Source organism: Pseudomonas sp. TE3644, from assembly GCF_056278815.1.
Genome location: NZ_JBWBQF010000001.1, coordinates 286,922 through 342,376, shown reverse-complemented (window position 1 = coordinate 342,376; position 55,455 = coordinate 286,922). Strand labels below are relative to the sequence as shown.

At 63.1% G+C, this 55,455-nt stretch carries 54 protein-coding genes, 1 tRNA gene and 1 riboswitch (2 of these 56 only partly in view); of the genes, 31 read left to right on the top strand and 24 right to left on the bottom strand.

The window, feature by feature from the left end:
- From ACZ9GA_RS01470 to ACZ9GA_RS01450, 5 genes are all read right to left on the bottom strand, one after another.
- Window positions 1-909 carry the 5' portion of a T6SS phospholipase effector Tle1-like catalytic domain-containing protein gene (locus ACZ9GA_RS01470; protein WP_457357652.1) on the bottom strand. The gene continues 258 nt to the left of window position 1, outside the view, so the window shows 909 of its 1,167 coding nt (coding positions 1-909); the start codon lies at window positions 907-909; its stop codon lies off the left edge, out of view.
- A 187-nt stretch (window positions 910-1,096) separates the two neighbouring features.
- A complete protein-coding gene (locus tag ACZ9GA_RS01465; RefSeq protein WP_457357654.1) occupies window positions 1,097-2,779 on the bottom strand; it encodes a fatty acid--CoA ligase in 1,683 nt (560 codons plus the stop codon).
- A gap of 219 nt (window positions 2,780-2,998) precedes the next feature.
- The gene (locus ACZ9GA_RS01460; protein WP_457357656.1) at window positions 2,999-4,345 is read right to left on the bottom strand and encodes a glutamine synthetase family protein; all 1,347 of its coding nucleotides are present in this window, start codon (window positions 4,343-4,345) and stop codon (window positions 2,999-3,001) included.
- A gap of 21 nt (window positions 4,346-4,366) precedes the next feature.
- Window positions 4,367-4,924: a helix-turn-helix domain-containing protein gene (locus ACZ9GA_RS01455; RefSeq protein WP_457357658.1), complete on the bottom strand. Its 558-nt coding sequence runs from the start codon at window positions 4,922-4,924 to the stop codon at window positions 4,367-4,369.
- Between the two features lie 11 nt (window positions 4,925-4,935).
- A complete protein-coding gene (locus tag ACZ9GA_RS01450) occupies window positions 4,936-6,225 on the bottom strand; it encodes an NAD(P)/FAD-dependent oxidoreductase (RefSeq protein WP_457357660.1) in 1,290 nt (429 codons plus the stop codon).
- 221 nt (window positions 6,226-6,446) lie between these two features.
- Between ACZ9GA_RS01450 and ACZ9GA_RS01445 the strand changes: the two genes are divergently transcribed.
- The 3 genes from ACZ9GA_RS01445 (at window position 6,447) to ACZ9GA_RS01435 (ending at window position 9,302) form a co-directional block, all read left to right on the top strand.
- The gene (locus ACZ9GA_RS01445; RefSeq protein WP_457357661.1) at window positions 6,447-7,412 is read left to right on the top strand and encodes a 2-hydroxyacid dehydrogenase; all 966 of its coding nucleotides are present in this window, start codon (window positions 6,447-6,449) and stop codon (window positions 7,410-7,412) included.
- Window positions 7,413-7,463: 51 nt separating this feature from the next.
- Window positions 7,464-8,459: a methyltransferase gene (locus ACZ9GA_RS01440; protein ID WP_457357663.1), complete on the top strand. Its 996-nt coding sequence runs from the start codon at window positions 7,464-7,466 to the stop codon at window positions 8,457-8,459.
- A 42-nt stretch (window positions 8,460-8,501) separates the two neighbouring features.
- Window positions 8,502-8,626, top strand: a riboswitch (yybP-ykoY riboswitch).
- 88 nt (window positions 8,627-8,714) lie between these two features.
- Window positions 8,715-9,302: a TMEM165/GDT1 family protein gene (locus tag ACZ9GA_RS01435; RefSeq protein ID WP_457357665.1), complete on the top strand. Its 588-nt coding sequence runs from the start codon at window positions 8,715-8,717 to the stop codon at window positions 9,300-9,302.
- 87 nt (window positions 9,303-9,389) lie between these two features.
- Here ACZ9GA_RS01435 and ACZ9GA_RS01430 read toward each other — a convergent pair whose 3' ends face one another.
- From ACZ9GA_RS01430 to ACZ9GA_RS01420, 3 genes are read right to left on the bottom strand one after another with little or no spacing between them, the layout of a single operon-like run.
- Complete coding sequence (locus ACZ9GA_RS01430; protein ID WP_457357667.1) at window positions 9,390-10,010, bottom strand: SOS response-associated peptidase; 621 nt, start codon at window positions 10,008-10,010, stop codon at window positions 9,390-9,392.
- Window positions 10,011-10,045: 35 nt separating this feature from the next.
- Window positions 10,046-10,306 (bottom strand): putative signal transducing protein, encoded by a 261-nt coding sequence (locus tag ACZ9GA_RS01425; RefSeq protein WP_027979129.1) that lies wholly within the window; start codon window positions 10,304-10,306, stop codon window positions 10,046-10,048.
- Entirely contained in the window at window positions 10,306-10,494 is a 189-nt protein-coding gene (locus ACZ9GA_RS01420; protein ID WP_457357669.1) for a CPXCG motif-containing cysteine-rich protein, read from the bottom strand. The genes ACZ9GA_RS01425 and ACZ9GA_RS01420 overlap by 1 nt, the downstream gene beginning before the upstream one ends.
- A gap of 101 nt (window positions 10,495-10,595) precedes the next feature.
- Here ACZ9GA_RS01420 and ACZ9GA_RS01415 point away from each other — a divergent pair, with 101 nt between their 5' ends.
- Window positions 10,596-11,762 carry a 1-acyl-sn-glycerol-3-phosphate acyltransferase gene (locus ACZ9GA_RS01415; protein ID WP_457357671.1) on the top strand — a complete coding sequence of 389 codons (1,167 nt, stop codon included), beginning with the start codon at window positions 10,596-10,598 and terminating at the stop codon, window positions 11,760-11,762.
- Window positions 11,763-11,940: 178 nt separating this feature from the next.
- On the top strand, window positions 11,941-12,147 hold the full coding sequence (locus ACZ9GA_RS01410; RefSeq protein WP_457357673.1) for a hypothetical protein: 207 nt from the start codon (window positions 11,941-11,943) through the stop codon (window positions 12,145-12,147).
- Window positions 12,148-12,213: 66 nt separating this feature from the next.
- Here the strand turns inward: ACZ9GA_RS01410 and ACZ9GA_RS01405 are convergent, their stop codons facing one another.
- Window positions 12,214-12,798, bottom strand: a complete 585-nt coding sequence (locus tag ACZ9GA_RS01405; protein WP_457357675.1) for a YajG family lipoprotein — start codon at window positions 12,796-12,798, stop codon at window positions 12,214-12,216.
- Window positions 12,799-13,577: 779 nt separating this feature from the next.
- Here ACZ9GA_RS01405 and mqo point away from each other — a divergent pair.
- Window positions 13,578-15,089 (top strand): malate dehydrogenase (quinone), encoded by a 1,512-nt coding sequence (gene mqo, locus ACZ9GA_RS01400; RefSeq protein WP_457357677.1) that lies wholly within the window; start codon window positions 13,578-13,580, stop codon window positions 15,087-15,089.
- Window positions 15,090-15,253: 164 nt separating this feature from the next.
- Here mqo and ACZ9GA_RS01395 read toward each other — a convergent pair whose 3' ends face one another.
- The 3 genes from ACZ9GA_RS01395 to ACZ9GA_RS01385 form a co-directional block, all read right to left on the bottom strand.
- The gene (locus ACZ9GA_RS01395) at window positions 15,254-15,541 is read right to left on the bottom strand and encodes a PA4642 family protein (protein WP_027979135.1); all 288 of its coding nucleotides are present in this window, start codon (window positions 15,539-15,541) and stop codon (window positions 15,254-15,256) included.
- Between the two features lie 68 nt (window positions 15,542-15,609).
- A complete protein-coding gene (locus tag ACZ9GA_RS01390) occupies window positions 15,610-16,080 on the bottom strand; it encodes a hypothetical protein (protein WP_455921864.1) in 471 nt (156 codons plus the stop codon).
- Between the two features lie 136 nt (window positions 16,081-16,216).
- Window positions 16,217-16,774, bottom strand: coding sequence for a hypoxanthine-guanine phosphoribosyltransferase (locus tag ACZ9GA_RS01385; protein WP_455921863.1), 558 nt, complete (start codon window positions 16,772-16,774; stop codon window positions 16,217-16,219).
- A gap of 164 nt (window positions 16,775-16,938) precedes the next feature.
- Here ACZ9GA_RS01385 and upp point away from each other — a divergent pair, with 164 nt between their 5' ends.
- Window positions 16,939-17,577, top strand: a complete 639-nt coding sequence (upp, locus tag ACZ9GA_RS01380; RefSeq protein WP_027979138.1) for a uracil phosphoribosyltransferase — start codon at window positions 16,939-16,941, stop codon at window positions 17,575-17,577.
- Window positions 17,578-17,582: 5 nt separating this feature from the next.
- Window positions 17,583-18,845, top strand: a complete 1,263-nt coding sequence (locus tag ACZ9GA_RS01375; protein WP_457357680.1) for a uracil-xanthine permease family protein — start codon at window positions 17,583-17,585, stop codon at window positions 18,843-18,845.
- 295 nt (window positions 18,846-19,140) lie between these two features.
- Here ACZ9GA_RS01375 and ACZ9GA_RS01370 read toward each other — a convergent pair whose 3' ends face one another.
- The 4 genes from ACZ9GA_RS01370 to ACZ9GA_RS01355 all read right to left on the bottom strand — a co-directional run bounded on the left by ACZ9GA_RS01370 (window position 19,141) and on the right by ACZ9GA_RS01355 (window position 24,081).
- The gene (locus tag ACZ9GA_RS01370) at window positions 19,141-19,425 is read right to left on the bottom strand and encodes a hypothetical protein (protein WP_457357682.1); all 285 of its coding nucleotides are present in this window, start codon (window positions 19,423-19,425) and stop codon (window positions 19,141-19,143) included.
- Window positions 19,422-22,037: an S-type pyocin domain-containing protein gene (locus tag ACZ9GA_RS01365; protein WP_457357684.1), complete on the bottom strand. Its 2,616-nt coding sequence runs from the start codon at window positions 22,035-22,037 to the stop codon at window positions 19,422-19,424. The genes ACZ9GA_RS01370 and ACZ9GA_RS01365 overlap by 4 nt, the downstream gene beginning before the upstream one ends.
- Window positions 22,038-22,139: 102 nt before the next feature.
- A complete protein-coding gene (gene hemH / locus ACZ9GA_RS01360) occupies window positions 22,140-23,165 on the bottom strand; it encodes a ferrochelatase (RefSeq protein ID WP_457357685.1) in 1,026 nt (341 codons plus the stop codon).
- A 13-nt stretch (window positions 23,166-23,178) separates the two neighbouring features.
- Entirely contained in the window at window positions 23,179-24,081 is a 903-nt protein-coding gene (locus ACZ9GA_RS01355) for a TIGR01777 family oxidoreductase (RefSeq protein ID WP_457357687.1), read from the bottom strand.
- Window positions 24,082-24,273: 192 nt separating this feature from the next.
- On the opposite strand from ACZ9GA_RS01355, the gene ACZ9GA_RS01350 reads away from it, so the two are divergent.
- From ACZ9GA_RS01350 to ACZ9GA_RS01305, 10 genes are all read left to right on the top strand, one after another.
- Window positions 24,274-25,260 (top strand): NAD(P)/FAD-dependent oxidoreductase, encoded by a 987-nt coding sequence (locus ACZ9GA_RS01350; protein ID WP_457357689.1) that lies wholly within the window; start codon window positions 24,274-24,276, stop codon window positions 25,258-25,260.
- Window positions 25,257-25,484: a TIGR02450 family Trp-rich protein gene (locus ACZ9GA_RS01345; RefSeq protein ID WP_457357691.1), complete on the top strand. Its 228-nt coding sequence runs from the start codon at window positions 25,257-25,259 to the stop codon at window positions 25,482-25,484. Before ACZ9GA_RS01350 ends, ACZ9GA_RS01345 begins: the two co-directional genes overlap by 4 nt.
- A gap of 260 nt (window positions 25,485-25,744) precedes the next feature.
- Window positions 25,745-26,701 carry a YbgA family protein gene (locus tag ACZ9GA_RS01340; RefSeq protein WP_457357693.1) on the top strand — a complete coding sequence of 319 codons (957 nt, stop codon included), beginning with the start codon at window positions 25,745-25,747 and terminating at the stop codon, window positions 26,699-26,701.
- Between the two features lie 4 nt (window positions 26,702-26,705).
- Complete coding sequence (locus ACZ9GA_RS01335) at window positions 26,706-27,635, top strand: MerR family transcriptional regulator (protein WP_457357695.1); 930 nt, start codon at window positions 26,706-26,708, stop codon at window positions 27,633-27,635.
- A gap of 22 nt (window positions 27,636-27,657) precedes the next feature.
- Window positions 27,658-29,103 (top strand): deoxyribodipyrimidine photo-lyase, encoded by a 1,446-nt coding sequence (phrB, locus tag ACZ9GA_RS01330; RefSeq protein ID WP_457357696.1) that lies wholly within the window; start codon window positions 27,658-27,660, stop codon window positions 29,101-29,103.
- On the top strand, window positions 29,096-29,872 hold the full coding sequence (locus ACZ9GA_RS01325; protein ID WP_457357698.1) for an SDR family NAD(P)-dependent oxidoreductase: 777 nt from the start codon (window positions 29,096-29,098) through the stop codon (window positions 29,870-29,872). The genes phrB and ACZ9GA_RS01325 overlap by 8 nt, the downstream gene beginning before the upstream one ends.
- Window positions 29,872-31,116 carry an NAD(P)/FAD-dependent oxidoreductase gene (locus ACZ9GA_RS01320; RefSeq protein ID WP_457357700.1) on the top strand — a complete coding sequence of 415 codons (1,245 nt, stop codon included), beginning with the start codon at window positions 29,872-29,874 and terminating at the stop codon, window positions 31,114-31,116. The genes ACZ9GA_RS01325 and ACZ9GA_RS01320 overlap by 1 nt, the downstream gene beginning before the upstream one ends.
- Window positions 31,113-31,907, top strand: a complete 795-nt coding sequence (locus ACZ9GA_RS01315) for a DUF1365 domain-containing protein (RefSeq protein WP_457357702.1) — start codon at window positions 31,113-31,115, stop codon at window positions 31,905-31,907. Before ACZ9GA_RS01320 ends, ACZ9GA_RS01315 begins: the two co-directional genes overlap by 4 nt.
- Window positions 31,900-33,165, top strand: a complete 1,266-nt coding sequence (locus ACZ9GA_RS01310) for a class I SAM-dependent methyltransferase (protein WP_457357703.1) — start codon at window positions 31,900-31,902, stop codon at window positions 33,163-33,165. The genes ACZ9GA_RS01315 and ACZ9GA_RS01310 overlap by 8 nt, the downstream gene beginning before the upstream one ends.
- On the top strand, window positions 33,158-33,634 hold the full coding sequence (locus tag ACZ9GA_RS01305; protein WP_457357705.1) for a DUF2878 domain-containing protein: 477 nt from the start codon (window positions 33,158-33,160) through the stop codon (window positions 33,632-33,634). The genes ACZ9GA_RS01310 and ACZ9GA_RS01305 overlap by 8 nt, the downstream gene beginning before the upstream one ends.
- Before the next feature lie 103 nt (window positions 33,635-33,737).
- Here ACZ9GA_RS01305 and ACZ9GA_RS01300 read toward each other — a convergent pair whose 3' ends face one another.
- The 6 genes from ACZ9GA_RS01300 to hemA all read right to left on the bottom strand — a co-directional run bounded on the left by ACZ9GA_RS01300 (window position 33,738) and on the right by hemA (window position 39,100).
- Window positions 33,738-34,265, bottom strand: coding sequence for an acyloxyacyl hydrolase (locus tag ACZ9GA_RS01300; RefSeq protein WP_457357707.1), 528 nt, complete (start codon window positions 34,263-34,265; stop codon window positions 33,738-33,740).
- A gap of 114 nt (window positions 34,266-34,379) precedes the next feature.
- Window positions 34,380-35,171 (bottom strand): glutamate racemase, encoded by a 792-nt coding sequence (murI, locus tag ACZ9GA_RS01295; protein ID WP_457357709.1) that lies wholly within the window; start codon window positions 35,169-35,171, stop codon window positions 34,380-34,382.
- Window positions 35,164-35,919 carry a molybdopterin-synthase adenylyltransferase MoeB gene (locus ACZ9GA_RS01290; RefSeq protein ID WP_457357711.1) on the bottom strand — a complete coding sequence of 252 codons (756 nt, stop codon included), beginning with the start codon at window positions 35,917-35,919 and terminating at the stop codon, window positions 35,164-35,166. Before ACZ9GA_RS01290 ends, murI begins: the two co-directional genes overlap by 8 nt.
- The gene (prmC, locus tag ACZ9GA_RS01285; protein WP_457357713.1) at window positions 35,913-36,743 is read right to left on the bottom strand and encodes a peptide chain release factor N(5)-glutamine methyltransferase; all 831 of its coding nucleotides are present in this window, start codon (window positions 36,741-36,743) and stop codon (window positions 35,913-35,915) included. The genes ACZ9GA_RS01290 and prmC overlap by 7 nt, the downstream gene beginning before the upstream one ends.
- The gene (prfA, locus tag ACZ9GA_RS01280; protein WP_455921844.1) at window positions 36,744-37,826 is read right to left on the bottom strand and encodes a peptide chain release factor 1; all 1,083 of its coding nucleotides are present in this window, start codon (window positions 37,824-37,826) and stop codon (window positions 36,744-36,746) included. It lies immediately after the preceding gene.
- Window positions 37,823-39,100 carry a glutamyl-tRNA reductase gene (hemA, locus tag ACZ9GA_RS01275; RefSeq protein ID WP_457357715.1) on the bottom strand — a complete coding sequence of 426 codons (1,278 nt, stop codon included), beginning with the start codon at window positions 39,098-39,100 and terminating at the stop codon, window positions 37,823-37,825. Before hemA ends, prfA begins: the two co-directional genes overlap by 4 nt.
- A gap of 174 nt (window positions 39,101-39,274) precedes the next feature.
- Here hemA and ACZ9GA_RS01270 point away from each other — a divergent pair, with 174 nt between their 5' ends.
- The 9 genes from ACZ9GA_RS01270 to ACZ9GA_RS01230 all read left to right on the top strand — a co-directional run bounded on the left by ACZ9GA_RS01270 (window position 39,275) and on the right by ACZ9GA_RS01230 (window position 48,307).
- Window positions 39,275-41,002: a tetratricopeptide repeat protein gene (locus ACZ9GA_RS01270; protein WP_457357717.1), complete on the top strand. Its 1,728-nt coding sequence runs from the start codon at window positions 39,275-39,277 to the stop codon at window positions 41,000-41,002.
- A gap of 4 nt (window positions 41,003-41,006) precedes the next feature.
- Window positions 41,007-41,624, top strand: a complete 618-nt coding sequence (gene lolB / locus ACZ9GA_RS01265; RefSeq protein WP_457357718.1) for a lipoprotein insertase outer membrane protein LolB — start codon at window positions 41,007-41,009, stop codon at window positions 41,622-41,624.
- Window position 41,625: 1 nt separating this feature from the next.
- Window positions 41,626-42,501 carry a 4-(cytidine 5'-diphospho)-2-C-methyl-D-erythritol kinase gene (ispE, locus tag ACZ9GA_RS01260; RefSeq protein WP_457357720.1) on the top strand — a complete coding sequence of 292 codons (876 nt, stop codon included), beginning with the start codon at window positions 41,626-41,628 and terminating at the stop codon, window positions 42,499-42,501.
- Between the two features lie 10 nt (window positions 42,502-42,511).
- Window positions 42,512-42,586: transfer RNA gene (locus tag ACZ9GA_RS01255), tRNA-Gln, on the top strand.
- Between the two features lie 48 nt (window positions 42,587-42,634).
- The gene (locus ACZ9GA_RS01250; RefSeq protein ID WP_008373254.1) at window positions 42,635-43,576 is read left to right on the top strand and encodes a ribose-phosphate pyrophosphokinase; all 942 of its coding nucleotides are present in this window, start codon (window positions 42,635-42,637) and stop codon (window positions 43,574-43,576) included.
- Window positions 43,577-43,713: 137 nt separating this feature from the next.
- On the top strand, window positions 43,714-44,307 hold the full coding sequence (locus ACZ9GA_RS01245; RefSeq protein ID WP_455921839.1) for a 50S ribosomal protein L25/general stress protein Ctc: 594 nt from the start codon (window positions 43,714-43,716) through the stop codon (window positions 44,305-44,307).
- A gap of 145 nt (window positions 44,308-44,452) precedes the next feature.
- Complete coding sequence (pth, locus tag ACZ9GA_RS01240) at window positions 44,453-45,037, top strand: aminoacyl-tRNA hydrolase (RefSeq protein ID WP_008373249.1); 585 nt, start codon at window positions 44,453-44,455, stop codon at window positions 45,035-45,037.
- A gap of 21 nt (window positions 45,038-45,058) precedes the next feature.
- The gene (gene ychF, locus ACZ9GA_RS01235; protein WP_457357722.1) at window positions 45,059-46,159 is read left to right on the top strand and encodes a redox-regulated ATPase YchF; all 1,101 of its coding nucleotides are present in this window, start codon (window positions 45,059-45,061) and stop codon (window positions 46,157-46,159) included.
- A 1,269-nt stretch (window positions 46,160-47,428) separates the two neighbouring features.
- Window positions 47,429-48,307 (top strand): restriction endonuclease, encoded by an 879-nt coding sequence (locus ACZ9GA_RS01230; protein WP_457357724.1) that lies wholly within the window; start codon window positions 47,429-47,431, stop codon window positions 48,305-48,307.
- 14 nt (window positions 48,308-48,321) lie between these two features.
- Here ACZ9GA_RS01230 and ACZ9GA_RS01225 read toward each other — a convergent pair whose 3' ends face one another.
- Window positions 48,322-49,662 (bottom strand): lysine N(6)-hydroxylase/L-ornithine N(5)-oxygenase family protein, encoded by a 1,341-nt coding sequence (locus tag ACZ9GA_RS01225; RefSeq protein WP_457357726.1) that lies wholly within the window; start codon window positions 49,660-49,662, stop codon window positions 48,322-48,324.
- A 255-nt stretch (window positions 49,663-49,917) separates the two neighbouring features.
- Between ACZ9GA_RS01225 and ACZ9GA_RS01220 the strand changes: the two genes are divergently transcribed.
- Window positions 49,918-50,685, top strand: a complete 768-nt coding sequence (locus ACZ9GA_RS01220) for an ATP-binding cassette domain-containing protein (protein WP_457357728.1) — start codon at window positions 49,918-49,920, stop codon at window positions 50,683-50,685.
- On the opposite strand, the gene ACZ9GA_RS01215 is transcribed toward ACZ9GA_RS01220, so the two are convergent.
- Entirely contained in the window at window positions 50,686-51,927 is a 1,242-nt protein-coding gene (locus ACZ9GA_RS01215) for a lipase family protein (RefSeq protein WP_457357730.1), read from the bottom strand.
- A 210-nt stretch (window positions 51,928-52,137) separates the two neighbouring features.
- On the opposite strand from ACZ9GA_RS01215, the gene ACZ9GA_RS01210 reads away from it, so the two are divergent.
- The 3 genes from ACZ9GA_RS01210 to fhuB form a co-directional block, all read left to right on the top strand.
- On the top strand, window positions 52,138-53,787 hold the full coding sequence (locus ACZ9GA_RS01210) for a cyclic peptide export ABC transporter (RefSeq protein WP_457357732.1): 1,650 nt from the start codon (window positions 52,138-52,140) through the stop codon (window positions 53,785-53,787).
- Between the two features lie 87 nt (window positions 53,788-53,874).
- Window positions 53,875-54,687: an ABC transporter substrate-binding protein gene (locus ACZ9GA_RS01205; protein ID WP_476226123.1), complete on the top strand. Its 813-nt coding sequence runs from the start codon at window positions 53,875-53,877 to the stop codon at window positions 54,685-54,687.
- Window positions 54,680-55,455 carry the 5' end (the start) of a Fe(3+)-hydroxamate ABC transporter permease FhuB gene (gene fhuB / locus ACZ9GA_RS01200; protein WP_457357736.1) on the top strand. It continues 1,210 nt past the right edge of the window, so 776 of the gene's 1,986 nt are visible here — the first part of the coding sequence; its start codon is at window positions 54,680-54,682; its stop codon lies off the right edge, out of view. Before ACZ9GA_RS01205 ends, fhuB begins: the two co-directional genes overlap by 8 nt.

The window sequence follows — 55,455 nt, the reverse complement described above, 5'->3', positions numbered from 1 at the left end:
GCCGCCGGTCAGCGCCAAAGCATGCATCACCCTCAGGTACACGCGCGATAGCTCACCGCGCACTTCTCGCTGTAGTTGGGTAGCCGCATACACCTGCTTTTGCGGCGGCTGATTGCGCTCGGCGACCAGCGTTGCCGGGGGCGTGACCACCTGCAGCCAATCAGCGGGCCAACCCCGTGCCAGCCACAGCTGCCGCTCCTGATCGGCGTGGCGGTAGATGGACGTGGTGTGCACCTGAGTGCCGCCGCCCACGGTGAGTGCCTGCATGGGCCAGATCAACAGCTTCTCTTGCTCCAGGGCCAGGTAGCCGCCACCGATGTCGGCGTGGGCGCCCGGCACTTCGAGCTCGGTGTGCCCGTGGCACAACTGGGCCAGGGCAAAGTGCTGGCGGCGCTCGTCGCGGGCCACCAGCTGCACCACCCGGGGGAAGCGTGCGGGGTCCAGGTGCAGGTCCAGCTTCACCGCGCCAGCCACTGCCGCCACGGTGTCGAACAGGCCGATGAAGCCCATCTGCACGCCGGGCAGGCGAGCTAGCTGGTTGGCGCAGTGCCGCGCCGCCGCCGCGCCACGGCTGAAACCGAACAGGTCAACCGTGAGCGAGGTGTTTGCGGTGAGCCTCTGCCGCACTTGCGCCACGGCGTATTCGGAGCGCGCCAGGACACCGGTGCGCCCCCGTCCAAAGGCGCTGCCAATCAGGCTGTCCGCCTGGCCGGCGTCGGTGCCGATGCCTGGGACGTAGATCGCCTGCGCGCCGCTGTACAGCTGGCAAAGCTTGTGGATATTGGTAAACGCCGAGGCATGGCTGCCGCCGCGATCAGAGGGTGTGGCGTCATCGAACAGCGCGTTGGCAGCGTGGTTGCCGGTACCGTCGAAGAACAGCCCGATGCGCAGGGTTGTTGCGTGCGTCATGTTCATTCCCTTGTTTGGACAAAGGAATGAACAGTATCGAGGGGAGATGCGGTGCCGCTGTCAGCCGAATCAGCTCAGGGTGTAAGACCTGTAGCCGCTGCCGCCAGGCTGCGCTGGGCCTAAACCCCACTGGAGATCTCCAGCGTAAACACGGGCCAGCGCAGCCTGGCGGCAGCGGCTACAAGCGTCAGAGGGTGGACAACAGGCTGCTGTTGCTGGCCTGCCATTCGGCGATGTCCAGGCGGATCTTCTTCTTGTCCAGCTTGCCCACGCTGGTCTTCGGAATCTCCGGCACTACCGCGATCTGGCTGGGGATGGCCCATTTGTTGATGTGGCCCTGGGCAACGAACGGTTGCAGATGGTCCTTCAACCCCTGGGCATCGACGCTCTGCCCCTCGCGCACCACCAGCAACGCGAACGGCCGCTCGCCCCACTGTGCATCGGCGATGCCCACCACGGCCACCTCCTTCACGGCGGGGTGGCGGCTGACCAGGTCTTCGAGCTCCAGCGACGATACCCATTCACCGCCGGTCTTGATCACGTCCTTGATGCGGTCGCGAATGTCGATCACACCGTTGTCATCCAGGGTGGCGACGTCACCGGTGTGCAACCAGCCGCCTTTCCACAGCTCGGCGCCTTTTTCCGGTTCGCGGAAATAGCCCATGGTCAGCCACGGCGCGCGCAGCACCAGTTCACCCTGGGTTTCGCCGTCGTGGGGCAGGAAGTTGCCCTCGGCGTCGATGATCGCCGGTTCCACCAGCGGCACGGGCACGCCGGCCTTGATGCGGTAAGTAGTGCGATCGTCTTCCAGGCCCGCCAGCAGCTCTTCGGTGATGTGCGCCGCAGAGATCAGCGGGCAGGTTTCCGACATGCCGTACGCGGCGGTCAGCTGGATGCCACGCCCCTTGGCCGCTTCGTACAGGGCACGGTTCAGGGAGCTGCCACCGATGATGATCTTCCAGCCGCCGAAGTCCTGGCCCTGGCCGTTTTTGCAGTTGAGCAGCATCTGCAGGATGGTGGGCACGCAGTGGGAGAAGGTGACCTTCTCGCGCTGCCACAGGTTGAACAGCATGTCCGGCTCGTAACGCCCCGGGTAGACCTGCTTGATGCCCAGCATAGTGGCCACGTAAGGCACGCCCCAGGCATGCACGTGGAACATCGGGGTGATGGGCATGTACACGTCATTGGTGCCCATGAAGCGGGTGCTGTCGACGCTGCCGGTGACGGTGGCCAGGCTCAGGGTGTGCAGCACCAGCTGGCGGTGGGTGAAATACACGCCCTTGGGGTTGCCGGTGGTACCGGTGGTGTAGAAGGTGGTGGCGACCGAGTTTTCGTCGAAATCCGGGAAGTCATAGCTGGTGCTGGCGGCTGCCAGCAGTTGCTCGTACTCACCGACCAGATTCGGCAGCTCGGCGGTCTTCTCGGCACCGTCGGTCAGCAGGATGGTCTTCTCGACCGTGGTCAGGTGCGGTGCGATGGCCTGGTACAGGCCGACGAAATCACTGTTGACCAGCACCAGCTTGTCGTCGGCGTGGTTCATGGTGAACAGGATCTGCTCGGGTGAAAGCCTTACGTTCACCGTGTGCACCACGGCGCCAATCATGGGGATGGCGAACATCGCTTCCAGGTAGCGATGGCTGTCCCAGTCCATCACGGCCACGGTATCACCGGCCTTGACCCCTGCCTGGGTCAGCACGTTGGCCAGGCGCGCGATGCGCTCGGACAGCGTGGAATAGGTGTAACGCAGCTGATCCCGGTAGACAATCTCGCGGGTTTTCTCGTAACGGCGGCCCGACAACAGCAGCCGCTTGATCAACAGAGGGTATTGGTAAGCACCATCGGCCGGCGGAATTACGCGAGTCTGCATCATGAGGATCCCTATCTTGAGTGCAAAGGCATGGCAAATACTTTCACACTTTAGACCCTCTGTGGCACAGCATAATCATTGCGAGAAATGATTTCTGATGCTGGCGTTTCGCCCTTATCTTCCGTAGCCGCTGCCGCCAGGCTGCGCTGGCCCTATGCCCCACTGGGGATCTCCAGCGTAAACAAGGGCCAGCGCAGCCTGGCGGCAGCGGCTACAGGACGATCAGAGGAACCAGCGGTACTCGCGGGCGGCGATCTCGTCGAGGAACGCAAGGTGGTCCTGGCGCTTGTTTTCGCAGTACACCATCACGAATTCGCTGCCCAGGCCCTCACGTACCGCCGGGTGCCCCTGCATCTGCCGAACGGCATCCAGCATGTCCTTGGGAAAATCGATGCCGCTGTGGCGGTTCTCGTTCAGCGGTGCGATAGGCTCCAGCCCCACCTCCAGGCCATGCTCCATGCCGGTCAGGATCGCTGCCAGCACCAGATACGGGTTGGCATCCGCCCCGGCCAGGCGGTGTTCTATGCGCAGGTTGCGCGGGTCGGACTCGGGGATGCGGATGCATGCGTCACGGTCTTCGAACCCCCAACTGGCGCGGCTGGCGGCGTTGACCATGGCGCCGTAACGACGGAAGGCGTTGTGGTTGGCGGCGAAGATCGGCATGCAGTGGGGCAGCAAGGCCAGGCAGCCGGCCACCGCGTGGCGCAATGGCGCCTGATCCTGCGCGGCCAGCAGGTTGTCGCCCTTGTCATCGTAGAGGCTGACATGCACATGCATGCCGCTGCCGGGCGCGTGCAGGTAGGGCTTGCTCATGAAGCTGGCCCGGTGCCCGTGCTTGAGCGCCACGCCGCGGGTGCTGCGGCAGAACAGCGCCGCCCAGTCGGCGGCCCGCAGGCCATCGTCGCAGTGGGCGAAGTTGATTTCAAACTGGCCGGGGCCCAGTTCGGCGGTGATCACGTTGGCCTCCACGCCCTGCTCGTTGGCCGCCTCGACCATGTCGTGCAGCACAGGGGCGAAGCGTGACAGGCGCTCGATGTGCATGTTCGGTTGGTCGTCTTCATCGCCCGTGGCGCCGTCGCGGGGGAACTGCGGCAAGCCGTCCTTCAAGGCACGGTCGAACAGATAGAACTCCAGTTCGAACGCCACCACCGGGCGAATGCCCTTGCGGGCCAGGCGCTCCATTACCCGCGCCAGCACCTCGCGGGGCTCGAATTCGATGGGGGCCGTGGTGCCATCCGAGCTGATCAGCATCTGCCCCAACGCCTGCCCTTCCCAGCGCACCGGTTTGAGAGTGCCCGGGATCAGGCGGCGCGGCGCGTCCGGGTCGCCATCGTTGAAGCAGTAATCACCGATGGCATGCAGCCCGCCCTGGGCGCCCAGCAGCACGCAGTTCTGCGGCAGCTTCAGGGGGCTGCCGGCCGCCACCTTTTCCAGCATCTCGACCGGGTAACGCTTGCCGTAGAAATGCCCGGGGATGTCCAGGGCGATCAGGTCGACGTAACGCACCTGCGGGTGGCTGGCGCGGAAGGCGCGCACTTCACTGAGCAGGTCGGGATAGGCGGGGCTCATCGTTGTTGTCCTTGTTATCGATCAGTTGAACACCCAGAGCACTCGGGTGGCTGTGTCGGTGAGGTTGGCGTAGCGAAACTGGGCATGGGGCGGCAGCTGGAAGCTGTCGTTGGGGTACAGGGTCACGGGTGTGTCGTCACCGTCCAGCCACACGGTCAGCTCGCCTTCCAGCACGAAGGCGCCCTGCTCGGAGCTGTCGTTGAGGTGGCCTTCGCCACTGGTGGCGCCGGGTGCCAGGTGGCTTTCCAGCATGGAAAAGCCGCCGGCAATGGTCGGCGACGCCAGCACATCGGTGATGCCACCGGCGTAATACAGGGTGCGGCGCTCGCCAGGCCGGGTCACCCAACGCTGCGCCCGGGGCGTGTCCAGGGTGTAGAAATAGGTGGTGGGCACGCCCAGCGCCTCGCTGATGGCGGTCAGGTCGGCCACCGTGGGACGTGACAGGCCTCGCTCCACCTGGGAGAGGAAGCCCACCGAGCGATCGATGCGCTTGGCCAATTCGCCCAGGGTGAGGTTCTTGTGTTTGCGAAGGTCGCGAATCAGGATCGCCAGACCTTCGATTTCTGCCTGCATGTTCATCGTTGAATCCATTAAATGACGTCGCGTAACCGGTACCAGGCCTTGCCTGCGGCTTCCAGGGGGGCGGCCAGCCAGCGGCCGCCGGGGAAGCGCGGATTGTCGAGGGCCTGGTAGAGGTCGAGCAACCGCGAATCGCCGCCGATGGCATCGCTGACCGCCCGTGCTGCCGCCAGGGTGGGCAGTACGCCGTGGCCGGAAAAGCCCTGCAGCCAATAACACTGGCCATCGCGGCCGACGTCGGGGGTACGTTTCATGCTGATATCGATATGGCCGCCCCAGGCGTAGTCCAGCGCCACGCCCTTGAGCTGCGGGAAGGCGCGCTCCAGGTAGGGCCGGGTAGCCTGGGCGACGTCCTTGGGAATGCCGCCCAGGTAGGTGCAGCCACCGCCAAACAACAGGCGGTGGTCGGGGGTCAGGCGGAAGTAATCGGGCACGAACTGGTTGTCGATCACGCAGCTGTTGCGCGGCAGCAGTGACTGCGCCAGCGTCGGGTTCAACGGCTCGGTGGCCACCTGATAAGAGCCCACCGGCAGCACGCGGCTGGCGATACGCCGATCCAGGCCGTCCAGGTAGGCGTTGCAGGCCAGCACCAGCACCTGGCAACTGACCTCGCCCTGCGCGGTGCGGGCGACGAAACCGTGGCCGTCGCGTCGATAACCCAGCACCTGGCTTTGCTCGAACAGCTGGCCGCCGGCCTGCTCGATGGCGCCTGCCAGGCCATGGGCCAGCTTCAGCGGGTTGAGGTGGGCGCCGCGCGGGTCATACAACGCCGCGCGGTAGCGGGGGCTGTCGATCCACTGGCCCAGTTCATCGCGATCAATGAAGCGCACCTGTTCATCGCCCCATTTGCTGCGCGCTTCCTGCTGGGCCTCGCGCAACTGCGCCACACGGCTCTCGCGCACGGCCGTCCACAGGCTGCCCAGACGATAGTCGACGTCGAAACCATGGCGTGCCGGCAGGTCGCGCAGCTCTTCGCTGGCCCAGACCATGCTGTCCCACAGCTGCCGCGCCCGCGCCAGGCCCAGCCCGCGCTCCAGCGGGCCCATGTCGCACGACCAGCCCAGCAGCGCCTGCCCACCATTGCGCCCCGACGCCGCCCAGGCCAGGCGGCTGGCCTCCAGCAGCACCACGCGCTGGCCCGCCAACGCCAGCCTGAGCGCCGTGTGCAGGCCACTGAAGCCGCCGCCGATGATCAACACATCGGCCTGATGCGAGCCCTGCAAAAAGCGCCGCAGGGGCAGTGGCTGTGGATAAGTCTGGGCGTAATAACTATGCACGTGCTGCGCAGATTGCTTGAACATGGACCGGCCCGTGAATTTTTATTGATTTATTTTCATGAAAAACTAACAGCTAATTTTCATAAAGCCAACCCATTCTCAAATTCAGGTAGAGTCTGTAGCCGCTGCCGCGAGGCTGCGCTGGCCCCTGTTTACGCTGGAGATCTCCAGTGAAGCGTAAGGCCAGCGCAGCCTGGCGGCAGCGGCTACGGTGATGTTCATATTTCAAACAAGGAGTTCGACCGATGACCGATCTGCACCGCGCCGTGTTTCTCGACTACAGCTCGCTGGACCTGGGTGACCTTGACCTGACCCCGCTGCACCAGGCCTTCGGCACGCTGGAGCTGCATGGAGCCACCAGTCCCCAACAGGTCATCGAGCGCTGCCGCGACGCCCAGGTCATCATCACCAACAAGGTAGTGGTCAACGCCGAAACCATCGCTGCCTGCCCCGACCTGCAACTGATCCTGATCACCGCCACCGGCACCAACAACGTCGACCTGGCCGCCGCCCGCGCCCGCGGCATCGCCGTGTGCAACTGCCAGGGCTACGGCACGCCGTCGGTGGCCCAGCACACATTGATGCTGCTGTTGGCTTTGGCAACGCGCCTGCCGGACTACCAGAAAGCCATCGCCGCCGGTCAGTGGCAGCGTTCCAGCCAGTTCTGCCTGCTGGACTTCCCCATCGTCGAACTGGAAGGCAAAACCCTGGGCCTGCTTGGCCATGGCGAGCTGGGCGGCGCCGTGGCGCGCCTGGCCGAAGCGTTCGGTATGCGCGTGCTGCTGGGCCAACTGCCCGGCCGGCCGCCCCGCGAGGACCGCCTGGCCTTGAGCGAGCTGCTGCCCCAGGTGGATGCCCTGACCCTGCACTGCCCGCTCAACGACAGCACCCGCAACATGATCGGCGCCGCCGAACTGGCCCTGCTCAAGCCCGGCGCCTTTGTGGTCAACACCGCCCGCGGCGGCCTGATCGACGAGCAGGCCCTGGCCGATACCCTGCGCGCCGGGCACCTGGGCGGCGCCGCCACCGACGTGCTCAGCGTGGAGCCGCCGGTCAACGGCAACCCGCTGCTGGCCGACGATATCCCGCGCCTGATCATCACCCCGCACAGCGCCTGGGGCAGCCGCGAGGCGCGCCAGCGCATCGTCGCCCAAGTGGCCGAAAGCGCCCACGCGCATTTCAGCGGCACTGCGCTGCGCCAGGTCAACTGACCGGAGGCGGCTCTGGTAGAATCGCCGGTTTTTGACCAGGAGCCCCCCACCATGGACCCGCGCAGTGAAGTGCTGCTTCGCCAGGCCGACTTGTTCCAGGGCCGCCTGCTGCTGGCCGGCCTGCCCGCCGATGACCTGCTTGGCACACTGCCCGACGCCCATGGCTGGTGCTGGCACGCGGGCGATCACAACGCCCTGAGCGGGCGTTTTGGCCAGCGCAGCCACTTCGGCACCCAGGCGCCGGAAGGCGATTTCGACGCCGCCGTGCTGTTCCTGCCCAAGTCCCGGGAGCTTGCCAATTACCTGCTTAACGCCCTGGCTTCGCGCCTGGGTGGCAAGACGCTGTTCGTGGTGGGCGAGAAGCGCGGGGGTATCGAAGGCGCGGCCAAGCAGCTGCAAACCCTGGGCAAACCGCGCAAGCTCGACAGCGCCCGTCACTGCCAGCTGTGGCAAGTCACTATCGACACGGCCCCCGCCGCCGTCGAGCTGCACAGCCTGGCCCAGCGCTACGAACTGGCCCTGCCCGACGGCCCGCTGACGGTCATCAGCCTGCCCGGCGTGTTCAGCCATGGCCGCCTGGACCGCGGCACCGCCCTGCTGCTGGAGCACATCGACGAGCTGCCCAAAGGCCACGTGCTGGACTTCGGTTGCGGCGCCGGCGTGGTGGGCGCCAGCCTCAAGCGTCGTTACCCGCAAAGCCAGTTGACCCTGCTGGACGTGGACGCCTTCGCGGCGGCCAGCAGTCGCCTGACCCTGCAAGCCAATGGCCTGGAAGGCGAGGTGATCACCGGCGATGGCATCGATGCCGCACCGCTGTATCTGGACGCCATTGTCAGCAACCCACCGTTCCACACCGGCGTGCACACCAACTACCAAGCGTCGGAGAACTTGCTGAAAAAATCGGCAGAACATCTGAAAAAAGGTGGCGAACTGCGAATTGTCGCCAACAGCTTCCTGCGTTATCAACCGCTGATCGAAACGCATCTGGGCGCCTGTCGCACCCGCGCCGAAGGCCAGGGTTTCAAGATCTACCAGGCAACACGCTGAGTAAAATCTTCGCTTGCCCAAATGAAATTCCCTAGGCAGAATCCGCTCCGTCCTAGGGGAGTAGTCTCCCGCAAGCACCATCGCTTGCATGGCATGCGTCAACATACTTGGTCCACAGACCATGGCGCATGCGACCTCGCAGTCCGCATCAGACGGGCTCAGGGTTTGACAAGACCTATGACACGCACACCTTACCCGGGGCGGGGAGGCTGTACGTGTCATAGCCGTGTCGACCCGCCCCCATAGGAAATCCTGATGCTGGAATCACTTCTTGTCCCTACCGCGATCGTTGCCCTGGCGGAGATCGGCGACAAGACTCAATTGCTCGCCTTGATCCTGGCTGCGCGTTTCCGCAAGCCATGGCCGATCATTGCCGGTATCGTCGCCGCCACCCTTGCCAACCACGCCGCCGCCGGTGCCGTGGGGGCCTGGTTCGGCAGTTTCTTCTCCGATGCCACGTTGCACTGGATCCTGGCCGCCAGCTTCACCGCCACTGCGCTGTGGACCCTGGTGCCGGACAAAATGGACGACGACGAAGCCAGCACCGCGCGCAAGTTCGGGCCGTTCCTGACCACTCTGATTGCGTTCTTCCTGGCCGAAATCGGCGACAAGACCCAGGTGGCCACGGTGATGCTGGCGGCGCAATACCCGCACCTGCTGCTGGTGATTCTGGGTACTACCCTGGGTATGTTGCTGGCCAACGTGCCGGTGGTGTTGGCGGGTAACTTTGCTGCCGAGAAGCTGCCGTTGACGCTGATTCGTCGCCTGGCGGCAACCGCCTTCGTGGTGCTGGCGGTGGTAGCCGTGTACAAGGCCATGCAGATCAGCGGTTGGGTGGGCTGACGATCCGCGTTGCCTGCTGACGCCGCCTTCGGCAGCTGCTACAGAGGTTGTGTAGCAGCGGCCGACAGGCCGCGTCAGCAGCACCGCCTAAGCTGGGGTCAGGCACTCCGGCGCATTGAGCTTGGGATCGTTCACCAGGTTGGCCAGCGGCCTTTCGCGCAAGGCGATGGGGTTGCTGGCCAGCATCGATTGCAGCACCGGCAACGGCGTCTGTGGATCAAGCCAGGCAGCCTGCCCGGCCGCATCCAGAATCAGCGGCCTGCGCTGATTCATCGCCGCCTGGGTCACCACCGCCGTGCTCAACCACACCTGCTCCTGCACCGGATACGCCTCCCACACTGCCGCGAAAAACAGCGAGCTGCCCTCCCCCGGCGTCAGCCAGTACGGCCGCTTGCGCACATTGCCACGCCACTCATAAAAGCCGTTGGCCGGCAGCAGGCAGCGCCGCAGCCGCAAGGCCTCGCGGAACATCGGCTGTTCGGCGGCGGTTTCGGCGCGGGCATGGGCGGGGGTGCGTGACAGGTCGGTAAGCCACGGCGGGGTCAGGCCCCAGCGGGCGCGATCCAGTTGCAGCTTGCCGTCAAGGTTGCGCTGCATCAGCACCGAATCACCGGGCGAGATGTTCCATTGCGCCTGCTGATCGGCAGGGAAGCCGGGCAAGGCGGCGAAGGCCGGCGACCAGCGAAACAGCGCGTAACGTCCACACATGGGGCAAAAGACTCTTCAGATGACGGGCGCGCGGCTCAACACACCAGCACGCCCTGGAAACTATCCGGTTCTTCGCCCGGCAGCGGCAAGGCGGCATTGTACGCGGCGATGAGCTGACGTGCGTAGTCGGCCTGGTCATTGGCCACGGTCAGGCCCAGCAGGCCGATGGCCGGCAGGTCGCCGATACCGCCCACCAGGTCGCGCCCCACCAGGTGCGCGGCCACGCCTTCGCTGTCGAGCATGCCCAACAGCATTTCGGCTTCCAGCAGGCTTTCCGGATCATAAATACGTTGCATCAATCGTTCTCGCCCTTCACATCCAGCATCCACTCGCCATCGTGTACCTGCAATATGAACCGTATCGGCCTGCAGCACACCGAGCAGTCTTCCACGTATTCCTGATCGCCCCCGGACAAATCCAGCAGCACCGGAATCGTTTCACCGCAGTAAGGGCATTCGATGTCTTCGCTTTCCTGAAGCAGCATGGCCGTCTCCCGGTAGTGACTTGTGCGTATAATCGCCGGTCTATTTGAAGGGCTATAGTTGCGCCCTACTTCATTACCCTAGCCGTTTCCAACAAGAGAGCATGATGGGCGAATTCGATGCCATCCGACCGTACGACGACGCCGAAGTCCCTGCCGTTCTGGCACGACTGCTCAGCGACCCGGCGTTCCTCGATATCCTCACCCACTTCCGCTTCCCGCGCATGGCCGGTGCATTCGGCTGGCTGCTCAAACCTCTTATAGCTCATCGGCTGCGTCGCGAGTTCGCCGGCATCGAAAGTGTCGCCACCTTGCAGGATAAAGTCGAAGTCTACGTGGATCACACCATTGATCGTGCCACTGACGGTGTGACCTACACCGGCGTCGAGCAGTTCAAGTCCGGCAGTGCCTACCTGTTCCTGGCCAACCACCGGGACATCGTGATGGACCCGGCCTTCGTCAACTACGCCGTGTACCACGCCGGCCTGCCCACGCCGCGCATCGCCATTGGCGACAACCTGCTGCAGAAGCCCTTCGTCAGCGACCTGATGCGCCTGAACAAGAGCTTCATCGTGCACCGCTCCATCAGCGGCCGCCGCGAGAAGCTGGCGGCGTATCAGCTGCTGTCGGCGTACATCAACCATTCAATCCGCAATGACTGCCAATCGATCTGGATCGCCCAGGCCGAAGGCCGCGCCAAGGACGGTGACGACCGCACCGATTCGGCGATCCTGAAGATGTTCCACATGAGCCGCAAGGATGAAGCCTTCGGCGAAGTGATTCAGTCGCTGAACCTGACCCCGGTGTCGATCAGCTACGAGTACGACCCGTGCGACCTGGCCAAGGCCCGCGAGCTGTACACCCGCGCCACCACCGGCACCTACAAGAAGGCGCCGGGCGAGGACGACATCAGCATCGCCCAGGGCATCACTGGCTACAAAGGCCGGGTGCACATCAACTTTGCCCCGCCCATCAGCCAGGCGTTCGAGGATACCAAGCTGCTGGCGGCCGAGATCGATCGGCAGATCCTGGCGGGCTATCGCCTGTTCCCGGCGCACTACCTCGCGTATGCCCAGTGGGCCGATGCCGATGCGAGCCTGGCGGTGCCGGCGGCCAGCGAAGTGTTTGGTGCCGAGGAATTGGAAAAGGCACGTGCCGAGTGGGCACGTCGCCTTGAAGCATGCCCGGAAGAGCAACGTCCCTACCTGGTATTGCAATACGCCACCCCGGTGCGTAACCAGTACCGTGTGAAAGCCGGCTTGCCGCTGTAACCCCGTAGCCGCTGCCGCCACGCTGCGCTGGCCCCTGAGAACACTGAAAATCTTCAGTGAGGCACAGGGCCAGCGCAGCCTGCGGCAGCGGCTACAGGTTTAAACATTGACCTGCGTCACACCCCCGTCATCACAACCCGTCACTCTATGCTCCCTCGCCACTGCCACGGAGCTGGTCATGTTGCACGCACAGAATCAGGATCGTCTGTATCTGGTCACCCCAAGTGAAGAGCAGGAAGCTCTGATCAACGGCTTATCCTTCAACGTCCACGACCGCCACTGGCTGGTGTACTGCGCCCTGGCCGGCTGCGCCCACGACGATTGCCCGGAACTGGACGTCGAGACCGGCATCAGTTTCCTGGAGCTGTACGCCGAAGCCGCCTGAACCGCAGCCATGAAAAAGCCCGCGCCCCTGTGAAGGGACGCGGGCTTTTTTGTACCGCTGGGGTCATCAGTTACCCAGGGTGCGGCCGATGCTTGGGTCCTTGAACAGGCGAGTCAGGGCGTCGCTCAACACGTCGCTGACCAGCTTGGTGTTGGTGTCCACGTTCGGCGCCATGCCGAAACGCTGGTTCAGCGAAGCACCGTAGGCGCCAGCGTAGTGACGACCGTTGTTGTTCACGTCAGCACGGAAGTTGGCGCCAATGGTGGCCTCGGTCACGTACATGCCTTCCTTGGGCGACTGGTAGGTCAGGCTGGCCAGGGTCACGGTCAGCACCGGGGCACCGCCGGCGTTAGGCGTCGGGGTGTAGCCCAGCAGGCGCACGGCCGCTTCGGCCTGGGCCTGCAGCTTGGGGATCACGTCATTGGCGTTGACGGTCACCGCGCTGGTTTCCGGGTACAGGCCGCCACGGGTACCCAGGGTTGGCGATGGACGACCATCCACCACGCGAACCACCACTGGCTGGCCCTGGCCGACAGGAGCCAGTTGCGAGTTCAGCACGGGTTGCGGGCTGAGTTGCTGCGGACTGTTGGCGCACCCGGCCAAGGTCAGGGTGGTCACAGCGATCAAACCGAACAACAGGCGTTGCAACATGCTCATCTCTCCAGGAATAGGCATTGATAGGACGTCAGTATAACGGTGCCCGCGTGTCAGGAACCAGCGTTGCACCTAGTGGCGCAAATGTAGGAAAAGTCATCATGCTGGCAGCGGCCGTGCGACATAAGGGTGCGATAATCGGTCACGGCACCGCCGCTTGACCTTCGGCGCAAGAAAACTCCACGAATAAAGATCTTTTCTGCGCGTTTCATCGTTATAATCTCCCCCCGATTATAAGGACGTCTCCTGATCGGGCCCCGCAACACCGCTGATGCCCTGCATCCAGCCTCCCAAAGCCCACAGAGAGCCGCCCACACAGGCCATTGATGCCAGTGTGCCCGCGCTTTTCGGCACCCTCGCCCCTCGCTGGACCTGCCGCTGCCCCGCGTCTTCATGGCAGCCTTTTTGAGGTTCACGACTCCAAAAGAGCGTGAAAAAAACGGTTTTCACTACTTCACAAGAGTGTGGCGAGCAAATGAACAGTTTTGCATCTGTACATGCATTAACAACGTCCGGTTCAGCACCGTACGGTCGGCCGTGCCGCGCCTGCCTGTCAGGAGCCTGAGGTCGATTGATGGCAACGCGGGCGCATTGACCTTGGTCGAATTGCCCACCGGGTCCGAAAATGAGTTCATAGGGACTGGTTTGGACCGGTTGGTAGCGTCCGCACAAGCTTGCGATTTTTGCGAAAAGTCGGACATGGCACTCCTGGCCTGCTGATGTGTACCGGGAAGCCGTGCTGTCAATTTGGTGCTGAAGATTTTGGAGACGCGTTAATGGCGCATAACGAAGCAGTCGACGTGGTATTGGTAGGGGCCGGCATCATGAGCGCCACCCTGGCCGTACTGCTCAAAGAGCTGGACCCCACGATCAAGCTGGAAGTCGTCGAGCTGATGGACTCCGGTGCCGCGGAAAGTTCCAACCCGTGGAACAACGCCGGTACCGGCCATGCCGGCCTTTGCGAGCTGAACTACACGCCGCAGGCCAAGGACGGTTCGGTCGACATCAAGAAAGCCGTGCACATCAATGCGCAGTTTGAAGTGTCGAAGCAGTTCTGGGCCTACCTGGCCAAGCAAGGCACCTTCGGCTCGGCCCGTGCCTTCATCAACCCGGTTCCGCACCTGAGCTACGTCGAGGGCGACAAGGGCATCGACTTCCTGAAGAAGCGTTACGAGATGCTCAAACAGCATCACGCCTTCGCCGACATGGAGTACACCGAAGACAAGGCCACCATGAACCAGTGGATGCCGCTGATGATGCCCGGTCGCCCCGCCGACCAGGCCATCGCCGCCACCCGCGTGATGCATGGCACCGACGTCAACTTCGGCGCCCTGACCAACAAGCTGCTCAAGCACCTGGCCAGCGGCCCCGATGCCCAGGTCAAGTACTGCAAGCGCGTCACCGACCTGACCCGCAACGGCAGCGGCTGGACCGTGACCATCAAGGACGTCAACACCGGCAACAGCCGTAAAGTCGACACCAAGTTCGTCTTCCTGGGCGCCGGCGGCGCCGCCTTGCCGCTGCTGCAGCAGTCGGGCATCGAGGAAGGCAAAGGCTTTGGCGGCTTCCCGGTCAGCGGCCAGTGGCTGCGTTGCGACAACCCGGAAGTGGTCAAGCACCACCAGGCCAAGGTCTACAGCCAGGCCGCGGTGGGTTCGCCGCCCATGTCGGTGCCGCACCTGGACACCCGCGTGGTGGACGGCAAGACCTCGCTGCTGTTCGGCCCGTACGCCGGCTTCACCACCAAGTTCCTCAAGCATGGCTCGTTCATGGACCTGCCCAAGTCGGTGCGTGCCGGCAACATCGGCCCGATGCTGGCCGTGGCGCGGGACAACATGGACCTCACCAAGTACCTGATGAGCGAAGTGATGCAGTCCATGGAGCAGCGCCTGGAATCCCTGCGCCGCTTCTACCCCGAGGCCAAGGCCGAAGACTGGCGCCTGGAAGTGGCTGGCCAGCGCGTGCAGATCATCAAGAAAGACGCGAAGAAAGGCGGCGTGCTGCAGTTCGGTACCGAGCTGGTGTCGGCAGCCGACGGCTCGCTGGCGGCCCTGCTGGGCGCCTCGCCTGGTGCTTCGGTGACCGTGTCGATCATGCTGGAACTGATCGAGCGCTGCTTCCCCGAGAAGTACCGTTCCGAGGCCTGGACCACCAAGCTCAAGGAAATCTTCCCGGCCCGCGAAAAAGCCCTGGAAACCGACGCGGCGCTGTACCGCCGTGTCAGCGCCCAGAGCGATGCGGCGCTGGAGTTGGCCCCGCAGGCCAACGCGGAAGAGCACTACGCCTGACCCTGCCGCCTGAAACTTTGTGGGAGCGGGCTCTGCCCGCGAAAAGAGCACCGCGCTGCGTCAGATACACGGCGGCGCAGTCTTCGCGGGCAGAGCCCGCTCCCACACAGATCAAGCGCATAAAAAAACGCCCTTCGGGGCGTTTTTTTATGGGCGGGCCACCATCAGCCGCGGGCTTTCTCGATGATCTCGATGTACTCGGGCGCGTTGCGCTGGTCACGGATCAGGGCGACGAAATCATTGCCGTGCTCGTCCTTGCCGCTCAGGTCGTAACCGGCCTCCAGGAAGAAGCCGACAAAACGCTCGAAGTCGTCGATACGCAGGCCACGGTAAGCCTTGATCAGCTTGTGCAGCGACGGCGAAGTGGCGTCGACCGGTTCGAAATCCAGGAACAACTTGATCTGCTCGTCGCCGATCTCGTCACCAATCAGCTGCTTCTTGTCTTTACGCATTGCCCACTCCAACTAGCTATCGCGGTCATTTCACGGGACAGCGAGTTTACCCCCCGCAGCCAGACGGCTCAACGCGCGCGTACGGCGCCGGTGTGCAGGTCGGCCCAGATATGGCCATTGGGGTAGGTGAGGAACTGCACATACACAGTGTCATTGCGCAGCAAATCCATGATGGTGCGGTACTGGCCCAGGGGATAATTCAGGGTCAGGGTCTTGCTGCCTTCGTCATACGCGGGCTTTTTCAGGCTTTTGCTTTCGGCATCGAAGGTCAGCAGCACCTGGCCGATGGTAGCGCCCTTGTTCAGCGGTTTGCCTTTGAGCCGCACGGTGACCGAAGAGGTAACCGGGATGGGTTGCTGGCTGGACAGGCGCTGATTGCCGACCACCACGGAAAATTCGGTGATCTGCAGCAATTGCTGTTGGTCAGGCTGTTCCTTGCGCAGGGCCAGGTCGTCTGGCGGCAGGAACTGGGAATGCATGGGGGCGGCGGCGAGGGGCAGACTGGACAGCAGGACAAGTGCAGCAATCATCAAACGCATGGGCGAGCTCCTGAAGGGCAGCCCAGCACTCTAGCACGTTAATTTGTGTTGCTGCCTTCGCGGACACAGTCCGCTCCTACAGATACCGCGCAACCCTGTAGGAGCGGGCCGTGCCCGCGAAAAGGGCGACGCGGTATTACATGCCTTTCACAGCATAGATACCCGCAGCATTGCGCCAGTAACCCTTGTAGTCCATGCCATAACCGAAGATATAACGGTCGATGCACGGCAGCCCCGAGTAGGTAGGCTTCAGGCCCGGGCTGGCCTTGCGATCATGTTCCTTGTCGATCAGCACCACGGTATGCACAGCACGCGCGCCGGCATGCTTGCAGAAGTCGATGATCGCGCTCAGGGTGTGACCTTCATCGAGGATATCGTCGATGATCAGCACATCACGGTCGATGAACGACACTTCCGGCTTGGCCTTCCAGAACAGGTCGCCGCCGCTGGTTTCGTTGCGGTAGCGGGTGGCGTGCAGGTAGCTGGCTTCCAGCGGGAACTTCAGCTGGGTGAGCAGTTTGCCGGCGAAGATCAGGCCGCCGTTCATCACGCAGAACACCACCGGGTTGCTGTCGGCCATTTCAGCCGTGATCTGGGCGCCGACACGGACAATGGCCGCCTCTACTTCAGCTTCGGTGTACAGGCAGTCGGCCTCGTCCATGACTTGACGGATGTGCTCGAGATCAGCGGACATGACGCTCTCCAAAGGGGGGGTGGTCTGAGAAAAGCGGGCAAAGGTACGCATCCGCCCGGCACAGATCAAGCTTTTCTGGACTAACGTCCAGTATGTCTGCACGACAGTGCCACCTGAATAGATTAATCTAGCGCGGTTTTTTTGCCCGCCCGGAGTCTTTCCCCATGCCAATCCTCGAGATTCGCCACCCGCTGATCCGCCACAAGCTCGGCCTGATGCGCCGTGCCGACATCAGCACCAAGAACTTTCGCGAGCTCGCCCAGGAAGTCGGCGCGCTGCTGACCTATGAGGCCACCAAGGACTTGCCCCTGGAAACCTACGACATCGACGGCTGGTGCGGTACCGTCCAGGTCGAGAAAATCGCCGGCAAGAAGATCACTGTCGTGCCTATCCTGCGCGCCGGCATCGGCATGCTGGAAGGTGTGCTCAGCCTGATCCCGGGCGCCAAGGTCAGCGCCGTGGGCGTAGCCCGCAACGAAGAAACCCTGGAAGCCCACACCTACCTGGAAAAACTCGTCCCCGAAATCGACGAGCGCCTGGCCATGATCATCGACCCGATGCTGGCCACCGGCGGTTCCATGGTCGCCACCATCGACCTGCTGAAGAAAGCCGGCTGCAAGGACATCCGCGCCATGGTGCTGGTAGCCGCGCCCGAAGGCATCGCCGTGGTCGAGAAGGCCCACCCGGACGTGAAAATCTACACCGCCTCGGTTGACGAGCGCCTGAACGAACACGGCTACATCATCCCGGGCCTGGGCGACGCCGGCGACAAGATCTTCGGCACCAAGCAGAAGGACGCCTGAGCATCATGACCGACGAGTTCAACGACCCGCTCTGGCGCCAGATCCTCTCCGGTGCGCAAATGCTCTTCGTGGCATTCGGCGCACTGGTATTGATGCCGCTGATTACCGGCCTGGATCCCAACGTAGCGCTGTTTACCGCAGGTCTGGGGACTTTGCTATTCCAGATCGTCACCGGCCGCACCGTCCCGGTGTTCCTGGCGTCGAGCTTCGCCTTCATCACCCCCATCATCCTCGCCAAGGGCCAGTTCGGCCTGGCCGAGACCATGGGCGGGGTCATGGCCGCAGGCTTCGTGTACACCTTCCTGGGCCTGGCCGTGAAGATCAAGGGCACCGGTTTCATCGACCGCCTGCTGCCACCTGTGGTCATTGGCCCGGTGATCATCTCCATCGGCCTGGCCATGGCGCCGATCGCCGCCAACATGGCCATGGGCAAGGCCGGTGACGGCACCGAACTGCTGCCGTACAGCACCGCCATGTTCATCTCCATGCCGGCGCTGCTCACCACCCTGATCGTCGCCGTGTTCGGCAAGGGCATCTTCCGCCTGGTGCCGATCATCGCCGGCGTGCTGGTGGGCTTTGCCCTGTCGTTCGCCTTCGGCGTGGTCGACACCGCCAAGATCGCCGCCGCCTCCTGGCTGGCCCTCCCGCACTTCACCGCGCCGGCGTTCAACTGGCAGGCGATCCTGTTCATCGTGCCCGTCGCCCTGGCGCCGGCCATCGAACACATCGGCGGCGTCATCGCCGTGGGCAGCGTCACCGGCCGCGACTACCTGAAAACCCCGGGGCTGCACCGTACCCTGCTGGGCGACGGCATCGCCACCACCGCGGCCGGCCTGTTCGGCGGGCCGCCCAACACCACCTACGCCGAAGTGACTGGCGCGGTGATGCTGACCAAGGCCTACAACCCGAAAATCATGACCTGGGCGGCGATCTTCGCCATCAGCCTGGCGTTCATCGGCAAATTCGGCGCCCTGCTGCAAAGCATCCCGGTGCCGGTCATGGGCGGCATCCTGTGCCTGCTGTTCGGCTCCATCGCCGCGGTGGGCATGAACACCCTGATCCGCCACAAGATCGACCTCAGCGAAGCGCGCAACCTGGTGATTATCTCGGTGACGCTGGTGTTTGGTATTGGTGGCGTGCTGATCGGCACCGGTACCGGGCCGCATGACTTTGGTTTGAAGGGGATCGCGCTGTGCGCCGTGGTGGCGATTGCGTTGAACCTGATTCTGCCGGGGCATGGGGATTGGAAGGAGAAGGTTGGGGAGTGAGGTAGGGTCCTGATCTGTTGCTGTATTTGACGCCGCTATCCGCAATTAATGGGATGGCGGCGTTTTAATTTTCAAATTGCGCAGAGGTAATCGCCTTGTCCAAACTCAATGAGACTGAAATCGAAGAACAATCCATTCAGGGTTATCTCCCTTTCCCTTGAACAACTAGACGCGATCCGAGAAGCTAGCTCAGCCTCCTCGACCCTGGATAAGCTGTTCATAGAAAAACTGTTCAACTGAATATCCAGTCCGCCGTGCCGAGCCAGCGTATAGGCATTCAATCTGCGTTAGCCTATCAAGCCACGCGCCCCCCGTCACCACCTTCATTGAAATGAGAAATATCCACAGGACTCCAATTTACGCCTTTAACATATCTCCCACCATTCGCAGCGTGCTGAATCACACCTCGCTCTTTCAAATCACCCACCAACTTTAAAACGTCGACGTTATCCATCTTCTGGCTGCGATACCATGTCAACATCCGGTCGATATGCGGATAATCAACTCCATTCTTCAAGCCTGCCAAAAACCGAACGACCTCCTCAGGCGACAACCCATCCACAATTGCTTTCAAATTCATAACCCGTACTCCTGTTCCATTTGCTTCAGAGCTGCCTCTTCAGCCTCGCGCGTATACAATAGCGAAGGGTCATCCGAGAGTTGGTAATCTTCCAGTGTAGCTGCATGCGCACTATTCCATATGGCATCATCTTTAGGATCGACTCCGTCAGCCACTCCTAAATTACGATATCGCTGCAGCTCTCGAATCTCATGAGTATAGTAACGCCTATCCACATCTGTCACTTCAAGGCGACCTTCTGCTATGGCAGCCAGCCGTTCAATCATTACTGCATTATCAGCAGTATCGCCAAATCTAGCCGTGTGAATTCTGACCAATTCGACTCCTTCAATCTGTATTTCTGCACTGCGCCAGTCGAGCTTCTCAACCGGACCACCAGCCTTTCTTGCTAAGTACTTTCGCTTGCTATGTTCGCCAGTAGTGTCGGTTTCCCCGTATGGACTGCTGAACACCACCAACAATGGCGGCAGCCCAGAGTCTTTTGGAAAAACCAGGATGATGCTCTGAGTACCCTCTATCTGGTGCGAGGGCAGCCGTTCAGCTTCAATAACAACAGGCTCAAGTGATACACCTTCATATTTCGGATTTTCCACGGGAAGCTCGCCAGGCGTCGTCGTGGATGAAGGAATGTCACCACCGGGCGGTGCCATCGGTGTAAACGTAAAAGTACGCGAGGGTGAGTCCATTTTCACCGTAAAGACATTCTGGGCTGCGTCGAATTTCGCAGCCAAAACCTTCGCAGTGCTGGGAACAACATGACCATCCGGTTTAACAACCGAAACCCGAGCTTTATCCCCGACCCAATCAGTAACCAGCGTGTAGGGCAGCTCGATCACGCCACCCGCAGCGCTGATCCCCTGTATGTCGAGATTCTCAACGGGCATCACATCTGACAAAGGTGTAGTGATGGAAAAGGAGCGTTCGTTTTTCCCGACTATGACTGCCGCTGCCACAACGAAGACCCCAACCACCACTCCCGCTACTACAATTGGGGAGCCCAGTACAGAAAGCACTGCGCCAGTACCGGCAACGAGCGTGGCAACCGCCGTCCGAATAGCACCCTGTAATACTGCGCTGGATGCTGCGGACAATAAAAGCTGCCGCCCACCCGCTTGAGCAAAGGTGGGAACCCCTGCTGCTGCGCCGTATGAATAGGTGTTTCGTTGAAGCGCCTCTGCTTGTTGTGCTTGCTGCTCAGCCGCCACTCGCGCCGCTTCTTGCGCCTGCTGTTCCGCCGCCACCCGCGCCGCTTCTTGCGCTTGCTGTTCCGCCGTAATCCGCGCAGCCTCGGCTGTGACAACATTCTGGAGAAGTGCAGAGTCCCGCTGGGCTCGACCCAGTAGTTCAGATATGGCACTCCCACATTCAGTCAGGTAACGAGCACACTCGCTATTGTAAATAGAAGCGTGATAATCAGCCCACCTAGCGCCTACAATCTTCGCGGACTGCCAGTCCACGAGATTTTTGAGACCTGCCAACTCCAACTTCGCGAGTGGCGGCGTGATGGAAGGGTTTGGCTTGCTCGCGGGAGGAACAATAGCTGCTTGATACTGTGCGGCAAGCTCGGCAAGAGCATGCCGGTCTGCTTCCAAAGCTTGCGTTAAATGAGACTCAGGGGTAGAGCTGGTCTTGGCGACCACTGCCGCCTGCAGAAAAGCCGGTAACACTTGAAACACCAGTCGATGCTCGAATTTGATCGCAGCCAATCGACGCTCAAGCGTATGAACCTGGGAGCTATTATCTCCCGGCACTCCCTGCTCGATCTGATACTGCCGCTCCGCAATTTCCGGTAGCTTCCGGATGAGCAGGCGACTCGATTCAGACACAAGATTCAGATCTTGGGCTGCACGATAGGAGCGTTCCCACTCTTGGAAGTTGGCTCGCAAGGCCTCGGGGGAAGACAGCCCATTCTTCTCGATCATGCGACTCAGATATTGATGACTAAGCTGATAAATCGGGTTGTTATTAAAAAACTGATGCGCCAATGGTAATTTGGCGAGGTATTGATTTTGCTTTTCTGCTGCCATCTCGGAAACAATGACGTATTCCCGGATAATGCCTTCCCTAGGGGATAGGGCAGGGACATTGTTGGCAGCCTTGGCAGTACTGACGGCCTCATCAATTTGCCTTGGAACATCCACCCTGAGCGGAGCGTACTCAGCGTCCAAATGCTTGATAAGGTCGCTTTGTTCACTACCCATAATGTCATGGATAGTCGCCTCTTGCCGTCGAGGAATTGTCCCGCCCCCTGTTCCTCGATGTGGTCCCTCGTAAGGTCCCCAAGGGGTATTCCCAAATCCCGCACCTCCGCCCCCCGGACCTCCACCACCCGCACCTAGGTAAGACCTCGCGGGCGGATTTGCGGTTATGTAAACCCCCTCGTCCATATGCAATGTCTCGCCGGGCTTCCATTGACTCATATAACGCTCCATTTCTGTTCGAATTCCAGAGCGATGTTGAGCGTTCACAGGGCGTGTGTATGCGAGACGCTTCTTACTGCAAGGCGAGATTTTTCTGTAGAGGAAGTGAGATAAATGGATCTTGAAGCGCTGAAATTTCCTACACACATCCGAACCTTTTAACAGTTCAAAAGCTGAGGTAATCAGGGACATGCCTCATTCACCGTTACCACCGGGCTGCACTGGTCTCGCGCCTACACCAAAGATCTACAGCGTAAACGAGGGCCAGCGCAGCCTGGCGGCAGCGGCTACAGGTCAAGCCATCGCGGGCGCCCGTTCGCACAACACATTCAAAGCTTGCCCCCACTGCAGGTTGTCATTCAGACAAGGCACCAATACCAACTCCTCGCCCCCTGCCTCGATAAATTGCTCCCTGCCCCGGTCACCAATCTCCTCCAACGTCTCGATGCAATCGGCGACGAACGCCGGGCACATCACCAGCAAGCGTTTCACCCCTTGCTTGGCCAGCTCATCCAGGCGTGCCTCGGTGTAGGGTTCGATCCACTTGGCTCGGCCCAACCGCGATTGGAACGACACTGACCATTTGCCGTCAGGCAGCCCCATTTTCTCGGCGAAGGCTGCGGCAGTGCGCATGCATTGCGCGCGGTAGCAGGTGGCAAGCACTGCCGGCGAGGCATTGCGGCAGCAGTCGGCGTCCTTGAAGCAATGGCTGCCGGTAGGGTCGAGCTTGGTGAGGTGGCGCTCCGGCAGGCCATGGAAGCTGAGCAGCAGGTGATCGAACGACTGCTCCAGGTGCGAGGAGGCGCTGGCCACCAGGGCGTCGATGTACTCGGGCTGGTCGTAGAACGGCTGCAGCAGCTTGAATTGCACGGGCAGCTTTTTCTCCTGCACCACTTTCTTCGCTTCCTCGATCACCGTGGTCACGGTGCTGTCGGCGAATTGTGGGTACAACGGCGCCAGGGTGATGGTGCGCACGCCTTGGGAGGCCAGGCGGGTGAGTACGGTATTGAGCGATGGCTCGCCGTAGCGCATGGCGATTTCCACCGGGCCGTGGGTCCACTGTTCGCGCATCACCGCTTCCAGGCGGCGGGTGAGGACGACCAGCGGCGAGCCTTCGTCCCACCAGATGCTGGCGTAGGCGTGGGCGGACTGTTCCGGGCGCTTGATCAGGATCAGCGACACCAGCAGCCGACGCACCGGCCACGGCAGGTCGATGACGTAGGGGTCCATCAGGAACTGGTTGAGGTAGCTGCGCACGTCGGCCACCGAGGTTGAGGCCGGCGAACCCAGGTTGACCAGCAGCAGGGCATGATCGGTCATGCAACGTCCTATTTCAGAGGCGCGGGGCAAGGTCGCCCAGCGCCGATTGCAGATCGTTGAAGCGGAAGGTGAAGCCCGCCGCCAACAGTCGCACCGGGCGGGCCCGTTGGCCGCCCAGCAGTAAGTCCGACATTTCGCCCAACCCCACGCGCAGCACCAGCCCCGGCAGGGGCATGAACGCGGGACGGTGCAGGGCCCGCCCCAGGCGCCGGGCAAACTCGCGGTTGCGCACCGGCTCGGGGGCGCAGGCATTATAAGGTCCGCTGGCGTCGGGCTTGTTCAAAAGAAAATCAATCAGGGCGATTTGATCGTCGATGTGTACCCAGGGCATGAACTGCCGACCGCTGCCGATGGGGCCGCCCAGGCCCAGTTTGAACGGCAGCTTGAGGCGCTTGAGCATGCCGCCTTCAGGCGCCAGCACCAGGCCGGTACGCAGCAACACAACGCGCATGCCCAGTTCTTCAGCGCGCACCGCCGTCTCTTCCCAGGCAATGCACAGGTCACTGGCAAAATCCTTGCGCACCGGCTGCGACTGCTCGGTGAGTTCACGCTCGCCGCCGTCGCCGTAGTAGCCCACGGCCGAGCCGGACAACAGGACGGCCGGGCGCTGTTGCCGTGTTTCCAGCCAGGCGAGCAGTTTTTCGGTCAGGCCGATGCGGCTTTTCCACAGCAACTGGCGGCGCTTTTCCGACCACGGCCGGTCCGCGATCGGCGCCCCTGCCAGGTTGATGATGGCGTCCACCGACTCTTCACCCAGGTCATCCAGGCGACCAATACCGCGCACTTCACGGCCACACAAACGGGGCACACTGGCAGGATCGCGACTCCATACGGTGAGCATATGACCTTGCGCCAGCCACTGCTGGCAGAGCCTGCGACCGATGAGGCCCGTACCGCCGGTCAGCAAAATGTGCATGACAGCTTCCTCCTGTGGCGTTGACTGCAAATCGCTAGTCTATTTTTAAGTAGAGAGGCACTTTTGCCCACGGACTGCTCTCACATAGATACAGAGCGAACGGAAAAAGGACGACAGCAACTTATACTAACAATGATTATTGTACAGGTTTGTCCTTAAGCGTAGTCTGTGCAAAGAAGTAACGAGGCCACCATGACAGTACCTATCGCCATCATCGGTACCGGCATCGCCGGGCTCTCAGCGGCCCAGGCGCTGCTCAAGGCCGGGCACACGCCGCATCTGTTCGACAAGAGCCGCGGCCCGGGTGGGCGTGCGTCCAGCAAGCGCAGCGACGCCGGCTCCCTGGACCTGGGCGCGCAGTACTTCACTGCCCGCGACCGGCGCTTCGTCGATCAGGTACAACGCTGGCAGGCTGCCGGCTGTGTCGAGGAATGGAAGCCGCAACTGTTCAACTCCCACGGCGGCGTGCTCAGCTCCTCGCCCGACGAGCAGACCCGCTGGGTTGGCACACCCCGCATGGGCTCCATCGCCAAGGCCATGCTCGGCGACATGAACGCGGTGTTCAGCTGCCGCATCACCGAGGTGTTCCGCGGCAAGCACCATTGGCATTTGCTGGACGCCGAAGGATGCAGCCATGGCCCGTTCAGCCACGTGATCATCGCCCTGCCCGCCCCGCAAGCTACCGCGCTGCTGGCCGCCGCACCCAAACTGGCCGGCGTTGCGGCGAGCGTGCAAATGGAACCCACCTGGGCCATTGCCCTGGCGTTCGACAAACCACTGGAAACGGCCATGCAAGGCTGCTTCGTGCAGGACAGCCCGCTGGACTGGCTGGCCTGCAACCGCAGCAAGCCCGGGCGCGAAGCCACCCTCGACACCTGGGTGCTGCACGCCACCAGCAGCTGGAGCAAACAGCATATCGACCTGCCCAAGGAGGCCGTGATCGAGCAACTGCACGGCGCCTTCGCCGAGCTGGCCAACTGCGCCATGCCGGCGCCGGTGTTCAGCATCGCCCATCGCTGGTTGTATGCCCGTCCCGCCTCATCCCATGAATGGGGCGCGCTGGCCGATGCTGACCTGGGTCTGTACGCCTGTGGCGACTGGTGCCTGTCGGGCCGGGTGGAAGGCGCCTGGCTCAGCGGTCTGGAAGCCTCGCGTCGACTGCTTGAACACCTGGAATGAACGCAGTCCCTCACCGTCTCAACCCGAGCAAACTGCTGCTGTCCAAATGGACGGCAGCCCATCCCAAGCAACGTGAAAAACATTTTCTGGTCACGGCGTTGATCCGTGATGAGGAAGGCACGGTCATTGATATTGAATTGCAGGCGGTGCTGACCGGGCGCAGCGAGCAGTTGCCGTGGCAGGCCTTGCGCGATGCCGATTGCTGGTTGATGGGTTGGCGCTGATTCCTTGTGGGAGCAAAGCTTGCTCGCGATGGCGTCAGTGAGGGCCCCTCGCGAGCAAGCTTTGCTCCCACAGTGTGCATGTCCAACAGACCGTTGCTGCTACGCAAATCCCTCTGTAGCAGCAGCCGCCAGGCCGCGTCATTGACGCCGCCATACGTCAGCCCCGAAAAACTTGTACAAACCGTTTGACTTGTACAGCTTACCTTCTACCATTAAGGATAAGTTGTACAAGCAAACCCATCTGTACAAGAGTCCGCCCAATGCTCAACCTCACCAAGCCCCGCATCGGTATCAGCGCCTGCCTGATGGGCGCCGAGGTCCGCTACAACGGTGGACACAAGGAATCGCGCCTGTGCACCCACAGCCTGGCCGAACATTTCGACTTCGTGCCGGTGTGCCCCGAAGTGGCCATCGGCATGGGCATTCCCCGCCAACCCATCCGCCTGGTGGGCGATGCCCAGCATCCCCAGGCGCTGGGTACGGTGGACGCCAGCGTCAATGTCACCGCGCCGTTGGCCGCCTACGGCGAACAGATGGCCGCAGAACTCGATGACCTGTGCGGCTACATCTTCATGCACAAATCACCCTCCTGCGGGCTGGAACGGGTCAAGGTGTACCGCGACAACGGCGCCCCGCAGCATGAAGGCGGCCGCGGCATCTACGCCGAGGCGTTCTGCGCCGCCCACCCCGACCTGCCCGTGGAAGAAGACGGTCGCCTGTGCGATGCCGTGCTGCGGGAAAACTTCATGGTGCGCGTGTACGCCTACGCCGACTGGCAGGCCCTGCTGAGCGAAGGCTTGAGCCGCCGTGGCCTGATGCAATTCCACTCGCGCTACAAATACCAACTGATGGCCAACAACCCGCTGCAATACAAGGTGCTGGGCAAACTGCTGGGCACCATGGGCCGTGGCGACGCCGCCGAGATCGGCCCACGCTATTTCAGCGAACTGATGGCCGCCCTCAAGCGCTGCGCCACCCGCGGTACCCACAGCAATGTGCTGCAGCACCTGAGCGGCTACTTCAAGCGCAGCCTGGACGACGCCGACCGCCAGGAAATGCAGCACCTGATCGAGCAGTACCGCCTGGGCATCGTCCCCTTGGTGGTACCGCTGACGCTGCTCAAACACCACCTGCGCCTGCACCCCGACCCGTACGTGAGCCAGCAGGTGTACCTGCAGCCGCACCCGGAAAACCTCAGCCTTCGAAATGCGATCTGACCCCATGAGCACCCCCCACCCCGCCGGCGACGACGCCGTGCAAGCCATGCGTGACGGTTGGCTGCCGATCCGCGAAGTCGCGCGCCAGACTGGGGTCAACCCGGTGACCTTGCGCGCATGGGAACGCCGCTACGGCCTGATCGTGCCGCACCGCACCGCCAAGGGCCACCGCCTGTACGGCGCCGAGCATATCCAGCGCATCCAGCAGATCCTCACCTGGCTGGGCCGGGGCGTGGCAGTCGGTCAGGTCATGGCGCTGCTCGACAACACCCAGGCTGCCCCGGCCGACATCAGCGGTGGCGGCGACTGGCAGCCCCTGCGCGCCAGCCTGATGCATGCCATTGGCGAACTGGCCGAGCGCCGGGTCGATGACACCTTCAACCAGGCCATGGCCCTGTACCCGCCCATCACCCTGTGCGAACACCTGCTGCTGCCGCTACTGGCCGACCTGGAACAACGCTGGCAAGGCCAGTTCGGCGCACAGATGGAGCGCGTGTTCTTCCTGTCCTGGCTGCGCAGCAAGCTGGGCGCGCGCATCTACCACAACAACCGCCAGCTCAACGGCGCGCCATTGCTGCTGGTCAACCAATCGGACCTGCCGCTGGAGCCGCACCTGTGGCTGTGCGCCTGGCTGGCCAGCAGCGCCGATTGCCCGGTGGAGGTGTTCGACTGGCCGCTGCCCGCCGGCGAGCTGGCCATGGCCGCCGAACGCCTGGGCGCCCGCGCCGTACTGCTGTATTCGGCCAAGGCCCTGAACCTTGCGCAACTGCCGCGCCTGCTGGCCGGCATCCACGGCCCGACGCTGATTGTCGGACCAACGGTGTGCATCCACCAGCACGACTGGCCCGTACATACCCCTGAGACCGAGCACCTGCATCGCTTCGACAACCCCCTGGCAGCGCAGCGATGCCTGCAGCAACTGGGGGTGCTCTGAGATGACCGAACACGGAAAACCCATGCAACTGATCTGGTTCCGCACTGACCTGCGCCTGCACGACAACACCGCCCTCGCCGCCGCCTGCGCCCAAGGCCCGACCCTGGCCGTGTGGCTGGTCAGCCCGGCGCAATGGCATCAGCACGACGACGCGCCGTGCAAGGTGGACTTCTGGCTGCGCAACGTCGCCGCGCTCAGCGAACAACTGGCCGCCAAGCACATCCCGCTGCTGATCCGCACGGTCGACACGTGGGACAAGGCGCCCCAGGTGCTGCTCACGCTGTGCCAGGAACACAACATCAGCGCCGTGCACTGCAACGAAGAATACGGCGTCAACGAAAGCCGCCGGGACGCCGCCGTCCAGCAGACGCTGGATAAGGAAGGCATCGCCTTAAACAGCTACCTGGATGGGCTGCTGTTCAAACCGGGCAGCATCCTGACCAAGACCGGCAACTACTTCCAGGTGTTCAGCCAATTCCGCAAAGTGTGTTACGAGCGCCTGCACCAGAGCGTGCCTGCGGTGGTGCGCGCGCCCAGTGCCCAAGCCCCGGTGCATGTCGCGCGCGATGAAGTACCCACCCAGGTGCAGGGTTTCCCCACACCCAGCGCGCCATTGCAGGCCCTGTGGCCGGCCGGTGAAGACGAGGCCAAGCGCCGCCTGGATCATTTCGCCGACGAGCCCATCGAGTACTACAACACCGAGCGCGACATTCCCTCGCGCCCCGGCACCAGCCAGCTGTCGGCCTACCTGGCGGCGGGCGTGGTATCCCCGCGCCAGTGCCTGCACGTGGCAATGAACCACAACCGCGGCGAGTTCGACAGCGGCAACGTCGGCGCCGTCACCTGGATCAACGAACTGCTGTGGCGCGAGTTCTACCGGCACATCCTGGTGGGCTACCCACGGGTGTCGATGCACCGCGCCTTCCGCAGCGAAACCGAGGCGTTGGCCTGGCGACATGCGCCCAAGGAGCTGGAAGCTTGGCAGCGCGGCCGCACCGGCATCCCGATCATCGACGCGGCCATGCGCCAGCTGCTGGAAACCGGCTGGATGCACAACCGCCTGCGCATGGTGGTGGCGATGTTCCTGACCAAGAACCTGCTGATCGACTGGCGCGAGGGCGAGCGTTTCTTCATGCGCCACCTGATCGACGGCGACCTGGCCGCCAACAACGGCGGCTGGCAATGGAGCGCCTCCACCGGCACCGACGCGGCGCCCTACTTCCGTATCTTCAACCCCCACAGCCAGTCTGCCCGCTTCGATGAGCACGGCGTGTTCCTCAAACAGTGGCTGCCGGAACTGGCGGACCTGAACACCAAGGAAATCCACAACCCCGCCGGCGCCGGTGGCCTGTTCGGCCCGGCCGGTTATCCACAGCCGATCGTGGACCTGGGCAAAAGCCGCGAGCGCGCCCTGACGGCCTTCAAGAACCTGCCCCAGCGGCAGGTCAGCGGGGGGCATCATGGATGACTCACCTCGACGCATCTGGCTGACCGGCGCCAGCACTGGCCTGGGCGAGGCGCTGGCGCTGGCATTGCTGGCCCAGGGCGCGCACCTGGCCCTGAGCGCCCGCAGCGAGGGCCCGCTACGGGCGCTTGAGCAGCGCTATCCCGGGCAAGTACTGGTGGTGCCCGGCGACCTGACTGATCCTGAGCAGGTGCGGGCCATTGGCGCCGCGATCGAGCAGGCCTGGGGCGCGCTGGACAGTGCCATCCTCAACGCCGGTACCTGCGAGTACGTGGATGCCCAACACTTCGATGCGCAGGTATTCGAGCGGGTGTTCCGCACCAACCTGTTCGCCAGCAGCTATTGCATCGAAGCAGCGCTGCCGCTACTGCGCAAAGGCCGACGCCCACACTTGGTGGGGGTGGCCAGTGCGGTCACCTACGTGCCGTTGCCCCGCTCGGAAGCCTACGGAGCCTCCAAGGCCGGGCTACGCTACCTGTTCGAGTCGCTGCGAATCGACCTGGCCCACCAGCACATCGATGTCACCGTGGTAAGCCCCGGCTTCGTCGATACGCCGCTGACGCGCAAGAATGATTTCCCCATGCCGCAGATCATCAGTGCTGAAGACGCGGCCCGGCATATTGTCGACCGCCTGGATAAACGCCCGCTGGAAATCGCTTTCCCTGCCGTATTCATGGCCGCCCTGCGCTTGTTGTCATGGCTGCCGGCCAAACTGCAACTGATCATCGGCAAGCGCATGGTGCGCCAGCCACCCCAGGGAGGGGATGCCTGATGAAGATCGCCATCGTTGGCAGCGGCATTGCCGGCCTCACCTGTGCCTACCTGCTCAACCGTCGTCACGAGGTGCAGGTGTTCGAGGCCTCATCGTGGATCGGCGGCCATACCCACACCCTGGACATCGAGCATCAGGGCCGACAGTACGCCATCGACACCGGTTTCATCGTGTTCAACGACTGGACCTACCCCAATTTCATCGCCTTGCTCGACCAGTTGGGGGTGCCGTTCAAACCCACTGAGATGAGTTTCTCGGTGTGCGCCCCCCACGACAACCTGGAATACAACGGCAACAACCTCAACAGCCTGTTTGCCCAGCGCCGCAACCTGCTGTCGCCAGGCTTCTGGGGCATGCTCAAGGACATCCTGCGTTTCAACCGCGAAGCCGTGGCCGACCTGGCCAGCCACCGCATCACCGAGCGCACCACCCTGGGGGAGTACCTGCACAGCAAGCGTTACGGCCAGCGCTTCATCAACCACTACATCGTGCCCATGGGCGCGGCCATCTGGTCGATGTCACTGCAGGACATGCTCGGCTTCCCCCTGCAGTTCTTCGTGCGTTTCTTCAAAAACCACGGCCTGCTGTCCGTCACTCACCGGCCCCAGTGGCATGTGGTGGAAGGCGGGTCCAGCCGCTACATAGCACCGCTGACCGCCGCCTTTGCCGAGCGCATTCACTTGGATTGCCCGGTAAGCCGGGTCGAACGTGATGCAGAGGGGGTGACGGTGCACAGCCCTCGCGGCGCGGAACGTTTCGACAAGGTGATATTCGCCTGCCACAGCGACCAGGCCCTGGCGCTGCTGGCCAGCCCCAGCGGGGCCGAACGGCAGATCCTCGGCGCCCTGCCCTACGCCGACAATGACGTGGTGCTGCACACCGACACCCGCCTGCTGCCCTCGCGACGCCTGGCCTGGGCCAGCTGGAATTACCGGTTGGGCGGCGACGGCCAGGCGGCGGCCGTGACCTACGACATGAACATATTGCAAGGCCTGGACAGCCCCACCACCTTTTGCGTCAGCCTCAACCAGAGCGCCCATATCGACCCCGCCAAGGTGCTGGCCCGCTTCACTTACGCCCACCCGCAATACAGCCTGGCCGGCATGGCGGCCCAGGCCCGCTGGCAGGAATTGCACGGCGCGCAGCACACCTACTATTGCGGCGCCTACTGGGCCAACGGCTTTCACGAGGACGGCGTCACCAGCGCCCTGCGCGTGGCCCATGCGTTCGGGGAGGCGCTATGAACAGCGCCCTGTACAGCGGCTGGGTGGCCCACCGCCGCTTCGCGCCGCGCGGTCACCAGTTCCGTTACCGTATCGGCCTGCTGTACCTGGACCTGGCCGAGCAGCAGCAAGTGCTCGGCCTGTCGCCCCTGGCGGGCAGTGGCCGCTGGGCGCCGTTTGCCTTCCGGCCCACCGACTACCTGCGCGAGCACACCCGCGCCGGCATATCGCTGAGCGACGCCGTGCGCCAGTGCGTGGCCCAGGCCCTGGGGTTCGCGCCACAAGGTGCGATCCGCCTGCTGACCCAGGCGCGCAGTTTCGGCCTGGCGTTCAACCCGGTCAGCTTCTTTTACTGCTTCGATGAACAGGAACGCCTGGTCGCCATCCTGTGCGAAGTCACCAACACCCCCTGGCGCGAGCGCTATCACTACGTGCTACCCGCCGACGGCGAGGGCTTCCAGCACTTCGCCGTGGCCAAGGCCTTCCATGTCTCGCCGTTCCTGCCCCGCGACCTGGAATACCGCATGAGCTTCAGCCCGCCCGCCGAGCGCCTGGGCGTGCACATGGCCGACTGGCAGGGCGACAGCAAAATCTTCGACGCCACCTTGAACCTGCACCGCCAGGCCATGACCCGCGGCAACCTGCATCGCCAATTACTGGCCTTCCCGTGGATGACCGCCAAGACCTGCCTGGCCATCTACTGGCAGGCCGTACGCCTGGCGCTCAAACGTATCCCGATTTTCAACCACAGCCCCGCGCACGGTTCATTTCGCGCAGCCACCGCTCAAGCAAAGGAACGACGCCATGAATAGTTTCTCGGCCAAGGCCCTACCGTTCAGCACCCACGGCCTGACCAGCGCGCTGCTGCGCCGTGGCGTGCTCAACCAGCTCAACACACTGCGCCACGGGCAATTGCTGGTGGTGGACGGCGATGATCGCCTGCTGTTTGGCAACCCGGCCTCGCCACTGGTGGGCGAGATCCACGTGCACGACGCCTCCGCCTGGGGGCTGGTGGCCAGCGGTGGTTCCATCGGGGCCGGCGAGGCGTTTATCCATGGCTACTGGAGCAGCCCGGACCTGACGGCGGTGATCCGCGTGTTCGTCAGCAACCTGGACGTGCTGGACAGCATGGAAGGCGGCCTGGCGCGGCTTAGCCGCCCACTGGTGCGCAGCCTGCACTGGCTCAACCGCAACACGCGCAAGGGCTCGCAGAAAAACATCGCGGCGCACTACGACCTGGGCAACGACCTGTTCGAACAGTTTCTGGACCCGACCATGATGTACTCGGCCGCGCAGTTCACCCACGCCGATGACAGCCTGGAGCAGGCGCAACTGAACAAACTGGAACGCATCTGCCAGAAGCTGGCGCTCAAGCCCAGCGACCACCTGCTGGAAATCGGCACCGGCTGGGGCAGCATGGCGCTGTACGCCGCCAGCCATTACGGCTGCAAGGTCACCACCACCACGCTGTCCAAGGAGCAATACGCATACACCCGTCAGCGCATCGACGCCCAGGGCCTGCAGGATCGTGTCACCCTGCTGCTGTCCGACTACCGCGACCTGACCGGCAGCTATGACAAGCTGGTGTCCATCGAGATGATCGAAGCCGTGGGCCACCGCTTCCTGGCCACCTACTTCCAGAAATGCGCCGCCCTGCTCAAGCCCGACGGCGTGATGCTGCTGCAAGCCATCACCATTCGTGAACAGCGCTACGAGCAGGCCCGCAACAGCGTCGACTTTATCCAGCGCTACATCTTCCCGGGCGGCGCGCTGCCGTCGGTGCAGAAGATGCTGCAGATCGTGGGCCGCGACACCGACATGAACCTGCTGCACATGGAAGACTTCGGCCTGCATTACGCGCGCACCCTGCGCCTGTGGCACGACAACTTCCGCCGCGCCCACAACCGCCTGCGTGAACTGGGCTACGACGACTACTTCCTGCGTTTGTGGGAGTTCTACCTGTGCTACTGCGAAGGCGGGTTCCTGGAGCGCACCATCGGCACCGCGCAGCTGCTGCTGGCCAAACCGGCGGCCCAGCCACAACCGCTGCTTGGGCGCTTCGATGCTTGAGAAGGTCGCCAATGCGCTGCTGTTCCAGGCTGGCTGGTTTATCTGCGTGCTGGGGGGTAACAGCGGTTGGCTGATACTGGCGCTGATGATCTTGCTGGGTCACTGGGTGTGGCGCGGGGACGGTCGGTTGATGGTGGAAGCCTTCTTCATAGGCCTGGCGCTGGACAGCGGGCTGATGTGGCTGGATGTCTACGACTTCCACCCCAACCGTTGGCTGGTGCCGCTTTGGCTGGCGTTGTTGTGGCCGTTGCTGGCCATGACCTTGCGCCATTGCCTGGCGTGGACGGCGCGGCCCTGGTGGTTGGCGGCGGGGTTGGGGGCGGTGGCGGGGCCGTTGTCGTATTACGCAGGGGGGCGGTTGGCGGGCGTGGATTTTCCCCATGGCACGGGGATAACGATGGCAGGGCTGGCGCTGGTGTGGGCGGGGGTATTCCCTGCCCTGCAACAACGCGCTGCGGCAATCCCGTAGCCGCTGCCGCCAGGCTGCGCTGGCCCTTGCGTACACTGAAAATCTCCAGCGGGCACGGGGCCAGCGCAGCCTGCGGCAGCGGCTACAGGGCGATCGATGCGGTTCAGAAGTTCAGCGGCATCCGGTAATTGAGCGAGTACGCCTCGATCCCGTCGTTCGGCTGCTTGATGCCCGCGTTGGAATAGTGAATCGCCCGAATCGACACTTCCTGGTTGCCTGCAAACCGCAGACCAAAACCGATGCGGTCTTCAAAGTTGAAGGCCGTGCCCAGCTTGTTGTCGCCCACTTCGCGTTTGGAGAATAGCGCCACGCCGATCCCCGCTTCTACAAACGGCTTCACCGCCCCGCCATCGAACTCGTAGCGAAACACCGGCGCGAAGGACAAGGTGTTGTTGGCCGGCCCATGGTCGGACGAGCTCCAGTAGGTATAACCACCATCCCAATAACCCGTCAGGCGCCCCACGCTGGTCTGCCACCAACTGGCGTCCCAGTCCGATTGCAGCCCCAGGCGGTAAACCATCTGCCCATCCCCCGTGGCCCCCACCGACACCGAGCCATCCAGCGCGTGGGCCATCATGCTCTGGCCGAAAGTGAACGCAGCAAGCGCTGCCAAGCCGAACAGTTTCTTCATCAGGAACATCCCTATGTCTAATGCCGTTTTTTGGTTTTATGCGTCGTGAAGACAAAACTATAGAAATCCGGTGACCGATGATGGTTCATCGCCATTAGGGTTTTTTACGATGATTTATCGTACAAAGCCACTAACGTTGTCAGATTTTTTCCATAGCATAGGCAGGATATTTCTGAAGTGCTGAGGATCAGCACTGGTCCAGAAGCGCGTGTCCAACGCGGGCCCGCTGGCCAGCAGCCCTCGTTGCTCCAGCAGACGCTGAAGCTGACGGGCCACCGCGGCGCCGGTATCAATCAGGATAACGTTGCCCGGAATCATCTCGCGCAGCAGCGGCTTGAGGAAGGGATAGTGGGTGCAGCCCAGGATCAAGGTGTCGCAGCCGGCGGCCAGCAGCGGTGCCACGTAGTGCTGCAGTAGCGTTCGCATGGCATCGCTGTGCAACTGGCCGGTTTCGATCAGTTCCACCAGGCCCGGGCATGGCTGGGTGACCACCTTCACGTCGTTGGCGAAGCGGTCCAGCAGCGCGGCGAACTTGGCGCTTTGCAGGGTGCCGGTGGTGGCCAGCACGCCGACCACGCCACTGCGCGTGGCCGCCGCAGCAGGTTTTACCGCCGGCTCCATGCCTACGATGGGCCAATCGGGGTAGCGTTCGCGCAGGTCGGCCACCGCCGCCACCGTGGCGGTGTTGCAGGCCAGCACCAGGGCCTTGGCGCCCTGCTCGCGGAAGAACTCGGCCACCGCCACGCAGCGCTCACGAATGAACGCCGGGGATTTTTCGCCGTAGGGAATGTGGCCGCAGTCGGCCACGTACAACAAGGATTCCTGAGGCAGCAGGGCATGAATCTCGCCCAGCACCGACAGGCCACCGACGCCGGAGTCGAAGACGCCGACCGGTGCCTCAGCCATGGGCCGGTCCACACACGCTGCACGCAGGGTCGCGCTTGACGCGCAGTTCGCGGAAGCGGCTGCCCAGGGCATCCACCAGCAGCAGGCGGCCCACCAGCGGGTCACCGAAACCGGCCAGCAGCTTCATGGCTTCCAGGGCTTGCAGGCTGCCGACCAGGCCTACCAACGGGCCGACCACACCGGCTTCGCTGCAGGTCAGTTCGGTTTCGCTGCCGTGGCCATACAGGCAGTGGTAGCACGGGCTTTCAGGGCGGCGTGGGTCGAACACCGACAACTGCCCTTCCAGGCGAATCGCGGCACCGCTGACCAGCGGCTTGCCGGCAGCCACGCACGCGGCATTGACCGCTTCGCGGGTGCCAAAGTTGTCGGAGCAGTCCAGCACCAGGTCCACGGCGGCGACAGCGGCCGCCAGGGAGTCTTCATCCAGGGCTGCGCGATGGGCCACCAGTGTCACCTGGGGATTGATCGCTTCCAGGCGCTGCAACGCCGAGTCGACCTTGGACATGCCGACAGTCGAGGTGTCATGCAGCACCTGGCGCTGCAGGTTGGTGAGGTCCACCGTGTCGAAGTCAGCCAGGTGCAGTTCACCCACGCCGGCTGCCGCCAGGTACAAGGCCACCGGCGACCCCAGGCCGCCGAGGCCGACGATCAGCGCGCGGCTGGCCTTGAGCTTTAGCTGGCCGTCGATATCGACTTGCGACAGCAGCACCTGGCGGCTGTAGCGCAGCAGCTCCTCGTCGCTCAACATATCAGGCGGCCCAGGGTGATGCGTTCGTGGCCACCCAGGTCTTCGCGGCTCTCGATCTGCTCGAAATCATGCTTGGCCAACAGTTCGCGCACGGCGGCGGCCTGGTCGTAGCCATGTTCCAGCAACAGCCAGCCTGCCGATGCCAGGTGCTGTGGCGCCTGGGCGATGATGGTACGCAGGTCGTCCAGGCCATCATCGCCGGCCACCAGCGCGCTGGCAGGCTCGAAGCGCACGTCACCGGCCACCAGGTGCGGGTCGGCGGCGCGGATGTACGGCGGATTGCTGATGATCATGTCGAAGCGCTCGCCCTGCAGGGCGCCGTACCAGTGGCTTTCCAGCACGCGCACATTGCCCAGGCGCAGGCGCTCGCGGTTGCGTTCGGCCAGGGCCACGGCCTCGGCCACGCGGTCCACCGCCGTCACCTGCCAACCGCCGCGCTCGCTGGCCAGGGCCAGGGCGATGGCGCCGGTACCGGTGCCCAGGTCCAGCACCTTGGCCGGGGTGGCGGGCAACAGCTCAAGGGCGGTTTCCACCAGCAGCTCGGTGTCCGGGCGCGGGATCAGGGTGTGCGGGGCCACTTCCAGGTCGAGCTTCCAGAAGCCCTGCTGGCCGAGGATATAGGCCACCGGCTCGCCGGCACGACGACGCTCCAGGTACTCGCTGAACGTGGCCGCCGCCTCGGTGGTGACAATGCGCTCGGGCCAGGTGTGCAGGTAGCTGCGGTTCTTGCCCAGGGCTGCGGCCAGCAGCAATTCGATGTCCAGGCGCGCCGTCGGGGATTCCGGCAGTTCGGCGCTTCTGAGCAGACTGGCAATGATCGTCATTTACTCACCCAATGCCGCAAGTTGGTCTGCCTGGTATTCGGCCAGCAACGGCTCGATCACCGCGTCCACCCCCCCGGCCATGATCTCGTCCAGGGAATACAGGGTCAGGTTGACGCGGTGGTCAGTGACCCGGCCCTGCGGGAAGTTATAGGTACGAATGCGCTCGGAACGGTCGCCCGAGCCCACCAGCAGCTTGCGCTCGCTGGCGATGGCGTTGGCGGCGGCGCTGGTCTGCATGTCGTTGAGCTTGGCCGACAGCCAGGCCATGGCGCGTGCACGGTTCTTGTGCTGCGAACGCTCTTCCTGGCATTCCACCACAGTGCCGGTGGGCAAGTGGGTGATGCGGATGGCCGAGTCGGTGGTGTTGACGTGCTGACCGCCCGCGCCCGAGGAGCGGAAGGTGTCCACGCGCAGGTCGGCCGGGTTGATCTCGATCGCCACGCGCTCGTCGGGTTCGGCCAGCACGGCCACGGTGCAGGCCGAGGTGTGGATGCGGCCCTGGGACTCGGTTTCCGGCACGCGCTGTACGCGGTGGGCACCGGATTCGAACTTCAGCTTGCCGTAGACGTTCTCGCCCTCGACACGGGCGATCACCTCTTTATAGCCACCGTGTTCGCCTTCGTTCTCGGACAGGATCTCGACCCGCCAGCCACGACGCTCGGCATAGCGCGAGTACATGCGGAACAGGTCGCCGGAGAAAATCGCCGCCTCGTCGCCGCCGGTGCCGGCGCGGATTTCCAGGAACACGTTGCGGCTGTCGTTGGGGTCCTTGGGCAGCAGCATGCGCTGCAGGTTGTCCTCAAGCACCACCAACTGATCCTTGGCGTCGCGCACTTCCTCGACGGCCATTTCACGCAGGTCAGGGTCACTGTCCTTGAGCAGGGCCTGGGCCCCCTCAAGGTCGGACTGCACCTTGCACCATTCCTGGTAGCCGGCCACGACCGGGTCCAGCTCCGCGTATTCACGGGAGAAGGCGCGGAAACGGACCTGATCGGAAATGATCTCGGCGTCGCCCAACAGGGCGGTCAGTTCCTCGAAACGATCCTGGATGGTATCCAGTTTATTGAGCAGTGACGCTTTCATTGCGGGGGTTTATCCGTGGAGCCCTCGTTGAGGGCAAAGAGTTCCTGGGCCATGGCCAGCGCATCGAGGCGGCCTTCGGCAGACAGCTTTTTAAGCTGCACGCTGGGGGCATGCAGCAATTTGTTGGTCAGCCCGCGCGCCAGTTGCACCAGCACTTCGTCAGCGCTGCTGCCATTGGCCAGCATGCGCTGGGCCTTTTGCAATTCTTCGTCGCGCAGGCGTTCGCTTTGCTGGCGGTACGCCTTTAGCACATCAACGGCCGCCAGCTCGCGCAGGCGCGCCATGAAATCATCGACACCGCCGCTGACCAGTTGCTCGGCCGCCTGGGCGGCACCCTGGCGGCTCTTGAGGTTCTCGGCCACCACGTCGTGCAGGTCATCGACGCTGTACAGGTAAACGTCGTCCAACTCGCCGACTTCAGGCTCGATATCCCGTGGCACGGCGATATCGACCATGAAGATCGGCTTGTGCTTGCGCAGCTTCAGCGCACTTTCCACCGCGCCCTTGCCCAAAATCGGCAGCTGGCTGGCGGTGGAGCTGATGACGATGTCGCTGTTGACCAGTTCCTGCGGGATATCCGACAGCAACACCGCGTGCGCACCGAACTGCGCCGCCAGGGTGCTGGCGCGCTCCAGCGTGCGGTTGGCCACCACGATACGCTTCACGCCCTGCTCGTGCAGGTGGCGGGCGACCAGGGTGATGGTCTCGCCCGCACCGATCAGCAAGGCCTGGCTGCGCTGCAAGTCACTGAAGATCTGCTTGGCCAGGCTGACTGCGGCAAACGCCACCGACACCGGGTTCTCGCCAATGGCCGTGTCGGTGCGCACCTGCTTGGCGGCACTGAACGTAGCCTGGAACAAGCGTCCCAGCAATGGGCCAATGGTACCGGCCTCGCGCGCCACGGCATAGGCCGACTTCATCTGGCCCAGAATCTGCGGCTCGCCCAATACCAGGGAATCGAGGCCCGAGGCCACGCGCATCATGTGGCGCACGGCCGCGTCGTCCTGGTGCACGTAGGCACTGGCACGCAGTTCTTCGTAGCTGAGCTGGTGATAGTCGGCCAGCCAGCGCAGCACCGTTTCGGCGGCCAGGTGGTCCTGTTCTATATACAGCTCGCTACGGTTGCAGGTAGAGAGGATCGCAGCTTCGCGGCTGTCAGTCAGGCGGCAGAGCTGCTGCAAGGCTTCAACCAGCTGTTCGGGGGTAAAGGCCACGCGTTCGCGCACGTCCACCGAAGCAGTCTTATGGTTGATACCGAGGGCAAGGAAGGCCATTCAAGGTCGCTGATGATGTCGATAAGCCGACAATTGTCCTACTTAGTCCGCCGCAGAACAACCACCGCCGTCTATTGTCCTAATAGTCTACCCTCGCAGGTGCCATCGCTTATGGGTTTGCCCACAGGCTTGTGTCATGATGATCCGACCGCAGGTAAGTCGCCAAAACTCCCTATGAATAGATCCTCCGCGTTGTTCCTAGCCTTTGTGTTGCTCAACGGTTGCCAGGCCTGGCAACCAGGCAAGCACCAAGACACCGCTGCCGTCCAGGACAGCACCCCCAAACCCGCCGAGAAACCGGTGGTGTACGGCTCGTTCACTGAAGACACCGTCTTCAGCCTGTTGACCGCGGAGCTGGCCGGCCAGCGCAACCGCTTCGACATTGCCCTGGACAACTACGTGGATCAGGCCCGCAAGACCCAGGACCCAGCCGTGTCCGAGCGTGCATTCCGCATCGCCGAATACGTGGGCGCCGACCAGGCGTCGCTGGACACCGCACTGGTGTGGGCCAAAAACGCCCCCAACGACCTCGACGCCCAACGCGCTGCCGCCATTCAGTTGGCGCGCAATGGCCGTTACGACGAGTCGATGGTGTACATGGAGAAGGTCCTGCAGGGCCAGGGCGACACCCATTTCGACTTCCTGGCCCTGTCGGCCGCCGACACCGACCAGGACACCCGCAACGGCCTGTTGCAAAGTTTTGACCGCCTGCTGGCCAAATACCCCAAGAACAACCAGTTGATCTTCGGCAAGGCCTTGCTGCTGCAACAGGACGGCGACAACCAGGGCGCCCTGACGCTGCTGGAAGACCACCCGCCCCAGGACGGCGAAATTGCCCCCATCCTGCTGCGTGCCCGCCTGCTGCAACTGCTGGAGCGCGGCAAGGAAGCACTGCCGCTGCTGGAAAAAAGCATGCGTCAGTACCCGGACGACAAACGCCTGCGCCTGACTTACGCACGCATGCTGGTGGAACAGAACCGCATGGCCGATGCCAAGGTGCAGTTCGCCGCGCTGGTGCAGCAGTACCCTGAAGACGACGAACTGCGCTACTCCCTGGCATTGGTATGCCTGGAAGCCAAGGCCTGGGACGAAGCTGCCGTGTACCTGCAAGAGCTGGTGGACCGCGACGCCCACGTTGATTCGGCGCACCTGAACCTGGGCCGCATCGCCGAGGAGAAAGGCGACCCGCAAGGCGCCCTGGCCGAATATGAGAAGGTCGGCGGCGGCAATGACTACCTGCCTGCGCAACTGCGCCAGGCCGATATCCTGATGGCCAGCGGTCGCGTGGCCGAGGCACGCAAGCGCCTGGAGGCGGCCCGCGAAGCCCAGCCTGACTACGCCATCCAGCTGTACCTGGTGGAAGCCGAGACCCTGACCAACAACAATCAGTCCGACCAGGCCTGGCAGTTGCTGGCCAAGGCGCTGAAGACCTACCCCGACGACCTGAACCTGCTGTACACCCGCTCCATGCTGGCCGAAAAGCGCAACGACCTGACGCAGATGGAGGCCGACCTGCGCGCCATCATCAAGCGCGAACCCGACAACGCCATGGCCCTCAATGCCCTGGGCTACACCCTGTCGGACCGCACCACGCGCTACGCCGAGGCCAAGGACCTGATCGAACGGGCCCACAAGATCAACCCCAACGATCCGGCCGTGCTCGACAGCCTGGGCTGGGTCAACTACCGCCTGGGCAACCTCAATGAAGCCGAGCGCCTGCTGCGCCAGGCCCTGGCCGGCTTCCCCGACCAGGAAGTGGCCGCGCACCTGGGCGAGGTGCTGTGGGCCAACGGCAAACAGCGCGAGGCCCGCGATATCTGGGCCAAGTACCTCAAGGAACAACCCGACAGCCCTACCCTGCGCAGCACCGTGCTGCGCCTGACCGGATCCGAGACTTTATAAGCTTATGTTCTTGCGCCACTGCATCACCTTTACCCTGATCGCCCTGCTGGCCGGCTGTACCGGCCTGGGTACCCGCGAGGCCCTGCAGGGCCAGGGCAACCCGCAACAATGGGGCATCCACAAGACGCAACTGGCCCAGCTCGACGGCTGGCAGATCGACGGCAAGGTCGGCATCCGCGCGCCCAAGGACTCGGGCAGCGGCACGCTGTTCTGGCTGCAGCGCCAGGACTACTACGACATCCGCCTGTCCGGCCCGCTGGGCCGTGGCGCCGCCCGCCTGACCGGTCGCCCGGGCCAGGTGGTGCTGGAAGTGGCCAACCAGGGCCGTTATGAAGCCACCACCCCGGAGCAGCTGCTGGGCGAACAACTGGGCTGGGACCTGCCCGTGTCACACCTGGTCTGGTGGGTACGCGGCCTGCCCGCACCGGACACCAAGAGCAAGCTGACCCTGGACGGCGACAGCCGCCTGGCCAGCCTGCAACAGGATGGCTGGAGCGTGGAATACCTGAGCTACACCGAGCAGAACGGCTACACCCTGCCCGACCGCATCAAACTGCACGGCCGCGACCTGGACGTGACCCTGGTGGTCAAAAGCTGGCAGCCACGGCAGCTGGGGCACTGACATGACCCAGCCACGCCTGACCCTGCCCGCCCCGGCCAAGCTCAACCTGATGCTGCACATCCTGGGCCGTCGCGCCGACGGCTACCATGAGCTGCAAACCCTGTTTCAATTCCTCGACCACGGCGACGAGCTGCAATTCGCCGTGCGCGAAGATGGCGACATCCGCCTGCACACCGAAATAGAGGGCGTGCCCCACGACAGCAACCTGATCGTGAAAGCGGCGCGCAAGCTCAAGGACTTGTCCGGCACCGCCCTGGGCGCCGACATCTGGCTGAACAAGGTGTTGCCCATGGGCGGCGGCATCGGCGGCGGCAGTTCGGATGCCGCCACCACCCTGCTGGGCCTGAACCATTTGTGGAACACCGGCATCGACATCGATCGCCTGGCCACGCTGGGCCTGTCGCTGGGCGCCGACGTGCCGGTATTCGTGCGCGGCCACGCGGCATTTGCCGAGGGCGTGGGCGAAATCCTCACCCCGGCCGAGCCCGAAGAACCCTGGTATCTGGTGCTGGTCCCGCAAGTCGCTGTTAGTACAGCAGAAATTTTTTCAGATCCGTTGTTGACACGCGATTCACTTCCCATTAAAGTGCGCCCCGTTCCCAAGGGAAACAGCAGAAATGACTGCGAAGCGGTAGTCACAAGACGTTATCCAGAAGTACTTAACGCCTTGAATTCACTGAAGAAATTTGGTGATGGACGACTCACCGGAACTGGAAGTTGTGTGTTTGGGGCCTTCCCAAGCAAAGCGGAAGCTGATAAAGTTTCGCACCTTCTTGCAGATACCCTTACAGGGTTTGTAGCCAAAGGCAGCAACATCTCCATGTTGCACCGTAAACTACAGAGTCTGTCACAGGAAACGAGTGCTGGGCACTCGTAGCAACAGATACAGGGGCGTCGCCAAGCGGTAAGGCAGCAGGTTTTGATCCTGCCATGCGTTGGTTCGAATCCAGCCGCCCCTGCCATTTTCCTTATACTCATCCAGGTATACCCTCAGCCGGCAGGTACTGCGCGTGTCCAAGATGATGGTCTTTACGGGGAACGCTAACCCCGATCTGGCTCGGCGTGTAGTACGTCAGCTGCATATCCCACTGGGTGATGTCTCTGTCGGTAAGTTCTCCGACGGCGAGATCAGCACTGAGATTAATGAAAACGTCCGCGGTAAAGACGTCTTTATCATTCAGCCGACTTGCGCTCCGACGAACGATAACCTGATGGAACTGGTTGTGATGGCTGATGCCTTCCGCCGCTCCTCAGCGTCCCGAATCACTGCGGTGATTCCTTACTTTGGTTATGCCCGCCAGGATCGCCGTCCGCGTTCCGCACGTGTTGCCATCAGCGCGAAAGTCGTTGCTGACATGCTCACCGTGGTGGGGATCGACCGTGTTCTCACGGTAGATCTGCATGCTGACCAAATTCAGGGTTTCTTCGATATTCCGGTAGATAACATCTACGGCTCCCCCGTTCTGGTGGATGACATCGAAGATCAACGCTTCGAGAACCTGATGATCGTGTCCCCGGACATCGGCGGCGTCGTGCGTGCACGTGCTGTTGCCAAGTCCTTGGGCGTTGATCTGGGTATCATCGACAAGCGCCGTGAGAAAGCCAATCACTCCGAAGTGATGCATATCATCGGCGACGTCGAAGGGCGTACCTGTATTCTGGTCGATGACATGGTCGACACCGCCGGCACCCTGTGCCACGCGGCGAAAGCCCTGAAAGAGCATGGCGCTGCCAAGGTCTTTGCCTACTGCACACACCCTGTGCTGTCGGGTCGGGCGATCGAGAACATTGAAAATTCCGTGCTGGACGAGCTGGTGGTCACTAACACCATCCCGCTGTCCGCTGCAGCACAGGCCTGTGTCCGTATCCGTCAACTGGATATCGCACCGGTCGTTGCCGAGGCGGTCCGCCGCATCAGCAATGAAGAATCGATCAGCGCGATGTTCCGCTAAGGGCCCTGCCCTGCGAACACCCCGTTGACGAAAAGCGCCCCGCCCCAACACTTCCGTTGGGGCGGGGCTTTTTTGCCCATCCCGGTTTGACGCTGGTCGCAAACGTTCCCCGGGCATGGCTATTTTGGAGATGTAAAATGACTGATTTCACTCTGAACGCCCAAGCGCGTACCGACCTGGGGAAAGGTGCGAGCCGCCGCCTGCGTCGTCTCGCCTCCCAAGTCCCAGCCGTAATCTACGGTGGCGACAAAGAAGCTCAATCCGTAAGCATCCTGGCCAAAGAAATCGCCAAGCTGTTCGAAAACGAAGCTGCCTACAGCCACGTTATCGAGCTGAATGTTGACGGCACCAAGCAAAACGTCGTGGTCAAGGCCATGCAGCGTCACCCAGCCAAGCAGTTCATCCTGCACGCTGACTTCGTACGCGTTGTTGCCGGCCAGAAACTGACCGCCATCGTTCCAGTGCACTTCATCAACGAAGAAGCACCGGTCAAGAAAGGCGGCGAGATCTCTCACGTCATCAACGAGATCGAAGTTTCCTGCGAAGCCAAGGATCTGCCTGAGTTCATCGAAGTCGACCTGGCCAACGCCGAAATCGGTTCGATCGTTCACCTGTCCGACCTCAAAGCCATCAAAGGCGTTGAGTTCGTAGCCCTGGCTCACGGCAACGACCTGGCTGTTGCCAACGTCCACGCTCCACGTGTAGCTCCAGAAGCTGACGCTGCAGAGTAATTTTACTCGGCAACCGGAGTTGAAATGACATCGCGGTAGCATTAGCGGACGAGATCGCGAAGTTTACACAGCTGACCTCGTCCACTGATGCCACCGGCCACGCCGGTGGCGATGTTCAATTCGATTCCAAGGAAGAGCCCCTGTCGTGACCGCCATTCAACTGATCGTTGGCCTGGGTAACCCCGGCCAAGAATACGAACAGACCCGGCATAACGCAGGGGCTCTTTTCGTTGAGCGCATCGCTGCCAAACAAGGCGTCAGCCTGGTAGCCGATCGCAAGTATTTCGGCCTGACGGCGCGTTTCAGCCATCAGGGCCATGATGTTCGCCTGTTGATCCCCACCACGTACATGAACCGCAGCGGCCAGGCCGTGGCGGCATTGGCGAACTTCTACCGCATCCCGGTAGACGCCATTCTGGTGGCCCACGACGAACTCGACCTGCCCCCAGGCGTTGCCAAGCTCAAATTGGGCGGCGGCCACGGCGGGCACAACGGCTTGCGCGACATCATCGCGCAGCTGGGCAACAACAACGGCTTCCACCGTCTGCGGCTTGGCATTGGCCACCCGGGTGTGGCCAGTCAGGTATCCAACTTTGTCCTGGGCCGTGCGCCACGCGCCGAGCAGGATAAACTGGACGCCAGTATCGATTTTGCCCTCGGCGTGTTGCCGGATATCTTCGCCGGCGAGTGGAATCGCGCGATGAAAAACCTGCACAGCCAAAAGGCCTGACTCCACGAAGAGGGAATCACCATGGGTTTCAATTGCGGTATCGTCGGCCTGCCCAACGTCGGCAAGTCCACTCTGTTCAACGCCCTGACCAAATCGGGTATCGCGGCCGAGAACTTCCCCTTCTGCACCATCGAACCGAACAGCGGTATCGTGCCGATGCCGGATCCACGCCTGGCCGCCCTGGCAGCCATCGTCAATCCAAAGCGCATCCTGCCGACCACCATGGAGTTCGTCGACATCGCAGGCCTGGTAGCCGGCGCCTCGAAAGGTGAAGGCCTGGGCAACAAGTTCCTGGCCAACATCCGCGAAACCGACGCCATCGCCCACGTGGTCCGCTGCTTCGAAGACGAGAACGTGATTCACGTCTCCAACAGCGTCGACCCCAAGCGCGACATCGAGATCATCGACCTGGAACTGATCTTCGCCGACCTGGACAGCTGCGAGAAGCAACTGCAGAAGGTTGCGCGCAACGCCAAGGGCGGTGACAAGGACGCAGTGGTCCAGAAAGGCCTGCTGGAAAAACTGATCAGCCACTTCACCGACGGCAAGCCTGCGCGCAGCCTGATGAAGAACATGGGTGACGACGAGAAGCTGGTGATCCGTGGCTTCCACCTGCTGACCAGCAAGCCGGTCATGTACATCGCCAACGTCGCCGAAGACGGTTTCGAAGACAACCCGCACCTGGACGTAGTCCGCGCCATCGCCGAAGAAGAAGGCGCCATCGTGGTACCGGTGTGCAACAAGATCGAAGCCGAAATCGCCGAGCTGGACGACGGTGAAGAGAAGGACATGTTCCTGGAGGCCCTGGGCCTGGAAGAGCCTGGCCTGAACCGCGTGATCCGCGCCGGTTACGAGCTGCTGAACCTGCAGACCTACTTCACCGCCGGTGTCGAAGAAGTACGCGCCTGGACCGTCAAGGTCGGCGCCACCGGGCCACAGGCCGCGGGCGTGATCCACACCGACTTCGAGAAAGGCTTCATCCGCGCCGAAGTGATCGCCTACAACGACTTCATCCAGTACAAGGGTGAGGCCGGTACCAAGGAAGCCGGCAAGTGGCGCCTGGAAGGCAAGGATTACATCGTCAAGGACGGCGATGTGATGCACTTCCGCTTTAACGTTTAATAGCGTTACGGCAAACAAGAAGCCCCGGTCTCGAGAGAGCCGGGGCTTTTTTGTTGTACCTGCAGGCGACATACATCAAAAGACCGCGTCGCCTGCATCGCGGTTGCAAGGCAGGTGCAACTGCGAGAAGGGCCCCGTAGCCGCTGCCGCCAGGCTGCGCGGGCCCTGAGCCTCGCTGAATATTTTCAGGGTTCACACTGGCCAGCGCAGCCTGGCGGTAGCGGCTACAGGACCGCGTCGCCTGCATCGCGGCCAAGGCCGGCTCCTACCACGGACCGCGTAGGAGCCGACCTTGGTCGCGATGCAGGCAACGCGGTTTCAAGACAGGTGCTACTGCAAGAAGGGCCCTGAGCCTCGCTGAATATTTTCAGGGTTTACGCTGGCCAGCGCAGCCTGGCGGCAGCGGCTACAGCGCGGCGTCGCCTGCATCGCGGCCAAGGCCGGCTCCTACCACGGACCGCGTAGGAGCCGACCTTGGTCGCGATGCAGGCAACGCGGTTTCAAGACAGGTGCTACTGCAAGAAGGGCCCTGAGCCTCGCTGAATATTTTCAGGGTTCACACTGGCCAGCGCAGCCTGGCGGCAGCGGCTACAGCGCGGCGTCGCCTGCATCGCGGCCAAGGCCGGCCCCTACCACGGACCGCGTAGGAGCCGACCTTGGTCGCGATGCAGGCAACGCGGTTTCAAGACAGGTGCTACTGCGAGAAGGGCCCTGAGCCTCGCTGAATATTTTCAGGGTTTACGCTGGCCAGCGCAGCCTGGCGGCAGCGGCTACAGGACGGCGTTGCCTGCATCGCGGCCAAGGCCGGCCCCTACCACGGACGGCGTAGGAGCCGACCTTGGTCGCGATGCAGACGCCGCGGTTTCAAGGCAATTGCTACCGCGAGAAGGGCCCTGAGCCTCGCTGAATATTTTCAGGGTTTACGCTGGCCAGCGCAGCCTGGCGGCAGCGGCTACAGCGCGGCGTCGCCTGCGTCGCGGCCAAGGCCGGCTCCTACCACGGACCGCGTAGGAGCCGACCTTGGTCGCGATGCAGACGCCGCGGTTTCAAGGCCGGTGCAACTGCGAGAAGGGCTCTGTAGCCGCTGCCGCCAGGCTGCGCGGGCCCTGAGCCTCGCTGAATATTTTTCAGGGTTCACACGGGCCAGCGCTGCCTGGCGGCAGCGGCTACAGCACGATGCAGGCAACGCGGTTTCAAGAAAATGGCTGCTGGAGCAAAATGCTACCCTCGCGCCTCACGCCTCTCCTCCACCCGACAGAACATCCCCCCATGGCCAAAAAAACCTCCACCCTTGACGACCTCCTCTACCTGGCCAGCCGGCTCCCCTGGTGGTCCAGCCTGATCCTGGCCGTAGCCTCCGGGGTTTACCTGCACAGCGTCGCCACCGCCCCTGCCGTCATCACCAGCGACATCCAGCACCTGGACTCGATGATGCTGCACACCGCGTTCAAAACCCTGGCAACCATCGGCCAATTCCTGCTGCCGCTGATTTTCGTCATGGGCGCGCTGACGTCCTTCCTCGGCCGGCGCAAACGCGTCGAGCTGCTGAACACCGGCCATGCCGTCAACGATTTCAGCTGGCAGGAGTTCGAGCTGTTGGTGGGTGAGGCGTTGCGCCGCCAGGGCTTTAGCGTCGAGGAAACCGGCGCCAGCGGCCCCGACGGTGGCGTCGACCTGATAGCCCGCAAGGACGGCGAGAAATACCTGGTGCAGTGCAAGCACTGGCGTGCCTTGCAGGTGGGCGTGCCTGTGGTGCGCGAACTGTATGGGGCGATGGCGGCGGAGGGGGCCGTGGGCGGTTTCGTGGTCACCAGTGGCCGCTTCACCGAACCGGCACGCGAGTTCGCCAGCGGTCGCAACCTGAAGCTGGTGGACGGCATGCGGCTCAAGCGCTGGATCGCCGCAGCCAACAAGGGCGCGCAAGCGGCACCGGCACAGCCTGCGGCCGCGCCCGATGTACCGACGCCGCCGCCCGTCCAACCTGCCCAGGCAGCGCCGTCGTGCCCCTTCTGTCAAAAGCCCATGGTCACTCGGATTGCGCGTAGCGGCCGCAACGCCGGCGGTGAGTTCTGGGGGTGTGCCGATTATCCGAAATGCCGTGGCATCCGCCCCTTGTTCACCAACGCCCCCGGACACCGGCAGCGCTGATCCCGGCAACAGCGTCAGGCGTTGCTGACCCGTGCCGGCTGGCGGGCTGGGGCGCCATCGAAGCCAGACTTCAGGTTTTCATGCAGCGCAGTGGCCACCTCTTCGGCGCGAATCGGCAGCACTGACAGCAACGTGTCGCTCAAACCGTGGCTTGACTGGCTGAACCCCTGGATGAACACCGGCGCCTTGAGGCGCGGATCGGCCTGCACCCGGTACTCGCGGTTTACCTGGTACTCGTCCAGGTACTCGGCCAGCGGCGCCAGAATCTGCTGATGGGAAATACGCTCGTAGCCGGTGGCAAGGATGATGGCATCGTAACGCTGGACTTCGGTATCGCCCGTTGCCAGGTCACGCAGCACCAACTCGATGCCCTCGGCGCCGGCCTTGGCCGATTCGATGGCCCGACGGCACAGGAAGCCATGACGGGGCTGGCCCGAGACTTTCTGGCGATAAAAGATCGAGTAGATGCGCTCCACCAGATTCAGGTCCACCACCGAGTAATTGGTGTTGTGGTACTCATTGATCAGGCGTTCACGCTCCGGCTCCGCCTGGTTGAACACCAGGTCGGTGTACTGCGGCGAAAAGATTTCGTTGACGAAGGGGCTGTCATCGGCCGGCTTCAGCACCGCGGCACGCAGCACCATGTCCACCTGTACCGATGGGAAGCTGTCGTTGAGGTCGATGAACGCCTCCGCCGCGCTTTGGCCACCGCCGATCACGGCAATGCGCATGGGCTGCCCTTGGCTGCACGGCTGAGTGCTCATGCGTTCCAGGTAGCGTGAATGATGGAATACCCGGGCGTCGTCCTTCAGGGGCCGGAACACCTCGGGGATACGCGGCGTACCGCCGGTGCTCAGTACCACGGATCGGGTATGACGCACCTGCTCGCGCCCTTGCGCATCCTCGGACAGCACGCGCAGTTGCTCAATGCTGCCGTTGCTGAGGATCGGTTCAACCGCCAGCACGTTCTCGCCATAGGCCGATTGCTCGGTGAAATGCCCGGCCACCCAGCGCAGGTAGTCGTTGTATTCCATCCGGCAGGGGTAGAACGTGCCCAGGTTGATGAAGTCCACCAGGCGGCCATGCTGGTGCAGATAATTGACGAAGCTGTACGGGCTGGTGGGGTTGCGCAGCGTCACCAGATCCTTGAGGAACGAAATCTGCAACTCGCTCTGCGCCACCAGGGTGTTGCCATGCCAGCGGTAATCCTGCTGGCGATCCAGGAACAATGCATCCAGGTGCCGTCCACGCTTGACTGCCAATTCTTCCAGGGCGACGGCCAGGGCGATGTTGGAAGGGCCGAAGCCGATGCCGAGCACATCCAGTGGGGCCGTTGTAGATACCGATTGAGTCATCTCGCCTATACCTTTCGATCCATTAGTCGATTCATGCGACTGCCGCCCCGGCCCCTGTTTCAGTGGCTCGCAAAGGCCCGGCGCATCGCCCAGAAGCTGCGTCCTCATGGAACGCTTACCAAAGGTGACGAGAGGGTCTGTAGGAAATTTAACTTCATGAAGTAAGGCAATTCGCGGGCGCACGGCAAGTTGCTAATAATTATCGTTTTAATTTATCGTGCTGTTTTTCCTCTCCACGCTCGCCCCGGGAGCCCCATGTTCGAACTCGATGACGTCGGTTTCAGCCTGCCTGAACGCACCTTGCTGCACCCTGTCGCGTTGACGGTCGAGCATGGCCACATGGTCGGGCTGATCGGCCATAACGGTTCGGGCAAATCCACCCTGCTCAAGCTGCTGGCGCGCCAGCACACCGCGACCTGCGGCCAGATCCGCCTCGACGGCAAACCCCTGGACCGTTGGGGGCAGCGCGATTTTGCCCGGCAAGTCGCCTACCTGCCCCAGCAGTTGCCGGCCGCCGACGGCCTGACCGCCCGCGAATTGGTGCGCTATGGCCGCTACCCCTGGCACGGCGCGCTGGGGCGTTTTGGCAGCGAAGACCACGAACAGGTCGAACGGGCCATGGAGCTCACCCATACGCGGGTGTTCGCCGACCGTCTGGTGGACAGCCTGTCGGGCGGCGAACGGCAACGGGTGTGGCTCGCCATGCTGCTGGCGCAGAACAGCCGGTACTTGCTGCTGGACGAACCTATCTCGGCACTGGACATTGCCCATCAGGTGGAAGTGCTGGCCCTGGTGCGCGAACTCAGCCAGCAACTGGACCTGGGCGTGCTGCTGGTGCTGCACGGCATCGACATGGCGGCACGCTATTGTGACCGCTTCATTGCCTTGCACGGCGGCCGGCTGCTGGCCACCGGCACGCCCACGCAGCTGATGCAGGCAGACATGCTGCAAGCCATCTACGGTATTCCCATGGGCGTGATGGCGCACCCCGAAGGGGGCGCGCCCATCAGCTACCTGCGCTGATCAGCGCGCCGGGTCCAGCAACGCGGTACGCACTGCGCCCAGGCACAGATAAGCCCCCCACTGAGTGTGCACGTGGACGCCATCGACATTTGCTGCAATGTCGCTGTCCACGTCGATCACCCGCACCTTGGCACCCTGGCGCGCAAACGCGGCGCTGGCGAGCTCGGCGTTCTTGAACTCCACCACGGCGTCGCGGCCTGCGCCACACAGTACGGTGGGGGTCACCGGCTTCCAGTCCAGCAGGTCGTTGTGCGCCAAGGCCCGGCGCAAGGGGTTGTGCGCATTGGCGATGAAGTCCTGGGTAAACGCCGGCTGGCGCAGCCGGTCCAGGGGCAGGCTGTTGTGGCCGGCCAGCTCGAAGATCCCTTGGGGGCCGGGCAAAAGGCTTTCCACCGTAGCGGCATACGGCTGCTGGAACAGGTCCTGCGGTTGTTTGTAGATATCGCCGTAAACCTTCTCCATGCTCACCGTGGCGTAAGCGAACAGGTAGGGCGCCAGCGCGTTGGCCCCCTGCGCCGTGGTGCCGGACCAGCCATCGATGAAGGTCTGCTGCAAGGCGTAGGGGCCGGACATGGGCGCACTCGCCACCAGGTCGAACTCCTTCGCATACCCCTGCTCGATCGCTCGCTGGGCCGCCATGGCCGCGTGCCCGCCCTGTGAATAACCCGCCAGCATCACCTTGCCGGAAAAGTGCGCGCCCAGCTTCGCCCCGCTCAGCCGCGCTGCGCGCAACGCATCAATGATGGCGCTGGCTTCAGTGTCGCTGTGCAGGTAAGGGTGGAAGGGGTAGTCGGACTTGCCCAGGCCCAGGTAGTCGGTGGCGGAGACCACATAGCCCTGGCTGGCGAAAAAACTCATCAAGGGGCTGTTGCCGTTGGCCAGCAACAACTCGGCCTGGGCCGAATCACGCCGGGTCTCGGTGCCCCTGGCCCAGCCAAGCAACGGTGCGGGGCCTTCGCAGCCAGGACCTTCGGGCAACAGCAGCATCTGCGAGGCCTTGGCGGGCTCGTGGTGCACCCCTTCGGTGGCATACACCACCTCCACCAGCCGCACATCGCAACGCGGCGTGCCGACGAACGCCTTGCGCGGCCCGATGCCCTTTTCGATCTCGGCCCGCGAGTAATGCTTGAGCGTGGTCACGCTCAGCGGCGTGCCCCTGGCGGGCTCCGCCTGGGCCTGGGGCATCAGACTGGCTGCGCCCCACCCCATTGCAACCAGTACTGCCAGTTTCTTGAAACGCATCTGATTTCCTTGGTACAGCCCCGTTCCCGACGCGTGGCACGGCGGCTCACAAGCCAGCCAACGAGGGCGATTGACGAAGTGACGTACGCACTTGGAGGACGAAATACGCAGCGATCGATTTAGTGATCAATTTTTTTTGCGCTCGTTCGTCCTATAAGGATGACCCACGTACAGGCGCCTCCCGGCGTCCATGCAAAAAGGATTGCCACGATGTCCATGCATCCACGCAGCACGCTCGCCGAACTTCTGAGCCTTCTCAAGCCCATGCGCGGCATCCTGCTTCTGTCCATTGTCCTGGGGATATTGGGTGGCCTGAGCATCACCGGCCTGCTGGCCACCATCAACACCAGCCTGCACAGCAGCGAAGCGGGCAACATGGGCCTGCTGCTGGCCTTCGCCGGCCTGTGCGCCGTGGCGCTGGTGGGTTCCATCCTGTCGGACATCGGCACCAACTACGTCGGGCAGCACGTGATTGCCCGCCTGCGTGTCGACCTGGGCAGCCGTATTCTGTCGGCGCCCATCGACCAGCTGGAAAGCTACCGCAGCCACCGCCTGACGCCGGTACTGACCCACGATGTCGACACCATCAGCGACTTCGCCTTTGTGCTGGCACCACTGGCGGTCTCGCTGAGCGTGACCCTGGGCTGCCTGGCCTACCTGGCCAACCTGTCATTGCCCATGTTCCTCACCACCGTGGTAGCCGTACTGATAGGCAGCGCCGTGCAGTACCTGGCGCGGGTACGCGGCATCAAGGGTTTCTTCGAAGCCCGCGAACACGAAGACGAACTGCAGAAACAATACCGGGCCATCTCCGAGGGCGCCAAGGAACTGCGCATTAACCGGGGCCGCCGCCTGCGTCTGTTCGAGGACAAACTCAAGGGCACTACCCAGCGTATCTGCGACATCCAGGTGCGTTCGATCAAGCTGTTCGTGGTGGCCAAGGGGTTCGGGTCGACGTTGTTCTTCATCGTCATCGGCGTAGCCCTGGGCTACCAGACCCTGTGGCCAAGCACCGACAGGGCGACACTGAGCGGGTTCATTCTGGTGTTGCTGTACATGAAAGGCCCGCTCGAGCACCTGATCGGCACCCTGCCCATCGTCAGCCGTGCCCAGGTGGCCTTCAAGCGCATTGCCGACCTGTCCGCCCAGTTCTCCTCACCCGAGCCCCACCTGATGCTGGCCGATACCCGCCCGGTGCAAACCAGCATCGACAGCCTGGAACTGCGCGACGTGCGCTACACCTACCCACAGCAACCCGGTACACCGCCGTTCGTGCTGGGCCCGGTGAACCTGACGGTGAAGCGCGGCGAGATCCTATTCATCGTTGGCGAGAACGGCTGCGGCAAGACCACGCTGATCAAGCTGCTGTTGGGCCTTTACGTCCCGCAGCAGGGTGCGATCCTGCTGGATGGTCAAGCGGTCACACCACAGACCTGCGATGACTACCGGCAACTGTTCACGACCATTTTTTCCGACTATTTCCTGTTCGACGACCTGGTGCAGGCCGACGAAGAAATCCCCCAGGACGCCGAGCAATACCTGCAACGCCTGGAAATATCCCACAAGGTCAATATCAAGGAAGGCAAGTTCTCCACCACTGACCTGTCCACCGGGCAGCGCAAGCGCCTGGCCCTGCTGCAGGCCTGGACCGAAAAACGCCCGGTGCTGGTATTTGACGAGTGGGCAGCCGACCAGGACCCGACCTTCCGGCGCATTTTCTATAACGAGTTGCTGCCCAGCCTCAAGGCGCTGGGCAAGACCATCATCGTGATCTCCCATGATGACCGCTATTTCGACTGTGCCGACCACTTGCTCAAACTCGAGGCCGGCAAGGTGCTCGACGAACTGACTGCCGCCTGACCCATGCCCGGACCAGCCCTGTACAGGCCCGCCCTTGGCCGACGCCGTTGCCTGCTCGGCCTGGCGGGCCTCGCCCTGTATCCCTGGTTGCCTGCCTTCGCCAACCCATCCCCGCTGGTGACGCTGGACTGGAGCATTGCCCAGACCCTGCTGGCACTCGGCGCCCCGCTGGCCGCCATGGCCGAAATCGACCGCTACCGGCACCTGGTGCGAGTACCGGCCCTGCCCGCCTCGGTGCTCGAACTGGGCCTGCGCCAGGAACCGAACCTGGAACTGCTGGCACAACTGGCTCCCGGGCAGATTTTCATCAACAGCTATCAGAATGCCCTGCGCGAACGCCTGCAGGCGATTGCGCCGGTGCAGGCCTTCTCGTTCGCCAGCCCGCAGGGGCATCCCCTGGAGCAGGCCGCGCTCACCACCCGCCAGATCGCCCAGGCGGTGGGGCGCGACGCCAAGGCGCAGGTGTGCATCGACCAGCTCGAAGCGCAACTGCAGCAGTCTCGCCAGGCCTTGCAGGGCCTGCACGACCGCCCCCTGTATGTGATCAGCCTGGTGGACAACCGCCGGGCCATGGTATTCGGGCACCGCAGCCTGTTCCAGGATGTGCTGGACCGCTTGGGCCTGCGCAATGCCTGGAGCGGCGAAACCAACACCTGGGGCTACGCCACCATTGGCCTGGAGCGCCTGGCCGATACCCCGCAGGCCAGCCTGGTGTACTTCAACAGTGCGCCGGGGCTGCAGGACAGCCTGCCGGACAACCCCATCTGGAACCGCCTGGATTTCGTGCGCCAGCGGCGACTGGTGCAATTGCCCGAGGTGCTGTTTTTCGGCGCGCTGCCTGCTGCCGGCGAGTTCGCCCGGCTGCTGACCGAGCGTCTGCCGGAGACCCAACATGCATGAGCTCCCCGCCCCCCGCCCCCGTCACCTGTTCTGGCCGGTGCTGCTGGCGGCGCTGATCGCTGCGGCACTGACCCTGGCCGGATTCGCACGGCAACTGCCCGGTGCCCTCTGGCTGCAGGCCGTGCTGGCCCCCGATGCCCAGGACATGCGCCAGCTGATTCTGCATTTCAGCGTACTGCCGCGCATCGTCACTGCCTGGCTGTGCGGCTACGCACTGGCCCTGGCCGGCACCGTGCTGCAACAGGCGCTACGCAACCCCTTGGCCGAGCCGGGCACCCTGGGCATCGCCTCGGGCGCGCAATTGGCGTTGGTGCTGTGCAGCCTGTTCGCCCCCGGCCTGTTGAGCTGGGGCCGGGAATGGCCGGCCCTGGCCGGTGCGCTGCTGGCCGCGGGCCTGGTGATTGGCCTCGCCGCACGCCAGGCATTCTCGCCCATTGCCCTGATTCTCGGCGGCCTGGTGATCAGCCTGTGCTTCGGCGCCTTTGGCGCAGCCATGACCCTGTTCAACCACGACTACCTCATGGGCCTGTTCATATGGGGCAGCGGCTCGCTGGGCCAACTGGACTGGAGCGCGGTGCGGTTCATGACGCCCTACGTTGTGTTCGCCACGCTCGCCCTGGCCCTGCTGGCTCGCCCCCTGGCCTTGCTGGGGCTGGAAGACAGCGGTGCGAAAAGCCTGGGGCTCAACGCCAACCGGGTGCGGATTGTCGCCGTGCTGCTGGCGGTCTTGCTGAGCGCAGTCACCGTGGCTGCGGTCGGGGTGATCAG

Coding starts and splice junctions, on each gene's coding strand:
- ACZ9GA_RS01430 (WP_457357667.1), bottom strand. CDS start 10,010: ATGTGTGGACGTTACGCGCTGTTTCGCTGGTCGCCGGCCTTCGCCGCC.
- ACZ9GA_RS01440 (WP_457357663.1), top strand. CDS start 7,464: ATGGACCCGCGCAGTGAAGTGCTGCTTCGCCAGGCCGACTTGTTCCAG.
- ACZ9GA_RS01450 (WP_457357660.1), bottom strand. CDS start 6,225: ATGTTCAAGCAATCTGCGCAGCACGTGCATAGTTATTACGCCCAGACT.
- ACZ9GA_RS01395 (WP_027979135.1), bottom strand. CDS start 15,541: ATGCGTAAAGACAAGAAGCAGCTGATTGGTGACGAGATCGGCGACGAG.
- prmC (WP_457357713.1), bottom strand. CDS start 36,743: ATGACGATCATTGCCAGTCTGCTCAGAAGCGCCGAACTGCCGGAATCC.
- ACZ9GA_RS01375 (WP_457357680.1), top strand. CDS start 17,583: ATGACCGACGAGTTCAACGACCCGCTCTGGCGCCAGATCCTCTCCGGT.
- ACZ9GA_RS01355 (WP_457357687.1), bottom strand. CDS start 24,081: ATGCACATTTTGCTGACCGGCGGTACGGGCCTCATCGGTCGCAGGCTC.
- hemA (WP_457357715.1), bottom strand. CDS start 39,100: ATGGCCTTCCTTGCCCTCGGTATCAACCATAAGACTGCTTCGGTGGAC.
- lolB (WP_457357718.1), top strand. CDS start 41,007: ATGTTCTTGCGCCACTGCATCACCTTTACCCTGATCGCCCTGCTGGCC.
- ACZ9GA_RS01335 (WP_457357695.1), top strand. CDS start 26,706: ATGAGCACCCCCCACCCCGCCGGCGACGACGCCGTGCAAGCCATGCGT.
- ACZ9GA_RS01460 (WP_457357656.1), bottom strand. CDS start 4,345: ATGAGCCCCGCCTATCCCGACCTGCTCAGTGAAGTGCGCGCCTTCCGC.
- ACZ9GA_RS01425 (WP_027979129.1), bottom strand. CDS start 10,306: ATGCAACGTATTTATGATCCGGAAAGCCTGCTGGAAGCCGAAATGCTG.
- ACZ9GA_RS01340 (WP_457357693.1), top strand. CDS start 25,745: ATGCTCAACCTCACCAAGCCCCGCATCGGTATCAGCGCCTGCCTGATG.
- ACZ9GA_RS01210 (WP_457357732.1), top strand. CDS start 52,138: ATGTCCATGCATCCACGCAGCACGCTCGCCGAACTTCTGAGCCTTCTC.
- ychF (WP_457357722.1), top strand. CDS start 45,059: ATGGGTTTCAATTGCGGTATCGTCGGCCTGCCCAACGTCGGCAAGTCC.
- ACZ9GA_RS01370 (WP_457357682.1), bottom strand. CDS start 19,425: ATGAATTTGAAAGCAATTGTGGATGGGTTGTCGCCTGAGGAGGTCGTT.
- ACZ9GA_RS01435 (WP_457357665.1), top strand. CDS start 8,715: ATGCTGGAATCACTTCTTGTCCCTACCGCGATCGTTGCCCTGGCGGAG.
- ACZ9GA_RS01405 (WP_457357675.1), bottom strand. CDS start 12,798: ATGTTGCAACGCCTGTTGTTCGGTTTGATCGCTGTGACCACCCTGACC.
- ACZ9GA_RS01245 (WP_455921839.1), top strand. CDS start 43,714: ATGACTGATTTCACTCTGAACGCCCAAGCGCGTACCGACCTGGGGAAA.
- ACZ9GA_RS01410 (WP_457357673.1), top strand. CDS start 11,941: ATGTTGCACGCACAGAATCAGGATCGTCTGTATCTGGTCACCCCAAGT.
- hemH (WP_457357685.1), bottom strand. CDS start 23,165: ATGACCGATCATGCCCTGCTGCTGGTCAACCTGGGTTCGCCGGCCTCA.
- ACZ9GA_RS01220 (WP_457357728.1), top strand. CDS start 49,918: ATGTTCGAACTCGATGACGTCGGTTTCAGCCTGCCTGAACGCACCTTG.
- prfA (WP_455921844.1), bottom strand. CDS start 37,826: ATGAAAGCGTCACTGCTCAATAAACTGGATACCATCCAGGATCGTTTC.
- mqo (WP_457357677.1), top strand. CDS start 13,578: ATGGCGCATAACGAAGCAGTCGACGTGGTATTGGTAGGGGCCGGCATC.
- upp (WP_027979138.1), top strand. CDS start 16,939: ATGCCAATCCTCGAGATTCGCCACCCGCTGATCCGCCACAAGCTCGGC.
- ACZ9GA_RS01385 (WP_455921863.1), bottom strand. CDS start 16,774: ATGTCCGCTGATCTCGAGCACATCCGTCAAGTCATGGACGAGGCCGAC.
- ACZ9GA_RS01415 (WP_457357671.1), top strand. CDS start 10,596: ATGATGGGCGAATTCGATGCCATCCGACCGTACGACGACGCCGAAGTC.
- ACZ9GA_RS01305 (WP_457357705.1), top strand. CDS start 33,158: ATGCTTGAGAAGGTCGCCAATGCGCTGCTGTTCCAGGCTGGCTGGTTT.
- ACZ9GA_RS01350 (WP_457357689.1), top strand. CDS start 24,274: ATGACAGTACCTATCGCCATCATCGGTACCGGCATCGCCGGGCTCTCA.
- ACZ9GA_RS01390 (WP_455921864.1), bottom strand. CDS start 16,080: ATGCGTTTGATGATTGCTGCACTTGTCCTGCTGTCCAGTCTGCCCCTC.
- ACZ9GA_RS01300 (WP_457357707.1), bottom strand. CDS start 34,265: ATGAAGAAACTGTTCGGCTTGGCAGCGCTTGCTGCGTTCACTTTCGGC.
- ACZ9GA_RS01465 (WP_457357654.1), bottom strand. CDS start 2,779: ATGATGCAGACTCGCGTAATTCCGCCGGCCGATGGTGCTTACCAATAC.
- ACZ9GA_RS01310 (WP_457357703.1), top strand. CDS start 31,900: ATGAATAGTTTCTCGGCCAAGGCCCTACCGTTCAGCACCCACGGCCTG.
- murI (WP_457357709.1), bottom strand. CDS start 35,171: ATGGCTGAGGCACCGGTCGGCGTCTTCGACTCCGGCGTCGGTGGCCTG.
- ACZ9GA_RS01290 (WP_457357711.1), bottom strand. CDS start 35,919: ATGTTGAGCGACGAGGAGCTGCTGCGCTACAGCCGCCAGGTGCTGCTG.
- ACZ9GA_RS01215 (WP_457357730.1), bottom strand. CDS start 51,927: ATGCGTTTCAAGAAACTGGCAGTACTGGTTGCAATGGGGTGGGGCGCA.
- ACZ9GA_RS01345 (WP_457357691.1), top strand. CDS start 25,257: ATGAACGCAGTCCCTCACCGTCTCAACCCGAGCAAACTGCTGCTGTCC.
- ACZ9GA_RS01455 (WP_457357658.1), bottom strand. CDS start 4,924: ATGAACATGCAGGCAGAAATCGAAGGTCTGGCGATCCTGATTCGCGAC.
- ACZ9GA_RS01270 (WP_457357717.1), top strand. CDS start 39,275: ATGAATAGATCCTCCGCGTTGTTCCTAGCCTTTGTGTTGCTCAACGGT.
- ACZ9GA_RS01230 (WP_457357724.1), top strand. CDS start 47,429: ATGGCCAAAAAAACCTCCACCCTTGACGACCTCCTCTACCTGGCCAGC.
- ispE (WP_457357720.1), top strand. CDS start 41,626: ATGACCCAGCCACGCCTGACCCTGCCCGCCCCGGCCAAGCTCAACCTG.
- ACZ9GA_RS01320 (WP_457357700.1), top strand. CDS start 29,872: ATGAAGATCGCCATCGTTGGCAGCGGCATTGCCGGCCTCACCTGTGCC.
- phrB (WP_457357696.1), top strand. CDS start 27,658: ATGCAACTGATCTGGTTCCGCACTGACCTGCGCCTGCACGACAACACC.
- ACZ9GA_RS01420 (WP_457357669.1), bottom strand. CDS start 10,494: ATGCTGCTTCAGGAAAGCGAAGACATCGAATGCCCTTACTGCGGTGAA.
- ACZ9GA_RS01445 (WP_457357661.1), top strand. CDS start 6,447: ATGACCGATCTGCACCGCGCCGTGTTTCTCGACTACAGCTCGCTGGAC.
- ACZ9GA_RS01225 (WP_457357726.1), bottom strand. CDS start 49,662: ATGACTCAATCGGTATCTACAACGGCCCCACTGGATGTGCTCGGCATC.
- ACZ9GA_RS01325 (WP_457357698.1), top strand. CDS start 29,096: ATGGATGACTCACCTCGACGCATCTGGCTGACCGGCGCCAGCACTGGC.
- ACZ9GA_RS01365 (WP_457357684.1), bottom strand. CDS start 22,037: ATGTCCCTGATTACCTCAGCTTTTGAACTGTTAAAAGGTTCGGATGTG.
- ACZ9GA_RS01315 (WP_457357702.1), top strand. CDS start 31,113: ATGAACAGCGCCCTGTACAGCGGCTGGGTGGCCCACCGCCGCTTCGCG.